Source organism: Acidimangrovimonas pyrenivorans (assembly GCF_042643245.1).
In the GTDB taxonomy this organism is placed as follows: Bacteria; Pseudomonadota; Alphaproteobacteria; order Rhodobacterales; family Rhodobacteraceae; genus Acidimangrovimonas; species Acidimangrovimonas pyrenivorans.
Genome location: NZ_JBHRSK010000010.1, coordinates 53,870 through 109,315 on the forward strand (window position 1 = coordinate 53,870; position 55,446 = coordinate 109,315).

Genomic DNA, 55,446 nt, shown 5'->3' on the forward strand with positions numbered 1-55,446 from the left:
AGATGGGCGAAGGCGGCGAGATGGTCGAGCGTCGCCGCGATCTCGGCTGCGCCGCGGAAGCCATGCGCGGTCATGCTGTCGACCCAGTCGGGATTGGCGGCGCGGGCGCGCACGGTGCGGGCGACCTCCTCGGCCAGCGTGCGGGCGCGGGGGCTGTCCGGGCGCGTCGCGTCGAGGTGGTAGAGCGCGGGGGGGCGATGGCCGAGCCGCGCCATGGCGGCGGCGAAACCGGCCTCGTGGGCGGCGTAATCGGCGGCCATCAGCAGGTCGGTCTCGGGCAGGTCCTGAAGGTGGACGAAGGCGTCGGCGGCGCCGAGCCGTTCCTCCAGCGCCGCGCGGGCCGGGGTGCTGTCGCCGCCGGCGCCGATCGCGTGGGACGAGGCGGCGAGCCAGGCCTCGCCCGCCGCCGCGCGCGCGTCCGCATCCATCTCGCCCGTTTCCATCGCGAGGCCGTAGCGGCCGGGTTTCGGCCCGAAGACACGCGGGCTGCGGTGGCGATAGGGATTGTCCGCCCCGGCCTCGTCGCGCCGGGCCAGCGCCTCGGCGCCGGTCTCGAACAGCCCGGCGAGCCCGGGAAAGACGTCGCGGAACAGGCCCGACACCCGCAGCGTCACGTCGATCCGGGGGCGGCCGAGCTGGGCGAGGGGGATCACCTCGACCCCGTTCACCCGCTCCGATCCCTCGTCCCAGCGCGGCGCGAGCCCGGCGAGGTGCAGGGCCATGGCGAATTCCTCGCCCGCCGTGCGCATCGTCGCCGAGCCCCAGAGGTCGACCACCAGCCCGCGCGGCCAGTCGCCGTGATCCTGCAGATGGCGGCGCAGCAGCTCTTCGGCCAGCTTGATCCCCTGGGCATGGGCGGCGCGCGTCGGAACCGCGCGGGGATCGGTGGTGAAAAGATTGCGGCCCGTCGGCAGCACGTCGGCCCGGCCCCGGAAGGGCGAGCCCGAGGGGCCGGCGGGCACGAAACGCCCGGCCAGCGCGGCGGCCAGCCCGGCGCGTTCGGCCGCGCCGCAGTCGCCCCTGCCGAAGACATGCAAGCCCTCGGCGAACTGGCTTTCCTTGAGATCGCAGACGAAGCGGTCGATGCGCGGGATCGCCTCGGCGGCGCCGGCCTCGGCGGGGATGTCGAGATCCGCCTCGATCCCGCGCCCCTGCGCCTCGGCCCTTATGGCGCCAATCAGCCGGTCGCGCCGCGCCGGGTCGAGCCCGTCGGCGGTGGAATATTCGTCGAGCAGGTGCTCGAGATGCGACAGCCCAGAGGGCAGCCGGGTCTCGGCCAGCGGCGGCGGCAGGTGGCCGAGCGTCAGCGCGCCGATCCGGCGCTTGGCCTGCGCGGCCTCGCCCGGGTCGTTGACGATGAAAGGGTAGATGACGGGCAGCGCGCCGGTCAGCGCCTCGGGCCAGCAGCTGTCCGACAGCGCGACCGCCTTGCCGGGCAGCCATTCCAGCGTGCCGTGGGCGCCGATGTGGATCAACGCGTCGGTCCGGTCGCGAAGCCACAGGTAGAAGGCGACATAGCCGTGACGCGGGGGGCGGGCGAGGTCGTGATAGGCGTCTTCGCGCCCGGCGGTTTCGCCCCGCTCGGGCTGCAGCGCGATCAGCGCCTTGCCGCTGCGCAGCGCGGCAAAGCGGAAGGCGCCGTCCCGCACCGCCGGGTCCTCTTCGGGCGCGCCCCAGGCGGCGGCCAGGGCGTCGCGCAGCGCCGCGGGCAGACCGGCCAGGGCGGCGCGATACGCGGCCAGCGGCCAGTCGACGGTTTCCGCCAGCAGGCGGTCGGCCAGCGCCCCGGCGGGCGGCGTGTCATGGCCCCCGGCGGCGAGCGTGTCGAGGATCGCCGCCGCCGAGGCCAGCGCGTCGAGGCCGACGGCATGGGCGATCTGGTCGTCGCGCCCGGGATAGGTCGACAGCACCAGCGCGATCCGCTTGTTCGCGGCGGGCAGGGTGGCAAGCCGGTTCCAGGCCGCGACGCGATCGGCGATGGCGCCGATGCGCCCGGGCTCCGCTGCGTGGATGCGGCGGGCGAATTCCAGATCGGGGTCGCGCGCCTCTGGCGACTTGAAGCTGGCGACCCCGGCGAAGAGCCGGCCGTCGACCTCGGGCAGCACGACATGCATGGCCAGGTCGGCGGGCGAGAGGCCGCGTTCGCTTTCCGCCCATTGCCCGCGCTCGGCGGTGGACAGCGCGACCTGGAATACCGGGCCGCCCGCGGCGTCGAGCGGCGAGGGCGTGCCGTCGCCGCCGCAGGCCGAAAAGGCGGTGGCGTTGACGACGGTCGCGGGGGCGAGGCGCGCGATCTCGGAACGCAGCCAGGCCGCCGCGCCGGGCGCCTTCAGCGAGGGGGCGAAAAGGCCGATGGCCTCGAAGCCGCGCGCCGCGAGCGCCGCGATCAGCGCATCGACGGGGGCGGTGTCGGCGGCGGTCAGATAGGCGCGGTAGAAGGTGACCAGGGCAAGGGGCCGGTCGCCCGGAACGGGCGCAAGAGGCCGGTCGCCCGGAACGGGCGCAAGAGGCCGGTCGCCCGGAACGGGCGCAAGAGGCCGGTCGCCCGGAACGGGCGCAAGAGGCCGGTCGCCCGGAACGGGCGCAAGAGGCCGGTCGCCCGGAACGGGCGCAAGAGGCCGGTCGCCCGGAACGGGCGCAAGAGGCCGGTCGCCCGGAACGGGCGCAAGAGGCCGGTCGCCCGGAACGGGCGCAAGAGGCCGGTCGCCCGGAACGGGCGCAAGAGGCCGGTCGCCCGGAACGGGCGCAAGAGGCCGGTCGCCCGGAACGGGCGCAAGAGGCCGGTCGCCCGGAACGGGCGCAAGAGGCCGGTCGCCCGGAACGGGCGCAAGAGGCCGGTCGCCCGGAACGGGCGCAAGAGGCCGGTCGCCCGGAACGGGCGCAAGAGGCCGGTCGCCCGGAACGGGCGCAAGAGGCCGGTCGCCCGGAACGGGCGCAAGAGGCCGGTCGCCCGGAACGGGCGCAAGAGGCCGGTCGCCCGGAACGGGCGCAAGGGGGCTGCCGCCCGGGACGGGCGCGAGGGGGCTGCCGCCCGGGACGGGCGCGAGGGGGCTGCCGCCCGGGACGGGCGCCTCGGGCGGCGGCACGACACCGGTGCCGGGGCGGTAATAGCCCGCCTCGGGCACCGTCTTGGCGCCCGCCACCGGCGGCGCGTACAGGCCGCCGGCCAGCGCGAGCTGGGCCAGCGCGGCCTGCGCCGCCACCGCGCCGCCCGCATCGCACAGGGCCTGCAGCCGGCGCAGCGTCGACACCGGCAGCGTCGACAGCGCGTCGAGCCGCGGATCGGGGCGCCCGTCGGCGGGCAGGACGGCCAGCGCCATCCCCTGCCGCCGCGCCATGTCCTGCAGCGTGGCCAGGCCATAGGGCCAGTAGCTCTCGCCGCCGATCAGCCGCACCAGCACCGCCCTGGCGCCCGCGAGCGTCTGTTCGGCATAGACATCGACCGAGAGCGGATGCTGCAGCGCCGCGAGGTTCGCAAGCCGGAGCGTCGGCAATGGCGCCCGCCCCTCCCGCGCCCGGTGCCAGCCCGCCGCGAAGGCCCCGAGATCGCTGTCGGAGAAGGACAGCGCCACCAGCTCGGCGGGGCTCTGCCCCAGGTCCTGGGGCAGCGCCGTCTCTTCGAGCCCGCGGCTTTCGCGATAGACGATGTGCATTGCGGCCTCAGCCCTCCAGCACCTTGCGGATCGCGGCCGCGTCGATGTCGTCGTGCGCGGCGATCACCACCAGTTCCGAGCGCCGCGGCGCGTCGCCCCAGGGCCGGTCGAACTGCGCCCGCACCCGCGCGCCCACGGCCTGCACCAGCAGGCGCATCGGCTTGCCCGCCACCGCGACATGCCCCTTGACACGCAGCACGTTCTGCTCGCGCGCGAGCCGGGCGATGGCGGCCTGCAGGGCCTCGGCATCGGCGACCTCGTCGAGCGCGATCACCACCGAGGCGAAATCGTCATGCTCATGGTCGTCGGCGCCGTCGTGATGCGAGGGCCGGGCGTCCAGGTCGTCCTCGGCCGCCGCCCCGATGCCGAGGATCACGCGCGGATCCGCGGCCCCCTCGATCACCGGCAGGATCGGGATCCGGCGCGGCGCCTCGGCCTGGATATAGGCGCGGGCGCGCGCCACGCCCTCGGGGCCGGCGAGATCGGCCTTGGTCAGCAGCACGATATCGGCGCAGGCGATCTGGTCCTCGAACACCTCGGACAGCGGGGTCTCGTGGTCGAGGCGCTCGTCGGCGTCGCGTTGCGCCTGCACCGCGGCCGGATCGGGGGCGAACAGGCCCGCGTCCACCGCCTCGGCATCGGCAAGCGCGATCACCCCGTCGACGGTGATGCGCGAGCGGATCGGCGGCCAGTCGAAGGCCTTCAGCAGCGGCTTGGGCAGCGCCAGCCCCGAGGTCTCGATCAGGATGTGGTCGGGCGTCTCGGGCAGCGCCATCAGCGTCTCGATGGTCGGGATGAACTCGTCGGCGACGGTGCAGCAGAGGCACCCGTTGGCCAGCTCGACGATGCTGTCCTCGGGGCAGTTCTCGTCGGCGCAGCTTCTCAGGATGCCGCCGTCGACGCCGGTGGTGCCGAATTCGTTGACCAGCACCGCCAGACGGCGGCCGCCGGGATTGGCCATCAGCTGGCGGATCAGCGTGGTCTTGCCCGCGCCGAGAAACCCGGTGATGACGGTGACGGGGATTTTGTTCAGGTCTTCCATGGCGGCCTCGAGGTCAGTTTTGCGGGGGGATGCGAGCAATGGATCGCTTGCGGAAGATCTGCGGCCGCTCGCGCCAGGGCACGATGCCGTCGGCGCTTGCGGCATAGCGGGCGGCGCCGTCGAGGATCGCCTCGGCGTCGCGTTCGGGGTCCATCGATCCGTAGACATAGCTCCACCGGCCCGGCCCGCTCAGCGCCATCGTGCAGCCACGGCTGCAGGCCGAGAGGCATTCGGCCGTCCGCAGCTCGACCCCCTCGGGCAGGCCGCGTTCGGCAATCGCCGCGCAGAGCCGGGCGCCGGGGCGCGGAGCGGCCTCTTCGGGGTCGCCGCCGGCCACGCGCCGGCAGGTGGTGCAGATCGTCAGGGTCACCCCGCCCATTCGCCATCCTTTCCGGCAAAAGGGGGGAAGGGGCCAGGGAGAGACGCGCAGGCATCTTCCGAAGCCGGCCGCGACACACCCCGTTCGCCCGTAACACATCGCGCTGGCAGGTCTCCCGGCTTGCGGAGCCCGGGGCCTCGGCCCCGGTGGTTCGCCCGCCTTCCCGGCCCTTCGGGCCAGTGGCATGTGGACGAACCGCTCCGGTCACGGTCGCGGGGGCGGCTGCGCTTGGACCCGGAACGGGCCTGTCGCATTCCCTCTTCGCCTGTCAGGGACAGGAACCAGCGTGCTCACCTGAGGCAAAGGCCGGCCGCTTGTCAAGCCGGGAATGGGCGCGAGATGCCGGCTAGCGCGTCTCCCAGACGGTGGCTGCGTTCTCCTGCCAGCCGGCCCGATGCAACAGGGGCGTGTCGTCGAACCGCTCGGGCCAGCCGAGGCAGAGATAGGCCGAGAATTCCCAATCGTCCGGCGCGGCGAATATCTCGCACATGCGCCGGGGCGCGACGATCGACACCATGCCGAGGCCGAGGTTCTCGGCCCGGGCGGCAAGCCACAGGCCATGGATCGCCATCGCGGTCGACTGGCGCAGGGTCCCGGGCAGGGTCTGGCGGCCGAGGCGATGGCCCGCCTCGGGATCGGTCGCCGTGAAGACGGCAAGCTGCACCGGGGCCGCGTCCAGCCCGGCGAGCTTGAGCCGGGCATAGTCGCGGGCGCGGGCCCCCGAATAGGTGGCGGCGGCCTCGGCATTGCAGCGGGCGAATTCCGCGCGCACCGCGGCCCGCAGCGCCGGAGCCTCGACCCGGATCACGCGCCAGGGCCGGGCATTGCCGACCGAAGGCGCGCGGTCCATCGCCGCGCGCAGGCGGTCGAGAAGCTCCTCGGGCACCGGATCGCGGCGGAAATGCCGCACGTCGCGGCGCCAGTGCATGACACGGCCCAGGGTCTCGGCCTCGTCTCGGGTAAACCGCATCTCGTCCCTCCCATCGCCGCGGCGCGCGCCGTGGCATGCTTTTCCTGCGGCGGGAAGGGACGGGTCGGGGGACGGCGCGCGGCGTCCTCCGAAGCCGGCCGCGACACACCCCGTTCGCCCGTCACATATCGCGCTGGCAGGTCTCCCGGCTTGCGGAGCCCGGGGCCTCGGCCCCGGCGGCCCGCCCGCCTTCCCGGCCTGTCAGGCCAGTGGCACGGGGCGAACCTCTCCGGTCACGGTCGCGGGGGCGGCTGCGCCCGGGCCCCGAGCCGGGGCCTTGCGCATTCCCTCTTCGCCTGTCATCGACAGGAACCAGCGGCGCCAGATGGGGCGAAGCGCCCCGGGTTGTCAAGCAAGGGACGGGACGATGAGCGACGGCGACGAGGTGGAAGCGGCCCGCCACGCGGCCAAGAAGGCGAAGATCAAGGCGGCGCGTGACAAGATGATGGCGACGAAGGTGGGCGAGAAGGGGCTGGTCATCGTCCATACCGGCCCCGGCAAGGGCAAGAGCTCGTCCGGCTTCGGCATGATCCTGCGCGCGATCGCGCACGGGATGCCCTGCGCGGTGGTGCAGTTCATCAAGGGCGCCTGGGACACCGGCGAGCGCCGGCTGCTCGAGGCGACCTTCCCCCGGTTGTGCCAGTTCCACGCCATGGGCGAGGGCTTCACCTGGGAGACGCAGGACCGGGCCCGCGATGTCGCCGCCGCCAGCCGCGGCTGGGAGAAGGCGAAGGCGCTGATCCGCGACCCGTCGATCCGCATGGTGCTGCTCGACGAGATCAACATCGCGCTGCGCTACGACTACCTCGATATCGACGCGGTCGTGGCCTTCCTGCGCGACGAGAAGCCCGAGATGACGCATGTCGTGCTGACCGGACGGAACGCCAAGCCGGAACTGATCGAGCTGGCCGACCTGGTGACCGAGATGACGCTGGTCAAGCACCCGTTCCGCGCCGGGATCAGGGCCCAGCCGGGGGTGGAGTTCTGAGCTGGCAGGGGGCGCGGCCCCCTCGCGCTTGCGCGCTCACCCCCGAGGTATTTGGGGCAAGATGAAAGCAAGGGTTTGTTAAACATGGTGGGGCAGCATCAAGGAGCGGTACAGGGAGAGGTCCCGATGACCGCGCAAGGTGAAAGCGCCGCGTCTCCCCCGCTTCGGCGGCCCGAGGCGCGGCGCCGCCTTTTCATCTTGCCGGCAAATACCTCCGCCGGAGGCTCCCGCGCTCTCGGCCCGCGCGGCGACGGGAGGCTGCGATGACGGCGCTGATGATCCAGGGCACGGGGTCGAACGTGGGCAAGTCGTTGCTGGTCGCCGGGCTGTGCCGGGCGGCGCGGCGGCGCGGCTTCAACGTGGCGCCGTTCAAGCCGCAGAACATGTCGAACAATGCCGCCGTCACCGCCGACGGGGGCGAGATCGGGCGGGCGCAAGCGTTGCAGGCGATGGCCTGCGGGCACGAGCCGGTGGTCGACATGAACCCGGTGCTGCTCAAGCCCGAGACGGATGTCGGCGCGCAGGTGATCGTGCATGGGCGGCGACTGACGACGACGCGGGCGCGGGACTACTGGGACCTCAAGCCCCGGCTCCTGTCTGCCGTGCTGGAAAGCTTCGGCCGGTTGAGCGCCGCCCACGATCTGGTGATCGTCGAGGGCGCGGGCAGCCCGGCCGAGGTCAATCTGCGCCGCGGCGACATCGCCAATATGGGTTTTGCGCGGGCGGCCAGCGTGCCGGTGGTGCTGGCGGGCGACATCGACCGGGGCGGGGTGATCGCGCAGATGGTCGGCACCCAGGCGGTGCTCGACCCCGAGGATGCGGCGCAGATCAAGGGCTTCCTGATCAACAAGTTCCGCGGCGACGTGACGCTTTTCGACGACGGCTATGCGCTGATCGCCGAGCGCACCGGCTGGCCCGGATTCGGGGTGCTGCCGTTCTTCCCGGAGGCGGTGAAGCTGCCGGCCGAGGACGCGCTCGACCTGCCGCGGCGGGCGCGGGGGGCGGGGTTGCGCGTCGTCTGCCTGGCGCTGTCGCGGATCGCCAATTTCGACGATCTCGATCCGCTCGCGCAGGAGCCGGGGGTGGACCTGACGCTGATCGGCCCCGGCCAGCCGATCCCGGGCGAGGCCGACCTGGTGATCGTGCCGGGCAGCAAGTCGACGCACGGCGATCTCGCCTTCCTGCGCGATCAGGGCTGGGATCTGGACCTTGCCGCCCATGTCCGGCGCGGCGGCCATGTGCTGGGGATATGCGGCGGTTACCAGATGCTCGGCCGGGCGATTCGCGACCCGCAGGGGATCGAGGGGCCGCCGGGCGAGACCGCGGGCCTCGGGTTGCTCGACGTGGTGACCGAGATGGTGCCGGACAAGCGCCTGACCCGGGTCGAGGCCGTCCACGCGGCCAGCGGCGCCCGGATGCGGGGCTACGAGATCCACATCGGCCGCAGCGAGGGGCCCGACCGGGCGCGGCCCTTCGCCAAGGTCGCGGGCGCGCCCGAGGGGGCGGTGTCGGCGGATGGCCGGATCGCGGGCAGCTACCTGCACGGCATGTTCGGCGAGGATGCGTTCCGCCGCGCCTGGCTCGCCGGGTTCGGGGTGGCGGCCGGCAGGTTCAGCTACGGCGCCGAGGTCGAGGCGGTGCTCGACCGGCTGGCCGCGCATATCGAGGCGCATCTCGACGTGGACGGGCTGCTGGGCCTGGCGCGCTAGGGCAAGTCCCGCGGCTAGGGCAAGTCGCGGGCGAGGGCGGTTTCAAGCCGCGCCCATTCCGCGGCCGTGCCGGGCAGGCCGAGACGGATCAGCGCGGGCGACCAGGGGAAGATGCGGCTCCAGATCCGGGCCCGGGCGAGGCGATCCTGCGCCGCCCCGGCATCGGGGGTCCGGTAGAGGCGGAACAGGTCGGTGCCGCCGGCCAGCTCCCATCCGGCGCCGCCGGCGAGGCGGTCGAGACGTCCGGTTTCGGCGCGCAGCCGCGCGATCGTGGCCTCTTGCCACGCGGTGTCGGCCAGCGCCCGGCGCCCGATCTCGATCGCGGCGCCCGAGACGGGCCACGGGCCGGCCATCCCGGACAGCCGGGCGATTAGGGAGGCCGGTCCGAGGACGAAGCCCAGGCGGAGCCCCGCAAGGCCGTAGAACTTGCCGAAGGAGCGCAGGACCAGGAGCCCCGGCCGCCCGGCTTGCGGCGCGAGCGAGAGATCGGGGCGCGGGTCGGCGAAGCTTTCATCGACCACCAGCGTGCCGACCTTCCCGGAATGGGCCAGCAGCGCGTCGACCGGGATTTCGCGCCCGTCGGGATTGTTCGGATTGACCACGACGGCGAGGTCGGCCCCCGCCAGCGCGGCGGGATCGGCGATCTCTTCGACCTGCCAGCCGGCGGCGCGCAGGCTGGCGGCATGTTCGTTGTAGGTCGGGCCGAGCACGCGTGCGCGGCCCGGAGGCCGCAGCCGCGGCAGAAGCTGGATCGCCGCCTGCGCCCCGGCCAGCGGCAGCAGCCCGGTCTCGGTCGGTGCGCGATAGGCGGCGCGGGCGGCGTCGATCAGCGCGCCGGTCGCAGCGCGGGTGGGCAGGTCGCGCCAGGCGCTGTCGGGCAGGGGCGGCAGCGGATAGGGGACGCGGTTGATGCCGGTCGAGAGGTCGACCCAGTCTCCGGCCCCGCCGCCGAAGCGGGCGATTGCGCCGTCTATGTTGCCGCCGTGATCGCGCATGTGTCCCCTCAGATCAGCGCCACTAATCCCAGGAGCACGGCCAGCGCAACCATCGCGCGGCGGTAGAGGCGCAGGCCGCGGCTCAGATCGCCGGCCGCCGGGTCGGGGGCGCCGGCATTGACCCAGGGCTCCGGTGCGATCTGGTCGCCGTAGACGCGCGGCCCGGACAGGCGCAGCTGCAGGGCGCCGGCCATCGCCGCCTCGGGCCAGCCGGCATTGGGCGAACGGTGGTGGCGCGCGTCGCCGATCATGCAGGCGAGGGCGGCGCGCGGGCGGGACGAGACGAGGGCGAAGAGCAGCCCGGTCAGCCGCGCCGGGACCAGGTTGGCCAGATCGTCGAGCCGCGCGGCGGCCTTGCCGAAGTGCTCGTAGCGGGCGTTGCGGTGGCCGATCATCGAATCGAGCGTGTTGATCGCCTTGTAGGCGGCGATCCCCGGCAGGCCCAGCAGCGCGCCCCAGAACAGCGGCGCGACGATCCCGTCCGAGCTGTTCTCGGCGAGGCTTTCGAGGGCTGCGCGGGCGATGCCGGCCTCGTCCAGCTGCTCGGGGTCTCGCCCGACGATCATCGCCACGGCGGCGCGGGCGGCGGGCAGGTCGCGGGCGGCGAGCGGGCGGGCGACGGCGGCGACATGGTCGTGCATCGAGCGCGCGGCGACCAGGGGCCAGGCGAAGAGGCCGGCAAGGGCCGCGCCGGGCCATCCCGCGGGACACAGCGCGGCGAGGGCCATGGCCGCGCCGGCGGCGAGGGCGATGGTGGCGAGGGCGGCGAGCGTGCCGGCGGCGAGGCGCAGGGCGGCGGCGCTGCCGGGCCGGTTGAGGCGCCGCTCCAGCGCGCCGATCACCCGCCCGAGCCAGGTGACGGGGTGGCCGATCCGCGCGAAGAGGCGATCGGGCCAGCCGAAACAGGCGTCGATCGTCAGCGCGATCAGCATGGCAAGCGCGGCGCTCATCCGTGTCCTCCCGCCCGGAAGTGGACGAGACCGTGGAACCCCGCCCGCCGCAGCGTCGCGCGGGCGCTTTCGGGCCGGGTCCCGGGGGCGAAGATCAGCCCGCGCGCGCTGCCGGTATGGGCGATGACGATACCGAGCGCGCCGAGGGACCTGGCAAGCGCCGCGGTCGGATCGCCGGCGGGGCCGCGCAGCGCCAGCGTCCGTTCGGCCGAGAGCGTGGCGAGACGGGCGAGGGCGGGCAGGTCGCTGCGGGCCGCGGCCTCGGACCAGGGCGCCAGCAGGTCGGAGATGTCGGGGAAGGCGCAGTCGGCCGGATCGGTTCGCCGCGCCGGGCCGAGAAAGCCGCCGAGGATATCGAATGCCGGCAGCGCCGGCAGCGGGCCGAGGACCCGCGCCGCGCGGGAGGCCCAGAGCAGGCCCTCGGAGCGCGCGAACATCAGCGGATCGGTCGCGCCCTCGACGGCATGGCAGGCCCGGGCGATGGTCGCGGGGGCAAGCCCCGGCGCGGCGCAGCGGGCGAGCGCGACCAGCGCGGCGGTCGAGGCTCCGGCGCCGCCGCCCGGGGGCATGTCGGCGCGCAGGGCGACCGCGCCGCGCGGCGCCAGACCGAGGTCGGTCAGCAGGCGCCGGGCGTCGGACAGGCGGATCAGTCGCTGCGGGCTGTGAAGGCGCAGCCGCCGGTCGGGCCGCAGCCAGGCGGTCACCCGCAGCGCCGGGCAGGGCAGCGAGACCAGCGCCACCGGCCCGGCGGGGCCGAGACGACCCTGCAGCAGCTCGCCGAAATGTCCGGCAACGCTCGCGCGCGCCCCGCTCAGGCGCATTGGTTGACCGCATGGATGACGTGTTGGCCGTCGGCGCGCAGGCTCAGGCGGGTGAGCGAGAGCGGCGCGATCTCGAAGGCCAGGGCGGCGGCGACCGAGCCGAGCGCCAGCGCCAAGGCGGCGCGCACGGTGCCGGCATGGGCGGTCACCGCGACCGGTCCCGGTTCCGGTGCCGGCTGCCGGTCGCGCAACGCAAGCAGGGCGGGCTGCACCCGGGCGCAGAGATCGACGAAGCTTTCGCCCCCCGGCGGCCGATGCGCGGCCAGCGCGGTGCGATCCATCGGGCCGAGATCGGGCAGGGCGGCATGGGGCAGGCCTTCCCACTCCCCGAAATCCTGCTCCCACAGGGAGGGATCGGCGCTTTTCCGGGCGCCGGGCCACAGCGCCTCGACCGTCTGGACGCAGCGCAGGGCCGGGCTGTGGACGATCCGCGCCGGTCTGGGAAGCTGCGCGACAAGGCGGGCGAAGGCGGCCGTGTCGGAACAGTCGGCGGGCAGGTCGCGCCGCCCGCACATGCGCCCGTCGCCGGCCACGGGGGCGTGGCGGATCAGGACAAGTTCGGTCGGGACATCTTCCGGCATCGTCGTTTTCGGCCTTTCATGCGCCGCCCATCTCTGCTTTGTCCTGACGCCATGAGCAAGACGATACTGGTCACCGGCGGCGCCCGGTCCGGCAAGAGCCGGTTGGCGGAGGGGCTGGCGCAGGCGCTGGGCCCGCGGCCGGTCTATATCGCCACCTCCGAGGTGCATGACGACGAAATGGCGGCGCGGGTGGCGGCGCATCGCCACCGGCGCGGGCCGGAATGGCGGCTGATCGAGGCGCCGCTGGATCTGGTCGGCGCGCTGGAGGCGAGCGACGGCCCCGAGAACGGCGGCGGGCCGCGCCTCGTCGATTGCCTGACGCTGTGGCTGTCGAACCTCATGCTCGGCGGTCACGACTGGCGGGCCGCGGCCGGCGCGCTGGCCGAGGCGCTGGCGGCGCAATCGGCCCCGGTGGTGCTGGTCACCAACGAGGTCGGCGCCGGTATCGTGCCCGAGAATGCGCTCGCCCGTGCCTACCGCGACGCGGCGGGCCTTCTCAACCAGCAGATCGCCGCGGTTTGCGATGAAGTCCACATGGCCGTTTGCGGCCTGTCCCTGAAGGTGAAACCCCATGACTGACCGCCTCTTTCCGCTCTCGGCCCTTGCCGATCTCGGCGCGCTCGCCGCGGTGTTGCCCGGCCTCGACGCCGAGGCCGCCGAGGCCGCCCGCGCGCGCCAGAACGCGCTGACCAAGCCGCCCGGATCGCTCGGCCGGCTCGAGGAACTGGCGATCTTCATGGCGGGCTGGCACGGCAGGGAACGGCCCGGGATCGCCCGCGCGCAGGCGCTGGTCTTCGCGGGCAACCACGGCGTCTGCGCCCAGGGCGTGAACCCGTTCCCGCAGGAGGTCACGGCCCAGATGGTCGCCAATTTCGAGGCCGGGGGCGCGGCGATCAACCAGCTCTGCCGCGCGAACGGGGCGGCGCTGGAGGTGATCGCGCTCGATCTCGATCGTCCGACCGGCGATTTCACCCAGGGCCCGGCGATGAGCGAGGCCGAGTGCCTCGAGGCGCTCAACCGCGGCGCGGCGGCGGTCGATCCGCGGGCCGATGTGCTGATCCTGGGCGAGATGGGGATCGGGAACTCGACCGTCGCGGCGGCGCTGGCGGCGGCGGTGTTCGGCGGCGCGGTGGCCGACTGGACCGGGCCGGGGACGGGGTCGGATGCCGATGGCATGGCGCGCAAGATCGGCGCGATCGAACGCGGGTTGGAGCGCCACGCGGCGCTGCTTGCCGACGCGCCCCGGACGCTCGCCGCCCTCGGCGGGCGCGAGCAGGCGGCGATTTGCGGCGCGGTTCTGGCGGCGCGGGCCGCGCGGGTGCCGGTGATCCTCGACGGCTTCATCTGCACCGCGGCCGTCGCGCCGCTCCATGGCATCGATCCGGCGCTGCTCGATCACTGCCTCGTCGGCCATGTCAGCGCCGAGCCGGGCCACCGGCGGCTGCTCGAGGCGATGGGCAAGGCGCCGGTGCTGGCCTTCGACATGCGGTTGGGCGAGGGCTCGGGCGCGGCGCTGGCTCTGGGCATCCTGCGCTCTGCGCTCGCCTGTCACGACGGCATGGCGACCTTCGCCGAGGCCGGGGTTTCGGGGGGCGAGGTCTCGGGGGGCGAAGCTACGGCAGGTGAAGTTTCGGGGGGCGGGGGCTCCGCCGGATGACCCTGCGCGCCCGGGCCGCCGAGCTCCAGGTCGCGCTGATGCTGCTGACGCGGTTCCCCGCCGGCCGGATCGCCGGCCCGGCGCCTGGCCTGGCCGCGTCGGCCTGGGCCTGGCCGCTTGCCGGGCTGGCCGTCGGCGGCCTCTCGGCGCTGGTCTGGAGCGCGGCCTCCGGCCTTGGGCTTTCGCCGCTCGTCGCGGCGCTGCTGGCCGTCGCGGCGGCCGTCGTGGCGACCGGCGGCATGCATGAGGACGGGTTGGCCGACCTTGCCGACGGTTGCGGCGGCCGCGACCCGGCACGGCGGCTGGAGATCATGCGCGACAGCCGGATCGGCAGCTACGGGGTGCTGGCGCTGATCCTGAGCATCGGCCTTCGGGCCGCGGCGATGGCCGGGACCGCGCCCGGCGGGCGGGTCGTGCCGGCGCTGATCGCCCTGGCCGTCGCCAGCCGGGCGGGGATGGCGCTCTGGGCCCGGCTGCTGCCACCGGCGCGGAGCGACGGGCTGGGCCATGGCGCGGCGCGGATCGCTCCCGGCGCGGTGGCCGTCGCGCTCGGGCTGGCCGGCGCCGCGCTGCTGGCGCTGATGGCCGGCGCGGCTTTCCCCCTCGCTGTTGCGCTTCTTGCCGGAGGCGGAGCCGTCGCCGCCTTCGCGCGCTCCCGCATCGGCGGGCAGACGGGAGACGTGCTCGGCGCGGCGCAGCAGCTCGCGGAAATCTGCGGCTGGCTCGTTCTTGCCGCGCTGACCTGAGGGCTGCGCGATCCGGCGTGCGGCCGGCCGGAGCCTCTCCTGCCTCCCGATGACAGCACGGTCTTGCGGCCGATCGCTTGGCGGCCGGCAATCGTGCAGCCGGCCGGGCCGGTATCGGCGCCATTTCCGCCGCCCGGCGATCCAGACCCGAAACGATCAAGGCCGGCCCCGGCCGAGTTGTCGAACGCAGTCTCGCACAGGTTGTCACGTTGCCGTGGCGCGGACGCGACCCCGGGCCGCGCGCCGAGGAACGGGGCAAGGCGGCAGCGAAGGCTCGGTGACCGGCGCTCGGGCCCGAATTCCCAGCTCTGCCGGGCTCCGGCGACGGGGATCGGTGTCGGCGCGCCCCGCCGCCGCGCCGCATGGGCTGCTCACGGGCGCGCCGGGGCGGCAATCGGGGGGTGATCCACGTCAATGCTGCCCGGGCATCCTGGGGTCTAGCGCCGGTAGTTGCACGAACGCATCTCCGCCCGGGGCCGGCGTGGTCCACGCGTTCAAGCGCCAATCGCAAGGAGAACGGCATGTCACATACATCCTCATCCGGAGCGCCCGCGAAGACGCACCGCTTCTCGGTCTGGGGCGTCGCCCTGATGACCGCCGCCGCCGTCATCAGCCTGCGCGGCCTGCCGATGATGGCCAAGGAAGGGCTGACGATGTGGTTCTACATCGGTTTCGCCACGCTCTTCTTCCTGATCCCCGGCGCCTTCGTCTCGGCCGAGCTGGGCGGCATGTTCACCCGCGACAAGGGCGGCATCTACACCTGGCTCAAGGAGGCCTTCGGCGGGCCCTGGGGGCTCGCGGCCGTCTGGCTGCAATGGATCCAGAACGTCGTCTGGTACCCGGTGGCGCTCGGCTTCACCGCTGCGGCGCTGGCCTACATGTTCGGCGATCCGGCGCTGGCGTCGAACCATTTCTACAATTTCGGCGTCGTCATCGTCGTCTATTGGCTCGCCACCTTCGTCGCGCTTTTCGGCGAGAAATCCTATGGCAACGTCAGCCAGTGGCTCTTCGTCCTCGGCACGGTGCTGCCCGGGCTGTTCCTGATGGGGCTCGCCGTGGTGTGGATCGCGCTCGGCAACCCGATCGAGCTGATCCGGGCGACGGTCTCGACCGCCGACGCCGCCTCGGCCGCCGGGCATCAGGTGAACCCCTGGCTGCCGCAGATCTCGGGCCTCGGCTCGATCGCCTTCCTCGCCGGCACGGTGCTGCTGTTCGCCGGGGTCGAGGTCCAGGGCGTGCGCGCCAGCCAGATGGACAAGCCGGCGCGTGAATTCCCCGAGGCGATGATCCTTGCCGCGCTCATCATCTTCGTGCTGTTCACCTTCGGCTCGCTCGCCATCGCCACGATGTTCCCGGTCAAGGAACTCAGCCTGACCGCCGGCATCATGCAGGCCTACAAGGCGGCGCTGGACAAGCTCCAGATCGGCTGGGCGGTGCCCGTCGCGGCCGCGTTCCTCGCCGTCGGCGCGCTGGGGCAGATCGTCACCTGGATCGGCGGGCCCAGCCGGGCGCTGCTGCAGACCGCCGAGGACGGCGAGATCCCGCCCTCCTTCGCCGCCACCAACAGCGCCGGGGCGCCGAAGACCATCCTCGTCATCCAGGCGCTGATCGTCAGCGTGCTGGGGGCCTTCTACCTGATCTTCCCCAACCCCAGCGACGCCTTCTACCTGCTCAGCGCGATGACGGTCTCGCTCTACCTGCTGATGTACCTGATGATGTATGCCGCCGCGATCCGCCTGCGCTACAGCGCCCCCGAGGCAGAGCGCCATTTCCGCGTGCCCGGCGGCAAGCCGGGGATGTGGCTGATCGCGGGCTTCGGCTTCCTCGCCGTGCTGTTCGCGCTGGTCGTCTCGTTCTTCCCGCCGAGCCAGCTGCCGCTGGGCTCGCCCGATCTCTACACCGGCCTGGTGATCGGCGGCCTGATCGTCTTCGGCGGCGCGCCCTTCGTCATCCACATCCTGCGGCGGCCGGGATGGGCGCATCACATCGCCCCGCAGCACTGACATCCGCGGCGCGGCCCGTGCCCGGGCCGCGCCTCCCCCTCCCCGACGGAGCCCCCAAATGCCCCTTCACCGCAGAAACGACATCCGCGACGCCATTCTCGACGACATCTACGCCTCGTCCGACCTCTCGGTCTCGCTGCCCAAATACCGCATGCCGATGGCCGAGCGCGACCCGCGCCATGCCCATACGCTGGTCCATGACGAGCTGATGATGGACGGCAATGCGCGCCAGAACCTTGCCACCTTCTGCACCACCTGGATGGAGCCCGAGGCGCGGGCGCTGATGGCCGAGAGCATCGACAAGAACATGATCGACAAGGACGAATACCCCCAGACTGCCGAGATCGAGGCGCGCTGCGTCCATATCCTCGCCGATCTGTGGAACTCGCCCGCGGCGGCCGACACCATGGGCTGTTCCACCACCGGCTCGTCCGAGGCCGCGATGCTGGCCGGGATGGCGCTGAAATGGCGCTGGCGCGACAAGCGCCGGGCCGAGGGCAAGCCGACCGACCGTCCCAACCTCGTCACCGGGCCGGTCCAGGTCTGCTGGCACAAGTTCGCCCGCTACTGGGATGTCGAGCTGCGCGAGATCCCGATGGAAAAGGGCCGCCTGCTGATGACCCCCGAGGAGGCGGTCGCGCGCTGCGACGAGAACACCATCGGCGTGGTGCCGACCCTGGGCGTTACCTTCACCGGCCAGTACGAGGACGTCAAAGCGGTCGCCGCCGCGCTCGACACGCTGCAGGCCGAGACCGGGCTCGACATCCCGATCCATGTCGACGCGGCCTCGGGCGGCTTCCTCGCCCCCTTCGTCACGCCCGGGCTGGAATGGGATTTCCGCCTGGAGCGGGTGAAATCGATCAACGCCTCGGGCCACAAGTTCGGCCTCGCGCCGCTGGGCGTCGGCTGGGTGGTCTGGCGCGACGCCGCCGATCTGCCCGAGGATCTGGTCTTCCGGGTCAACTACCTCGGCGGCGACATGCCGACCTTCGCGCTGAACTTCTCGCGCCCGGGCGGCGAGATCATCGCGCAATACTACAACTTCATCCGCCTCGGGCGCGAGGGCTACCGCAAGGTCCAGCAGGCCTGCTACGACATCGCCTTCCGCCTGGCCGAGGCGATCGACAGGATGGGGCCGTTCGACGTCATCCATGACGGCGGCACGATGGGCATTCCGGCGGTCTCCTGGGCCTTCAAGCCCGGCACCGATCCCGGCTTCAGCCTCTATGACCTCGCCGACCGGCTGCGCAGCCGCGGCTGGCTGGTGCCGGCCTATGCGATGCCGCCCGAGCGCGAGGAACTCGTCGTCCAGCGCATCCTCGTGCGTCATGGTTTCAGCGAGGACATGGGCAACCTGCTGATCGAGGACATGCGCGCCGCGCTGACGCATTTCGAGAAGCACCCGGTGGGCGTGCCGCTGACCGCCTTCGAGACCGGCAGCTTCGACCATAGCGGCCGCTGACGCGACGCCGGGCGGATCTCGGCCGTCGGCCTGCGCGGCGCGCGCGCCCTGGTCCGTCGACCCGGATGATGCGGGCCGGCGGAGACGGCCCCCGCGCCGCCCCGGCCGCGCCGGTCAATCGCGGATGCGGGCCCCGTCGGCATCGAACAGGAACTGCCGCGCCGGGTCCGGCGTCAGGTGGACCGGCTCGGCGACCTCGAAACGGTGCTCGCCGAACAGCCGCACCGTCAGCAGCCCGTGCGGCTCGGTATGGACATAGACATTGGTCTCGCCGCCGAGATGCTCGACATGGCTGATCGTGCCGGGGATGCGCCCGGCCTCGCGGCTGATCTCGAGATGTTCGGGCCGGATGCCGACCGTCTCGCCCCGCATCTCCAGCGCCGCCGCCTTGAGGAAATTCATCTGCGGCGAGCCGATGAAGCCGGCGACGAAGGTGTTGGCGGGATCGTTGTAGAGCTCCATCGGCGCGCCGACCTGGGCGATGCGGCCGGCGTTGAGCACCACGATCCGGTCGGCCAGCGTCATCGCCTCGACCTGATCGTGGGTGACATAGATCATCGTCGCCCTGAGCTCGCGGTGCAGCCGGGCGATCTCGATCCGCGTGTGGACCCGCAGCGCCGCGTCGAGGTTCGACAGCGGCTCGTCGAACAGGAACAGCTTGGGCCGCCGCACCACCGCCCGGCCGATCGCCACCCGCTGGCGCTGGCCGCCCGACAGTTCCGACGGCCGCCGCTCCATCAGCGGTTCGAGCGACAGCATGGTCGCGACCCGCTCGACCGCCTGGCCGATCTCAGCCTTCGACTGCCCCGCCTGTTTCAGCGCCAGCCCCATGTTGTCGCGCACCGTCAGGTGCGGGTAGAGCGCGTAGCTCTGGAACACCATCGCGATCTCGCGCTTGGAGGGCGGCGCCAGGTTGACCCGGGCGCCGTCGATCTCGACATCGCCGCCCGAGACGTCCTCGAGCCCGGCGATCATTCGCAGCAGGGTGGACTTGCCGCAGCCCGAGGGGCCGACGAAGACGCAGAATTCGCCGTCCCGGACCTCGAGGTCGACCCCCTTGATCACGTCGACGGCGCCGAACGACTTGCGCAGATTGTTGAGTTTCAGGGCGCCCATGGGGCCTCCTTCAGGCTGATCGGGCGGCCGGTCTTCACGCTCTCGTCCGCGGCGAGGCAGATGGCGAGCGATTGCACGGCTTCCCGCATGTGTCGGGAGAGGTCGAGATCCTCGGTGATGGCGCGGGCGACGAAGGCCGCCTCGCGCTCGCACAGTTCCTGATGACCGGGCTCGTCGGCCATCGAGATGTCCCGGTCCTCGGCGCCGACGCGGTGAAGGCGCAGCATCGAGGTCCGGGTATGGGTGTCGATATCGTCCGAGCGGGCGCTTTCCGGCATCCGGATCGAGACCGCGCCGTTGGGGCTGACCACGTCCTTCACGAAGAAGGCGCTGTCGGACATCATCGGCCCCCAGCCGGCCTCGTACCAGCCCAGCGAGCCATCCTCGAACAGCACCTGGAAATGGCCGTAGTTATACATCTCCGGCGCGATCTCGTCGCTCAGGCGCAGGCCCATGCCGCGGACCTCGACCGCCTCGGTTCCGGCGATCTGGAGCATCACGTCGACGTAATGCACGCCGCAATCGACGATCGGCGGGGTGGTCCGCATCAGCGCCTTGTGCACCTCCCATGTCGGCCCCTTGGACTGCTGGTTGAGGTTGAGACGGAAGACGTAAGGTCCCCCTAGCCCCCGCGCCTCGGCGATCAGCCGCTGCCACGAGGGATGGTGGCGCAGGATGTAGCCGACGACCACCTTGCGCCCGGTCCGCGCGGCGCAGTCCGCCACCCGGCGGGCATCCGCGACCGTGGTCGCCAGCGGCTTCTCGACGAAGACATGCGCCCCCGCCTCCATCGCCGCGACGGCGAAATCGGCATGGCTGTCGGAGTAGGTGGCGATCGAGACCAGCTCGGGCTTCAGCCGCGCCAGGGCAGCGTGGAAATCCGCCGTCACCTCGTAGCCGGCCAGCGCCGGGTCGAGCTCCGGCGTCGAGCGGTTCACCAGCCCGACGATCTGGAAGGCGGGATCGCGGTGATAGGCCAGGGCGTGGCTGCGCCCCATGTTTCCCAGCCCTGCGACAAGTGTCCGGATCATTTCACGGCCCCCGCGGTGATGCCCCGGATCAGCTGGCGCGAGAAGATCAGGTACAGCACCAGCACCGGGAGGATGGCAAGAGAGAGCGAGGCCAGCACCGCGTTCCAGTTGGTCACGAACTGGCCGAGGAAGATCTGCGCGCCCAGGGTCACCGTCTTGACATGCTCGGCCGGCGCCAGGATCAGCGGGAACCACAGGTCGTTCCAGATCGGGATCATCGAGAAGACCGCGACCGTGGCCATCGCCGGCCGCACCAGCGGCAGCACCAGCCGGAAGAAGATGCGGTATTCCGACAGCCCGTCGATGCGGCCGGCGTTCTTGAGATCGTCCGAGACCGACTTCATGAACTCGCTCAGGATGAAGACCGCCAGCGGGATGCCCTGCGCGGTATAGACCAGGATCAGCGCGAACAGCGTGTTGACCAGGTGGCTGGCCACCATCATCTGCAGGATGGCGACGGTGCCGAGCCGGATCGGGATCATGATCCCGAGCGCGAGGTAGAGCCCCATCAGCGTGTTGCCGCGGAAGCGGTATTCCGACAGCGCGAAGGCGGCCATCGCCCCGAACAGCAGCACGAGGAACAGCGACGCCACCGTGACGACGAGGCTGTTCCAGAAATAGAGCGGGAAGTTGCCCTGTTGCAGCACGGTCTGGAAGCCGATCAGGTCGAAGGTCTCGCGCCCCGGCAATTGCAGCGGATGGGCAAAGATCGCCCGGCGCGACTTCATCGAGTTGATGACGATCACGAAGACCGGGAACAGCGCGATCACCGTATAGGTCAGCAGGATCGCGTGGGCGGCGGCGGTGCGGGGCAGCGAGGATCTGGCGCGGTGGCTCATCGTGTCACCTCAGAACTGGTAGCGACGCAGCCGCCGCTGGATGCCGAACAGGTAGAGGCAGACCCCCGCCAGGATGATCGCGAACATCACCGTGGCGATGGTCGCCCCCATGTTGGGATCGCCGAGCTGGAGCTGGAAGCCGAAGAAGGTCCGGTAGAGGAAGGTGCCGAGGATATCGGTCGAGAAATTCGGCCCCGCCAGCGCCCCCTGGGCGACGTAGATCAGGTCGAAGGCGTTGAAATTGCCGACGAAGGTCAGGATCGAGATGATCCCGATCGAGGGCAGGATCAGCGGCAGCTTGATCTTCCAGAACTGGCTCATGCCGGTGATGCCGTCCATCTCGGCGGCCTCGATCACCTCGTCGGGGATCGACAGCAGCGCGGCGTAGATCAGCATCATCGGGATGCCGATGAACTGCCAGACCGAGATCAGCGCGATCGTGGTCAGCGCGTAATGGGGATCGCCGAGCCAGGGCGCGAACCAATGGCGCAGCCCGACCGCTTTCAACAGGTCCGGCGCGATCCCCCAGAGCGGCGACAGGATCAGCTTCCAGACGAAGCCGACGATGACGAAGCTCAGGATCGTCGGCACGAAGATCGCGGTGCGGTAGGCCGCGGCGAAACGCAGCCGCGGCGAGGACAGCAGCGCCGCCAGGCCGATCCCGATCGGGTTCTGCACCGCCATGTTGACGATGAAGAACCAGGTGTTGTTCCACAGCGCGTTCCAGAACTGTCCCGACCAGTTCGGATCGCCGAACAGCGTGGCGAAATTGCCGAAACCGACGAAATGCGTGACCTTGTCGACCGCCCGGTAGAGCGACAGGTCGAGCGTCGCGAATAGCGGGATGATCATGATCGCGGTGTAGACGGTCAGTGCCGGCGCCAGGAACACGGCGATATGCCAGCGCACGGGCTTTCGTTCAGCCATGCCCCTTCTCCTTCATCTTCACGCAAATATCCCCGGGGGAATGTGGGGGGAGGGTGGGGGGCAGACAGCCCCCCGCCGCAGGCGGACCGGGGGGCAGCCGCGCCCCGGTCCGCCCTCGGGCCCTTACTGCTGCGGCTTGTACCAGCTCGCCAGGTCCTTCTGCAGCTTCTCGGCCGCGGCCTCGGGCGTCTCGGTGCCGTTGATCACGTTGGCCGAGGCCGCCCAGAGCGCGTTCTCGAGGTTCGGCGTCCCGCGCGACAGGATCTGGTAGGTGTAGCGCATCGTCGACTTGCAGCCCTGGCGCCAGCTCAGGAACTCGTTGGCCAGCGGGTCCTTGATCGTCACCTTCTCGCTGGTCAGCGGGAAGAAGCCGGGCAGCGCGTTGCCGTAGATCTCGGCGAATTGCTGCGAGCCGACCCATTTCAGGAAGGTCATCGCCGCTTCCTTGTGCTTCGAGGCGGCGTTCAGCCCCATCGCGTGGTCCGGCTGGTCGGAGATGTAGCACTGGTCGCCCGCCTTCGGCACCGGCGGCGGGAAGGCGCCCATCTTGAAGTCGGCATTCGCCTCGAAGCCCGAGATCTCCCACGAGCCGGCGGGATAGATCGCGGCGCGGCCGAGGGTGAACAGGTTCTGGCTGTCGGGATAGGTCTGGGCCTTGAAGCCGTCGCCCATGTAGGGCGCCCATTTGGCGAGCTGCTTGAACGGCTCGACCCATTGCGGATCGGTCAGCTTCTGGCTGCCGTCGATGATCGCCTTGCGGCCGGCCTCGCCCTGCCAGTAGTTCGGGCCGATATTCTCGTAGCCCATGGTCGCGGCCTCCCACTGGTCGTGGGTGCCCATGGCGAGCGGGATGTAGCTGCCGTCCTTCTTGATCTTGTCGAGATCGGCATAGAAGGCGTCGACGGTCTTGGGCGGGGTCAGGCCCAGCTCCTTGAAGGCGTCGGCATTGTAGATGAAGCCGTGGATCACGCTGGCCATCGGCACGCAGAAGGTGTGCTTGCCGTCATCGGTCTGCCAGGCGGCCTTGGCGACATCCGAGAAGTTCTTCATCACCGCCATGTCGGACAGGTCCGCCAGCTTGCCCTTCTGGTAGAGGCCGAGCGAGGCGTCGAAGGGCCGGCAGGTGATCAGGTCGCCCGCGGTGCCGGCGTCGAGCTTGGAGTTCAGCGCGGCGTTGTATTCGGTCGGCGCCGAGGGGGCGAACACCACCTTGATGTCGGGATGGGCCTTCTCGAAGGCCGGGATGATCTGTTGCTGCCAGACGGTCAGATCGTCGTTGCGCCAGCTCTCGATGGTGATCGTGGTCTCGGCCCAGGCCGCGGTGCCGCTCAGCAGCATCCCGGCCAGCGCAAGGCTGATGGGTGTCTTCATGCGTTGTCTCCCTGTTGTCGCCCCTCGTTGGCTAGCCCGTGCCGGGCGGGGCCTATGGTTACGGTTTGGTCAATTCCTCCAGGGCGGGACCCAGATGCCCGCGATGGCTCTTCAGCAGGGCCTCGGCCCTTTCCGGTGCGGCCCCGGCGGCCAGCAGCACGGCCAGCTTCACCGCCCCGCCGCTCTCGGCCAGCGCGTCCCGCGCGCGGGCCTCGCCGGCCCCGGAGATCGCGGCGACGATCCGCGCCGCGCGGTCGCGAAGCTTGGCATTGTCGGCCCGGACATTGACCATGTAGCCGTCATGGACATGGCCCAGCCGCAGCCCGAGCAGGGTCGAGAACAGGTTCAGCGCGATCTTCTGCGCCGTGCCCGCCGCCATCCGGGTCGAACCGGCGACGACCTCGGGCCCGGTGTCGAGCAGCACCGGGACGTCGGCCGCCGCGAGCAGCGGACTGCCGGCGACATTGGCCAGCGCGACGACCTTCGCCCCAGCCGCCGCGAAGCCACGGGCCGCCGCGAGCGTATAGGGCGTGCGGCCCGAGGCCGAGACGCAGACCGCCACGTCGCCGGCATCGGGGCGCAGCGCCGCCAGATCGGCCACGGCCTGCGCCGGGTCATCCTCGGACGCGCCCNTGCGGCCCGAGGCCGAGACGCAGACCGCCACGTCGCCGGCATCGGGGCGCAGCGCCGCCAGATCGGCCACGGCCTGCGCCGGGTCATCCTCGGACGCGCCCTCGAGATGCAGCAGCGCCGCGCTGCCGCCGGCGAAGAGCATCGGCGTGCGGGCGGGCGGGATGCCGAAAGTGCCGGACAGCTCGAGCCGGTCGGCCAGCGCCATCAGCCCGGAACTGCCGGCGCCGACATAGGCCAGCCGCCCCGTCCCGCCAAGCGCCCCGGCCGCCAGTTCGGCGGCCCGGGCGAGCGCGGCAAAGGCCGGCTCGAGCGCCCGGGCCGAGGCGATCTGGGCGGCGTAGAGGCGCCGCAGCGCCTCTTCCGGCGCCGCCTGTTGCAGCCCGCTTGCGGCATGATGTCTGTGCTCGGTGGTGGCAGCCATCCGAATCTCCCTTCGCCAGAAAGAATGCCAAACTAATACCAATTTGCCAAACACTTTCGTAAATTCCTAGTTATTCAACATAAATCTCCTTCTTCTTGCGGAATGGTATTATTTTGGTATTCTTTCTGGCGAAGGGAGTCGTCATGCCGTTTCTGCTGGGAATCGACGGGGGAGGCACCGGGTGCCGCGCGGTCCTGGCCGACGCGGCCGGCCGCATCCTCGGCCAGGGCCGCTCCGGCCCGGCCAATATCGTCACCGATCTTGAAGGCGCCCGCGGCAGCATCCTCGCGGCGGCGGGGCAGGCCGGGGCGGAGGCCGGTGTGGAGGTCTCCGCCGTGCATGCGGTGCTCGGCCTCGCCGGGGCCAACCTGCCCGACTATGCCCGCCGTCTTGCCGCGTTGCTGCCCTTCGCGCGCAGCCGCATCGTCAGCGACGCGGTCATCGCCCTCAAGGGCGCGCTGGGCGAGGCCGATGGCGTCGTCGCCACGATCGGCACCGGCTCGGTCTTCGCCGGCCAGTCCTCCGGCCGGGTCAGCCAGATCGGCGGCTGGGGCTTCCAGCTCGGCGACGAGGCCTCGGGGGCCTGGCTCGGCCGGGCGCTGCTGGCCCGGGCGCTGCATGCCGCCGACGGGCTGGTCGAGACCTCGCCGCTGCTGGCCGCGCTGAGCGGGGAGATGGGCGGCCCGGAGGCGATCGTCGATTTCGCCCGCAGCGCCAGCCCCGCCGATTTCGGCCGCCACGCCCCGCGCCTGTTCGACACCGACGATGCCGCCGCGACGGCGATCCTGGCGCAGGCGGATGCCTGGATCGCCCGCTGCATCGACCGCCTCGCGGCGGGGCCCGCGGCCCAGGTGACCTTTCTCGGCGGGCTCGGGCCGCTGTTCGCCGCCCGCCTCGCGCCGCGCTACGGCGCGCGCCTCCGCCCCGCCCGGGGCAGCGCGCTGGACGGCGCCCTGCTGCTGGCCCGGCAGGAGGGGCAGCCATGAGCGACCTTTTCAGCCCCGAGGGGTTCGACGACGCGGGCAAGGGGCCGCTCTACCGCCAGCTGGCGCGCCGGATCGGCGACGGCATCGCCTCGGGCGCGCTCCAGCCGGGCGAGAGCCTGCCGCCGGAACGCGACATGGCCGCCATGACCGGGCTGTCGCGCGTCACCGTGCGCAAGGCGGTCCAGTCCCTCGTCGCCTCGGGCGACCTGGTCCAGCGCCGGGGCTCGGGCACCTATGTCGCGCCGCGCGTCGAGCGCCTCGAACAGGCGCTGTCGCTGCTGACCTCGTTCAGCGAGGACATGCGCCGCCGCGGCAAGGCGGCGCGCTCGGTCTGGCTCGACCGCTCGCTGCACACGCCGACACCGGACGAGGTCATGGTGCTGGGCCTCAAGGCGCATGACCGGGTCGCCCGGCTGGCCCGGGTCCGCCTTGCCGACGGCGTGCCGCTGGCGATCGAGCGGGCCAGCCTGCCGGCGGCGCTGCTGCCCGATCCGGAGGCGGTCGAGAGCTCGCTCTACGCCCATCTCGAGACAAATGGCCTGCGCCCGGTGCGCGCGGTCCAGCGCCTGTCGGCGGTCAATATCGGCCCGGCCGATGCCGAGCTGCTGGAGCTGCCGCCCGGCGCCGCCTGCCTGCGGATCGAGCGCATCGCCTATCTGGCCTCGGGGGCGACGGCCGAATACACGCTGTCGCTCTACCGGGGCGACGCCTACGACTTCGCCGCCGAGCTGCGTCTTGCCGGCGACTCTCAGGGAGACACGCCATGACAACCCATATGCAGGCCGAGGTGGCGGAAATTCCCGCCGCCGCCGCCCGCTTCCTGTCCGCCATGTCCGGCGCCGCCGCCGAGGCCGGCGCGGCGCTCCGCGCCCGCGACCCGAACGTGATCGTCACCGTCGCGCGCGGCTCCTCGGACCATGCGGCAAGCTACCTGAAATACGCCATCGAGCTGACCGCCGGGGTGCCCGTCGCCTCGGTCGGCCCCTCGATCGCCTCGGTCTATGGCCGCCGGCTCAAGCTCGGCCAAGCGGCCTGCCTCGGGATCTCGCAATCGGGCCAGAGCCCGGACATCGTCGAGATGATGAGGAGCGCCGGGCAGAGCGGGGCGCTGACGCTGGCGCTGACCAATGTCGAGGGCGCGCCGCTCGCCGCTGCCGCGGGCCATGCCCTGGCGCTGAATGCCGGCGAGGAGAAGAGCGTCGCCGCCACCAAGACCTTCGTCAACTCGGTCGTCGCCGGGCTGCTGCTGCTGGCCGAGTGGCAAGAGGACGACGCCCTGCGCGCCGCCATCCGCGACCTGCCCGAGGCCTTCGGCAAGGCGCTCGCCTGCGACTGGGCGGCGCTTGCCGACCGCCTGGTCCGGGCGCAGTCGCTCTATGTCCTCGGGCGCGGACCGGGCTTCGCCATCGCCAGCGAAATGGCGCTGAAATGCAAGGAGACCTCGGGCCTGCATGCCGAGGCCTATTCCGCCGCCGAGGTCCTGCATGGCCCCGCCGCGATCGTCCAGGACCGGTTCCCGGTGCTGGCGCTGGCGGTCGAGGACGCGGCCCGGCCCGGCGTCGTCGAGACCGCCGAGCGGCTGGCGCGGCAGGGGGCGGACAGCTTCCTCACCGGCGCGGGCGCCGCCGCCCCGGTGCACGCGCTGCCCACCGTCTCGGGCCTGCACCCGCTGGTGGCGCCGCTCGCCCTCGTCGTCAGCTTCTACGCCTTCATCGAGGCACTCGCCCGCCGGCGCGGCTTCGACCCCGACAAGCCGCCGCATCTGAACAAAGTGACGGAGACGGTATGAGCCGCAAGATCCTCACCGGTGCCCGCATCTTCGACGGCGACAGCCTGCGCGACGGGCATGCGCTGGTGCTCGACGGTGCCACGATCACGGCCCTCGTGCCGGAGGCCGAGGCCCCCGAGGGCCCGCGCGAGGCGCTGCCGGGCGGCATCATCGCGCCGGGCCTCGTCGACCTGCAGGTGAACGGCGGCGGCGGCACCATGCTGGGCACGGAACCGGGCGTCGAGGAAATCGCCACGATCTGCGCCGCCCACCGCGCCCTCGGCACGTTGCATCTGACCCCGACCCTGATCACCGACACGCCGGAAGCCACGGCGCAGGTCCTGGCCGCCGGCATCGCCGCCGCCCGCGCCGGCGTGCCGGGGTTCGCCGGGCTCCATATCGAGGGGCCGCATCTCGATCCGCGCCGCAAGGGTGCCCACGATCCCGCCCTGATTCGGCCGATGGAAGCCGAGGATCTCGACCTGCTGTGCCGGTCGGCGGCCGAACTGCCCTCGCTGATGGTGACCCTCGCCCCCGAGTCCGTGACCGTCGAGCAGATCGCCACCCTCGCCGGCGCGGGCGTCACCGTCAGCCTTGGCCATACCGATACCGGCCTTGCCGGCGCCCGCGCCGCCTATGCCGCCGGCGCCCGCTGTACGACCCACCTGTTCAACGCCATGAGCCAGCTCGGCAATCGCGAGCCGGGCCTGGTCGGCGCGGCGCTCGACAGCGAAAGCGCCTATGCCGGGATGATCGCCGATGGCATCCATGTCGCCCCCGAGGCGTTGCGCATCGCCATCGCCGCCAAGCGCGGTGCCGACCGGCTGTTCCTGGTCACCGACGCGATGGCTCCGGCGGGCACGGCGATGACCGAGTTCACCCTCGGCGGCCGCACCATCCTGCGCCGCGATGGTCGCCTGACCCTGGCCGACGGCACCCTGGCCGGGGCCGATGTCACCCTGCCGGCGGCACTGGGCGTGATCACCGGCAAGGTCGGCCTCGCCCCGGAGGCGGCGCTGCGGATGGCCACGGCCGTCCCCGCCGCCTGCATCGGCGCGGGCGCCGAGCTGGGCCGCATCGCGCCCGGCCGCAGCGCCGATCTGGTGCACCTGACCGAGGAGATGGCGCTGCGCCGCGTCTGGGTTTCCGGCGCGCCGCTCTGACCGGCGCGGCCGGGCCTTCCCGCCGCCGCGGCGCCCCGGTCGAGGCGACGGCTCGGCCTTCCGCTTCCCGGCCTGTGCGTTTCGACCGGCCGGGGGGCTTGCAGGGTCCGGCGAGGCCGCCGATGCGCAGGCCGATGAATCCGGCAAAACCCTTGGTTTCCTCCGCGCGCGACAGTATAGGGTCGCCCCTGTCGATCCGGCTTTCCTTCGCACGCGCCCATGGCCCGGCGTCGCCGCGCCGGCGAAGGGTCTCGTTGGCGGGCTTCCGCTCGTGCCTGATCCCGCGCTGCCAGGAGGGGTGAGGAAGGCTTCGTGATCGTCGCCGAAATCCTGTGCGCGCCTGGTGTGCAAGGAGCGGTCGAAATCGAGTGGAACGGGAGGCGCCCGGTCGTGGAATGAAGCGGCAGGGCCCTCCGAGAACGACCTGAGCCTGCAGGAAAGATGATGGAATATCATTCGCATAGACTCTCCGTCGCGCCGATGATGGATTGGACCGACCGGCATTGCCGCGTCTTCCACCGCCTGCTCAGCCACGCAACGCTGCTTTATACCGAGATGGTCACCGCCCCGGCCGTGATCCATGGCGACCGCGCGCGGCTGCTGGGCTATGACGCCTGCGAGCATCCGGTGGCGCTGCAGCTGGGCGGCTCGGTGCCGGAGGAACTGGCCGAGGCGACCCGGATCGCCGGCGATTGGGGCTATGACGAGATCAACCTCAATGTCGGCTGCCCTTCGGACCGGGTCCAGTCGGGCTCATTCGGCGCCGTGCTGATGGAGCGGCCGGAACTGGTGGCCGACTGTGTCGCGGCGATGATCGCGGCCAGCCCGGTCGAGGTGACGGTCAAATGCCGTATCGGCGTCGACGATCAGGTGCCCGAGGAGGTGCTGCCCGCCTTCCTGGAAACCGTCCATGCCGCCGGGGTGCGGCGTTTCACCATCCATGCCCGCAAGGCCTGGCTGCAGGGGCTGTCGCCGAAGGAGAACCGGGACATTCCGCCGCTCGACTACCCGCTGGTCGAGAAGATGAAGCGCGATTTCCCGCAGCTCGACATCTCGGTCAATGGCGGCATCGCCTCGCTCGACCAGGCCGAGGAGTTCCTGGCGCGCGGGCTCGACGGGGTGATGGTCGGCCGCGCCGCCTATCACGATCCGGCGGCGATCCTGCTTGAGGCCGACCGGCGCATCTTCGGCCTCGAGCGCGAGATCACCCGGCTCGAGGCGGTCGAGCGGATGCGGCCCTATATCGCCCGCCATCTCGAGGCCGGCGGCCGGCTGCACCAGATCACCCGCCACATGCTGGGGCTGTTCCACGGCCAGCCCGGGGCGCGGCAATGGCGCCGGGTGCTGTCGGAGCGGGCGCCGAAGCCGGGCGCCGGGCTCGAGGTGGTCGACGCCGCGCTGGCGGCGATGGCCGAGGCGGCTCCGGGCGCGGGCTCAGACGCTCTGACGGGCTGAGCGGCGCAGCACCAGCGCCGACAGCGTCACCGTCAGCACGCCGCAGAAGGCGATTGCCGCCACCATCGGCAGGGCGGTGCCGTCGAAGAACGGCCCCGTCGCCGCGATCATCGCGCCGCCGGCCAGCATCTGCAGCGTGCCGCCCAGCGACGAGGCCAGCCCGGCGATGTCGCCATGTTCGTCCAGCGCCATCACCATCGTCGTCGGGATCACCAGCCCGAGGCAGGCATTGCCCAGGAACAGCCCGCCGACCACCACCGGCAGGCTGCCGAAGCCGACCGCGACCAGCGCCAGGGTGATCAGGGTCATCGTCGCGAAGCCCGCCGTCGCCAGCGCCACCACGCGCGGCGCGCCGAAACGCTCGCCCAGTCCGGCGGCCAGTTGCGACGACGTGAAGAAGCCGATGGCGTTGAAGGCGAAGGCGAGCGAGAAGCCGGTCGGCGAGAGGCCGAAGGCGCCGGTATAGACGAAGGAGGCCGAAGCGAGGAAGACAAAGAAGCTGGCCATGCCGAAGCCGCCGATGAAGGTCAGGCCGATGAACATCCGGTCGCTCAGCAGCCGGACCGCGCCGCGGATCAGCACACCGAGGTCGAAGGCCGCGCGGTCCTCCCGCGGCAGGGTCTCGGGCAGGGCGAAGGCGGTCAGCGCCAGGCTGACCACGGCGGCACCGCAGAGCGCGGCGAAGATCTCGCGCCAGCCGGCGACGGCGATGATGCCCGAGCCCGCCAGCGGCGCCAGCATCGGCGAGACCGAGATCACCAGCATGATCGTGGCCATCAGCCGGGTCGCGGCGTTGCCGGTATGCAGGTCGCGGATGATCGCCCGCGGCACCACCATGACCACGGCGCCGCCCAGCCCCTGGACGAAGCGCCCGGCGATCAGCGCCCCGATCGTCGGCGCCAGGGCGCAGAGCAGCGCGCCGGCGATGAAGATCGTCAGCCCGAAATAGAGCGGCAGCTTGCGCCCGACCCGGTCGGACCACGGCCCGTAGACCAGCTGTGCCAGCCCGAAGGCGATGAAATAGGCGGTGATCGTCATCTGCGTCTCGGCCACGGAGGCGCCGAGCGCGGCACCGATATCCGGCATCGCGGGCAGGTAGAGGTCGATCGCGAAGGGGCCGACGCAGGACAGAAGGCCAAGGATCAGGGCCGAACGGGCCATGCCGGTCGCCATAGTCGCCTCCGTGAGTGATGAGTTGGCGGGGGGCGGAATTGCCCCGGTCGCTGCGGCACAGTATCGCGGTTCGGGCCGGGGGGCCATGGCAAAAGGGGCACCGTGCATGTCCCTTTTCGCCGGAAAGGCCGTGCCCTCTGGCCTCTGACGCGACGGCAGGCTATCAGCGGACCAAACGCACTTTGGTTCTCTCAGGAAAGGCCCGCCATGCCCGATCTGTCCCTTCTGCTGCCGATGCTGGTTCTGCTGCTGCTGATCGGAGGCTTTGCCGGGGTGGTCGCCGGCCTGCTCGGTGTCGGCGGCGGCATCATCCTGGTGCCGGCCTTCTTCTACGCCTTCGGCTATCTCGGCTATGCCAGCCCCGACCTGATGCAGATCTGCATCGCGACCTCGCTGGCGACGATCATCGTCACCTCGGTGCGCTCGGTGCTGTCGCATAACCGCAAGGGCGCGGTCGACTGGTCGATCCTGCGCGGCTGGGCGCCGGGGATCGCGGTCGGCGCCATCCTCGGCATGCTGGTGGTGGCGCAGCTGCGCACCGCGGTGCTGCAGGGCATCTTCGGCGGGCTGGCGCTGGTCGTGGCGCTCTATCTCGGGCTCGGCCGGTCGGAATGGCGGCTCGGCCAGCAGATGCCGAAGGGGCCGGCGCGGCTGGCGCTGTCGCCCGGTGTCGGCTTCCTGTCGGTGCTGATGGGGATCGGCGGCGGCTCGTTCGGGGTGCCGCTGATGACGCTGTTCAACACCCCCATCCACCGCGCCGTCGCCACCGCGGCCGGCTTCGGCGTCACCATCGCGGTGCCGGCGGTGATCGGCTTCCTGCTCCAGCCGGTGCCCGACGCGCCGCCGATGACCATCGGCGCCGTCAACATCCCGGCCTTCCTGGTGATCATCGCGATGACGCTGATCACCGCGCCCTGGGGGGTCAAGCTCGCCCATGCGATGGATCCCAAGCCGCTCAAGCGGGTCTTCGCCGTGTTCCTGTTCCTGGTCGCGCTGAACATGCTGCGCAAGGCGCTGGGCTGGTAAGCCTCTGGGGCCGGGCGCCGCCCGGACCTTGCTTCCGCCCGGCGAGGCGCTGCTGCTCCGCCGCCTCTGCCTGCCCGGCGTCGTGCCCGGGTCCCCCACGCCAAGCCGCGCAGGCCGGGCTGCATTGACGGCTCCGTGGCGACTGCCGGGAGGCTGCCGCCGCTTTTCAACCGGGCGCCTCCGGCAAGACGAATGCCGGCAATCAGCGGGCCTTGCAGCTCGATTTCTGTCCGAAACCGGCCGGAGAGCAGATCCAGCTGCCATGCCCCAGCGAGCGGCCGGAATGGCTTGTGGTCAGCGCGGCCCTGGCCAGTTTCGCCTCGGCGGCGGTCTTGCCGTTGCTGAACCAGCTGAAGCCCTGCATTGCAGCGACCCGCACGGCCCGGGGCTCTGCCGTCTTGTCCCGTGCGTGCACCGGAACGGCCTGCGCCGAAAGCAAAACGGCCGCCGCGAGGGCGCCCCCGAAAATCCTGGCTGATCTGTTCATGACGTGCCCCTCGTTTCTTGGACTGCCGTCGCGAAGCAAGTCGCGTCCGGCCTGCGAAAACTCATCCCGCCTTCATCTTCGCCCCCCGGGATGCGGCCCCTGCGGGTGAAGAGAAGACCGACCCCAATGACCAAGTTCGATCACATGAATGTGCTATTATCTTGGCCAGACCGTGAAACGACAACGGCGCCCCTTCGCGGGGCGCCGTTTCTTGCGGGATTTCGCCGGTCGGGCGGCCTATTTCAGGACGCGGTGATGCACCCGCCAGTCGGGACGCCCGAACCCTTCGGGCCAGCTGTAGACCTCGGGGTAGTTGAAATAGACTTCACCGACGAGCTGGGGATACTTCTCCTTGCTGACCTTGCGCACGGTGTTTTCCCAATTGTCGACATAGGCTTGCTTGCCCGAATAGCCGAGCTCGGCGACCACGACAGGCTTGCCGAAGGCGGCGGCGCGCTTGTAGCGCGGGGCCATGATGTCCTCGAAGGTCCGGTCATGGCCGTAATGCGCCTGGTCCCAGGGCTGGTAGCCGAAGACCGAGATGCCGACGACATCGACGTAATCGTCGCCCGGATAGAACTTCTCCATCCCCTTCAGACCGGTCGGCGACCACATGTAGCGCACCTTGGGCGCCGCCTTGCGGCAGACGTCGATCATCCGGCGATAGGCGGCGATATAGGTCTCGGGTTTCCAGCCGGCCCAGATAAACTGGCCGTTATCGTCGTCCATCTCTTGCGCCCAGCGCACGGTCACCGGGCTTTGCAGCGTGTTCAGGACATCGCAGATCGTGCGCATGTTCTTGTCGTAGCTGCCGCTGAAGATGCCGTTGATCAGGTGCTGGGGCGTGTTGCGCTCCGACCGCGACCAGGTCCAGGGTTCGATCGTCACCAGGAGCGCGCGATGGCGCTTGAGCGCGTAGGAGTCGGCCTCGTTGAGCGAGGGCAGGTAGACGTCTTCCCAAGGCAGGAACAGGTGCTCGATCTGCACGTTCTTGTCGTTGGCAAAGTCTCCGCCCGGGTCGTAGACGCCGAAGGGCATCGGTCCCGGGGGCGCTGCCTGCGCCGGCACCGAAAGGGCTGCCGCCAGCAGGGCCGCCAGCCCCAATGCGAGGGCGCGTCCACCAGCCCCCATCTTCACTAGCACATGTTTCATCATGACCTCCTCAAACGGGTTGCACACCCCCACTCAATTCCTTTGTCAGGCGCACCGGACGATGGCACCTTAGCACGTTCCCTCAATTCCATCCCGGGTCGAACAGAAAAACCAGATGGCCGCGCCCGGCGCTCCCCGCGCCGGACACCGCGTATTCGAGCCGGACGATGTGGAAGGGCTCGAGACCGATCGCCAGCGCATAGAGCCCTTCGCTCCCACGCAGCACGACGCCGCCGACGACCAGCGCCAGCAGTCCCGCCACTGTCGTCAGTTGCAGCACGGCGCTGCGGGCGTTGCGGGACCAGTCCAACCCGTTCTCGCGCCAGTGATGGACGACGATGACCGAGACCAGAACCGTGTAGCCGAGGCCGTTGAGAAGCGTCAGCAGGTAGAAGCCCCGCGCCTCGGTCACGTCCGACACCGCCACCACCGTCACCAGGCAGCCGAGCGCGAGCAGGGCATAGACGGCGAGAATCCGGCCCGGCAGCTCCTTGCCGGCGCTCGCTCCCTTCGGGGTGATGCGGAAGTCGATGAAATCTCCGCTGATCCGGTCGCGCACCGCCGCGGCGACGCCCCACAGGACCCAGGGCCATTGCAGCAGCAGGAACAGCCCCTTTTCCCAGGCGATCACCGGGGCGTTCCGTGGCCGCATGAAGCCGTCGGCGCGGATGCGATAGGCAAACAGCGTCATCACCACCACCGTCGGCACCGCATGGCCAAGGAAGACCGGGTAGGTCACGTCCGCGAAGCGCCGGTTCAGCAGGACCGCGACCATGGGCAGGAAATACATCAGCGCCGTCGTCAGCGCGAACAGCGCGTACCAGAGCTGGCAGAAGACGAAGAGGAATTTCAGCCGCGGCTTCAGGCTTCCGAGATAGTGCTGGGTGTGGTTGAGCAGCAGGCTCACCAGGCTGCGCGACCACTGGAATTCCTGGGTGGCGAGGTCCGAGACGCTGGCAGGCCCGTCGCCGATCGCGATCGCGTCGATGGCGTGGACGCCGCGCCAGCCGCCGGCATTCATCAGCATGGTCGTGGAATGGTCCTCGGCCAGCTCCGGGCCGAGCCCCCCCACCGCCTTCAGCGCCCTGGTCCGCACCGCGTAATGCGAGCCGATGCACATCGGCGCCAGCACCCCGGTATAGCCGGTCTGGAAGGCGCCGTGAAACGCCGCCTCGACATAGAGCCGGGTCCGCGCCGCCCAGCTCTCCCCGGCATTGGCGGCGCAGATCGAGGGGGCCGAGACATAGCCGACGGCGGGATCGGCGAAAGGGCGGACCATCTCGCGCAGGTATCCCGGCTGCGGTACGTGGTCGGCGTCGAGCTGCGAGACGATGTCGTAGTCGGCATAGCCCCAATGGTCGTAGAAGAAGGCGAGGTTGCCCTCCTTGCAGCGGGTGCGGCGGGGCCATTCGGTGCGGTGATAGTCGTCGCGCCCCCTGCGGGTCGAGACCCGCACGCCATGGGCCGCGCACCATGCCAGGACCTCGGGCGTCGGGTCCTCGTCGGCCAGCCAGGTGTCGTGCGGATAGTCCTGCGCCAGCATCGCCTCGAGCGTCGGGCGGACGACCTCGAACGGTTCGGCCGGCGTCTTGGTGGTGATCATGGCGACGCGGAACCGGCCGGGCTGCGGAGCGGGCGCGGCCGTGACCCGCGCGCCCAGCAGGACCCAGAGGAAGTAGAGCTGCAGGAGGTAGGCCCAGACCAGCGGCGCCGTCGCCATGATGAACAGCCAGGGTGCGATCACATGTCCGGGCGCGAACCACCAGGTCCAGAAATAGAGCGCGGCGAGTAGCCATCCGAAGGCGAAGCCCCGGTAGATCCAGGCCTGCTTCCGCGACAGCAGCGGCTTGAGGAGCGGGCGGGCAGGATCAGAAGGCATTTCAACGCGACCTCAGAGCCCGAACCATGGCGCCGCGTCGCGGACGATTTCGGCAATCCCCGACCGCTCGGAGCGGAAACCCCAGAGCCGCGCCGCCAGCCCCGGATCGGCCGTCAGCTCCGGCGGGTCGCCGGGGCGCCGCGGCGCCGCCTCGACCGGCACCGCGCGGCCGGTCACCGCCTCGACCGTGGCGGCGATCTCGTGCACCGAGAGACCCTTGCCCGATCCGAGGTTCAGCGCCAGGCTCCCGCCCCCCCCCATCATCAGGTGCTCGATCGCGCGGACATGGGCGCGGGCAAGGTCGCTGACATGGATGTAGTCGCGTATGCAGGTGCCGTCGGGGGTGGGGTAGTCGGTGCCGAAGACCTTCAGCGCCGGCGCTTGCCCCGCCGCCGCCAGCAGCGCGCGCGGAATCAGGTGGGTCTCGGGGTCGTGCCGTTCGCCGATCTCGCCCTCCGGATCGGCGCCGGCGGCGTTGAAATAGCGCAGGCTGACATGGCGCAGCCCATGGGCGTCGTCATGGTCGCGCAGCATCTGCTCGCAGATCAGCTTGGTGCGGCCATAGGGGGTGATCGGGCGCTGCGGCGTCGCCTCGGTGATCGGCAGCCGCTCCGGCACGCCGTAGGTGGCGCAGCTCGACGAGAAGACGATGCGGTCGACGCCCGCCGCCGTGCAGCCCGCCAGCAGGCCGATCATGCCGCCGACATTGTTGTCGTAGTATTTGGCCGGATCCCGCACCGACTCGTCGACATAGGCTTTGCCGGCGAAATGCAGCACGCAGGTGGCCTCGTGTTCCGTCAGCGCGGCTCGGACCGCCGCGCGGTCGCGCACGTCGGCGCGCACCAGAGGCCCCCAGCGCACCGCATCCGCGTGTCCGGTGGACAGGTCGTCAAGGACGACGGGCCGGGCCCCGGCCGCGGCCAGCGCCTTGCAGGCGTGCGAGCCGATGAAGCCAGCGCCCCCGGTCACCAGCACGCGGAGATCGCGCAGCATCAGGCATCCATCCACATTGGCAGGCTGCCGGTATCCAGCTCTTCGCGGAAATAGTCGATGGTCCGGTCCAGCCCCTCGAGCAGGGGCACGGTCGGCTGCCATCCCAGCAGGTTCCTGGCCCGGCTGATGTCGGGACGGCGCTGATGCGGATCGTCCTGGGGCAGTTCCCGGTAGCTCAATTCCGACGACGAGCCGGTCTTTTCCAGCACCAGCTGGGCAAGTTCCTTGATCGTGAACTCGCCCGGATTGCCGAGGTTGACCGGCGCCTTGGTGCCTTCGGGCGCGCGCATCAGCCGGATCAGCCCGTCGACGAGATCGTCGACATAGCAGAACGACCGCGTCTGGTCGCCCGCGCCGAAGATCGTCAGCGGCTGCCCGGTCAGCGCCTGGACGATGAAGGTCGACACGACCCGGCCATCGTCGGGCGCCATGCGCGGGCCGTAGGTGTTGAAGATCCGTGCGATCCGCGTCTCGATCCCGCGATGGATGCCGTATTCGTAGAACAGCATCTCGGCCGCGCGCTTGCCCTCGTCATAGCAGGCCCGGGGGCCGAAGGTGTTGACGAGCCCCCGGTAATCCTCGACCTGCGGCGAGGTTTCCGGATCGCCATAGACTTCCGAGGTCGAGGCCTGGAGGATCCGCGCGTCCTTCAGCCGCGCCAGTTCCAGCATGTTCTCGGCCCCCAGAACCGAGGTCTCGAAGGTGTGGATCGGGTCGAGCTCGTATTTCAGCGGCGAGGCCGGGCAGGCGAGGTTGTAGATCTCGTCGAGCGGCCCCTCGACCCGGATCGTCGCGATCACGTCATGCTTGACGAAAGTGAAGACCGGATTCGCAAGATGCTTGGCGACGTTGGCAATCCGCCCGGTCAGTAGGTTGTCGTGGCAAACCACCTCATGCCCTTCAGCCAGCAACCGACCGATAAGGTGGGAGCCGAGAAACCCGGCGCCGCCCGTCACAAGTATCCGCATCTGCGCTACCCGGTATCTGATCCCCGCACAGACTGTCCAGGGTCGTTTCTTTGAACCTTCTGCCCCAAGCGACAGCTTAAGCCGACTTTGGTCGTCATGCCTACAGCTAGTCGCATTTTCCCGATCACAAGACCCGTGATGATGTCCCATTCGTCACACAGGCCTTGGCTCGATCCCGCGGATGAGCGGCGGCACGTCTTGCTCAGACTGCCGGCGCCGTGGCCGGAACGGTGGCAAGAATGCGCGCATGGGGCCTGAACTGCCTTGCCATCGGCCGCCGCGTGCCGAAACATGTCCGGAGTCCACGGATCGGCCCGAAAGCCCGGCAATCGTCAGGTGGGCGGCCCTTCTGCGCCTGCCGATGAACGAAGCCCGCCATGTTTTGGGCTCTTTCCCCGAATACCCTCGCGGGGAAGTGATGAGGCCGCCATGATCAAGAAGTTTTTCCTACTCGTGGGACTGATGCTGATGCCCGCACCAGCGATGGCCGCCAAGGCCGGCATAGGTGCCTGGGAGAACCCGAGCTACACGATGTTGGACTGGATCGAGGACGCCCCGGCGCTCGACTGGTACTACAACTGGCGCACCGACCAGATCTGGGCGCCAGGCAGGCCCGCGCGCTCGGTCGAGTTCGTGCCGATGATCCGCAGCGCCAGGGATGTCGGCAAGAGGATCGTCTCGGACCTGCGCGTCACCACGCTGCTGGGCTTCAACGAACCGGACAATCCCGCCAGCAACGGCAGCAACCTGTCGGTGGCAAGGGCAATCGCGCTCTGGCCCCGCCTCGAAGCGCGCGGCCTGCGCCTTGGCAGCCCGGCGACGACGCAGGGGGGCACGCTGGGCCGGAATTCCTGGCAGCGGCGGTTCATGAACCAGGTCGAGGCCAGGGGCCTGCGCGTCGATTTCATGGCGGTGCACTACTACTCGACCGACGGCGATGTCGCCGCCTTCGAGGCGTGGCTCAAGGCCGTCCATGCCGAGTATCGCCGACCGATCTGGGTTACCGAATTCGCCTATATCGACTGGAACCGGCCGGGGGCCGCCAGCTACGCCGGCAATGCGGCTTTTGCCCAGGCCGCGATCCTGATGATGGAGAAGCTGCCCTTCGTCGAGCGTCACGCCTGGTTCGCGGCGAACCCTTACGAAACCTTCGGCCGCGCCCCCAGGATCAACCTTGTCGACGATGCCCTCGATCCAACGCCGGTCGGCCTGGCCTTCGACCGCGTCTTGAGTGCGATCGGCGAGAGACAGACTGCCGATCGGGGGCAGTAGTGTCTGGTCGGGCAGGCTGCTGACAGGCCGATGCGCGCCGGTCTCCTGCGGCGCAAAATCGGTAGCGCCACGGCCTGTGCGCCGGTCCCCGCCCGGGTCGCGCCCGGCCCCGGGGCGAGGGCTTGGCAAAGGCGCGGGCTTGCGTGTAAGACGGGGCCAGCATCGGCGGGAGGGCCAGGGTGAGCGACACCGACAGTTTCATCGAGGAAGTGACCGAAGAGGTCCGCCGCGATCAGCTTTTCGCCATGTTCCGCAAATATGGCTGGATCGCGGTCCTGGCCGTGGTCCTGCTGGTCGGCGGGGCGGCCTGGAAGGAATGGCAGGCGGCGCGCGTGCGCGCGGCGGCCGAGGCCTTCGGCGACTCGGTGCTGGCGGCGCAGGACGCCAACGATGCCGCCGCCCGCGAGAAGGCGCTGAGCGCGGTCGCGGCCAAGGGCGGCCAGGCCGCGGTGGTCGATCTGCTGACAGCGACGGCGGCCCAGGATGCCGGCGACAGCAAGACCGCGCTGGCCAAGCTCGACGCGGTCGCCGCCGACGATACCCTGCCGATCGCCTATCGCGACCTCGCGGTGCTGAAGAAGGTGCTGATCGCCGGCGACGAAATGCAGCCCGACGCCCGCAAGGCGGCGCTGGAACCGTTGAGCCAGCCGGGCCGGCCCTACCGGCCGCTGGCGCTGGAGCAGATCGCGCTGCTCGCGGTCGCGGCGGGTGACAGCAAGTCGGCGATCGACCAGTTCAACGAGATTCTGCAGGACTCGGACGTGACTCCGGGCTTGCGTCGCCGGGCGACGCAGATGATTGTCGCCCTCGGGGGAACACCCGAGGCGAGCTGAGCCGGGACCGGCCGGACCGGTCAAGAGCGCCAGGTCAGAGCGCAGGAAAGGGGCAGGGGCTGTGAAGCTGAATCGAAGCGTTGTCGTTCTCGCGCTGCTCGGCGCCGTCGCCGCCTGCGCGCCCAAGGAACTGATCCTGCAGGGCCAGCGCGAGGATATCCGCACCCCGCTGGACGCGCCGGCCGACGCCACCGCCAAGCCGGACGATACCGCGCCGCACAAGGTGGCGGTGCGCCTGCCGAGCCCGCGGGCCAATTCCAGCTGGCCGGCGCGCAACGGCGGCCCGTCGCACCACATCACCCAGCCCGCGCTGGGCACCGCGCTGACCCCGCTGTGGAGCGTCCAGATCGGCGCCGGCGAGGACAAGCGCCACGTGATCACCGCCGACCCGGTGGTCGCCGACGGCCGCGTCTACACGCTCGACAGCCGGGCGACCGTCGCCGCCACCTCGACCGCCGGCGCGGCCCTGTGGCACGTGGACCTGACGCCGCCGACCGACCATGCCGACGACGCCTCGGGTGGCGGGCTGGCCTATGGCGACGGGCTGCTCTTCGCCACCTCCGCCTTCGGCGAGCTGGTGGCGCTCGACCCGGCCAGCGGCAAAGTGGCCTGGCGGCAGAAATTCGACGCGCCGGTGACCAGTGCCCCGACCGTCTCGGGCAACACCGTCTATGTCACCGCCCGCGACGGCTCGGGCTGGGCGATCAACGCCAGGACCGGCAAGGTGCGCTGGCAGTTGCAGGGCGTGGCCTCGCCCGACGGCCTCGTCGGCGGCGCCTCGGTGGCGGTTGCGGGCGGTGTCGCGCTGTTCCCCTTCACCAGCGACGACATGGTCGCGACCACCGCCTCGGGCGGGCTGCGGCTGTGGAACACCACGGTGGCGGGCCGGCGGCTGGGCCTGGTCTATGCCCAGATCTCGGATATCGTCGGCGACCCGGTGATCGTCGGCCAGACCGTCTATGTCGGCAACGCGACCGGCCGGGTCGCCGCCTATGACCTGCGCTCGGGCGAGCGGAAATGGAGCGCGACCGAAGGCACGATGGGCCCGGTCTGGCCGGTCGGCAGCGCGCTCTACCTGGTCTCGGACGACGCCAAGCTGGTGCGGCTGGACGCGGCGACCGGCGCGGTGGTGTGGAAGGCCGACCTTCCCTATTACCTGCCCTACAAGAACGACAAGCGCCGGCGCGACATCTACGTCCATTACGGCCCGCTGCTGGCCGGCAACCGGCTGATCCTCGCCTCCTCCGACGGGCTGCTGCGCTTCTTCGACCCGGCCTCGGGCGAGCTGACCGGCACCAGGCAGATCGGCGGCGAAGCGGTGACCGATCCGGTGGTCGCGGGCCGAACCCTCTATGTCGTCACCGCCGACGGCAAACTTCGGGCTTTCCGTTAGGGCCGATCCGGTGTAACGGGGCGGTTTCGTCATCGCGGAGCACGTCATGTCCTTCACCCTCGCCATCGTCGGGCGCCCGAATGTGGGCAAGTCGACGCTGTTCAACCGCCTGGTCGGCCGGCGGCTGGCGCTGGTCGACGACCAGCCCGGGGTGACGCGCGATCTGCGCGAGGGCGATGCGAGGCTGGCCGACCTGCGCTTCACCGTCATCGATACCGCCGGGCTGGAAGAGGCGACCGACGACAGCCTGCAAGGCCGGATGCGGCGCCTGACCGAGCGCGCCGTCGAGATGGCCGATGTCAGCCTGTTCCTGATCGACGGCCGCGCCGGGGTGACGGCGGCCGACCAGATGTTCGCCGACATCCTGCGCCGCGGCGGCAAGCCCGTCGTGCTGGGCGTCAACAAGGCCGAGGGCAAGGCCGGCGAGGAGGGTGTGCTCGAGGCCTACGGCCTCGGCCTGGGCGAGCCGCTGCGGCTCTCGGCCGAGCATGGCGAGGGCATGGACGACCTTTACCGCGTGCTGCAGCCGCTGGCCGACGCCTTCGCCGAACGGACGGCGCAGGATGCGCCCGAGACCGACGTCGCGCTGAGTGAGGAAGAGGCCGAGGTCGGCGATGAGGCCGCCGCGCCGAAGCCGACCCGGGCGAAGCCGCTGCAGATCGCCGTCATCGGCCGGCCCAACGCCGGCAAGTCGACGCTGATCAACCGCATCCTCGGCGAGGACCGGCTGCTGACCGGCCCCGAGGCCGGCATCACCCGCGACGCGATCTCGGTGACGACCGACTGGGCCGGCACGCCGATCCGGATCTTCGACACCGCCGGCATGCGCAAGAAGGCCAAGGTGACCGACAAGGTCGAGAAGCTGTCGGTCTCGGACGGGCTGCGGGCGGTGCGCTTCGCCGAGGTCGTGGTGGTGCTGCTGGACGTGGAAATTCCCTTCGAGCAGCAGGACCTGCGGATCGCCGACTTCGCCGAGACCGAGGGCCGGGCGGTGGTGATCGCGGTCAACAAGTGGGACCTCGAAGAGGACAAGCAAGACAAGCTGCGCGAGCTCAAGGAGCGGTTCGAATACGCCCTACCGCAGCTGCGCGGCGCGCCGCTGGTGACCGTCTCGGCCAAGACCGGGCGCGGGCTCGACCGGCTGCACGGCGCGATCCTCAAGGCCTATGACGTCTGGAACCGCCGGGTGACGACGGCCAAGCTGAACCAGTGGCTGGGCGCGATGACCGAGGCCCACCCGCCGCCCGCGCCGGGCGGCCGCCGGATCAAGCTGCGCTACATGACCCAGGTCAAGACCCGGCCGCCGGGCTTCGTGGTGATGTGCTCGCATCCCGACCTGATGCCGGAAAGCTATCGCCGCTACCTGGTCAACGGGCTGCGCGACAGCTTCGACATGCCGGGGACGCCGATCCGCCTGACCCTGCGCAGCCAGGCCGACAAGAACCCCTACAAGGGCAAGAAATACTCGACCCCGTCGCGGTTGCGGAAACATACCGGCAAGGGGCCGGCGGGCGGGGCGTAGAGCTTAGGCGGGGATGCCCCGATCCGGCCGGGGAGGGGGCGCTGCCCCCGCCGCCGCTGGCGGCTCCCCCGGAGTATTTTCGCAAAGAAGAAGTCGCAAGAAGGTGCCCTGGGCTTCTTCTTTGCTGAAATGCTCACACGCCGAAGGCGGCCCGCCGCGGCGGGCTTCCCGGCGCGGTCAGGCGGTTTCGAGCGCGGCGATGATGGCGCCGAAATCGGCGGCCTTGAGCGAGGCGCCGCCGACCAGGGCGCCGTCGACATTCGAGACCGCGAAGATCTCGGCCGCGTTGGACGGTTTGACCGAGCCGCCATAGAGCAGGCGGGTGCCGTCGCCCTCGGCGCCGAAGCGCCCGGACAGGGTGGCGCGGATGAAGTCGTGGACCTCGGCGATCTCGTCCAGGGTCGGGGTGCGGCCGGTGCCGATGGCCCAGACCGGCTCGTAGGCGACGACCAGGGCGGCGGCGGTGATGCCGTCGGGCAACGAGCCGCGCAGCTGGGCGCCGATGACGTCGAGCGTGGTGCCGGCGTCGCGCTGGGCCTCGGTCTCGCCGACGCAGACCACCGCCACCAGACCGGCGCCGATCGCCGCCCCGGTCTTGCTGCGGACGATCTCGTCGGTTTCGCCATGGTCGGCGCGGCGCTCGGAATGGCCGAGGATGACGTAATCGGCGCCGGCATCGACCAGCATCGCGGCCGAGACGTCGCCGGTATGGGCGCCCGAGCCGGCCCAGTGGCAGTCCTGGCCGCCGACCGCGATGGGGCTGTCGGCGGTGGCGTCGGCCATCCGGGCCAGCAGGGTCGCCGGCGGGCAGATCAGAACGTCGCAGCCGGGCGCGCGATGCGCCGCGGCCAGCGCGTCGATCTCGGCCAGGCTGGCGCCCGTCCCGTTCATCTTCCAGTTCCCGGCAGCAAGCTTGCGGCGCTCGGTCATCCGTTCCTCCGTCCCTCGTGTCTCTATCGGGATAGCGGCAACCGGGGGCTGTCGGAAGGCCTCATCTCGCCGCATCGGCGTCTTTTGCGCTAACGGCGCTTGCGGGCGGCCTTGCGCGCCTTGTCCTTGCGCTTTTCCTCGGCGGCGGCACGGGCCGGGGGCAGGGCACGGCGGGCCCAGATCAGCGCCTCGTCGGGATCGTCGAAGGCGGCGTCGGGCAGGGTCATGAAGCTGGGCAGGCTGCGGGTCTTGCCGTCGCGGGTGATCGCGAAGGGGACGCAGCCCTCGGCCTCGAACAGCGGCCGGGTGCTGTCGTCGGTCTTGAGGTAGACGGTGTCGCGGGCAATGAGGGCGAACATCGCGTCTTCGTCGACATAGAGGCCGGCGCCGGAGAACATGCGCCGGACCGAGAACGGGCCGAGGCCCGCGAACAGGTCTTTGAGATGTTCGATCAGGGCGGGATCGACCGCCATCACATGTCGGCGAACTTGATCGACTCGCCGCAGCCGCAGGCCTCGACCACGTTGGGGTTGTTGAAGTGGAAGCCGGATTCGAGCAGCGAGGTCCGGTAGTCGATCTCGGTCCCGAACAGGAACATCTGCGCCATCGGCGCGATCATCACCCGGGCGCCGTCCTGCTCGATCACCTCGTCGTTGGGGTCGATCTCGGACACGTAATCCATGGTGTATTCCATGCCCGCGCAGCCGCCTTTCTTGACGCCGATGCGCAGGCCCTTGGCGTCCTGCTTCGCCATCAGCTTGGCGACCTGCTTGGCCGCGGCCGGGGTGAGCGTGACGGCCTGTTTGCCGGGAATGCCGAACATTTGGGTGCTCCGGGGTCAAAACCTGTGCTTTGGAGTCAACTTAGTCCCGGGGCGGCCGCTTCTCAAGGGGAGAGCGGCGGCAGCGCACCTTGCAGGGCAAGCGTGGCATAGGCGACGATCAGGGCCCAGCCGAAGCTCGCCAGCGTGCCGATGATGACATATTCCGAGGCGGCGCGGCTTTCCGAGACGGTTCCGAAGCGCAGGATCGACTTGGCGGCGATCAGGAAGCCGATGCCGGCGGGCTGGCCGACCAGGACCAGGAGGAAGATCAGCCCGCGTTCGAGCAGGCCGATGGTGAGGCCGCCGCCGGCGAGGCCCTCGGGCAGGTCCGGCGCCTGGCCGTGGCGCTTCATCAGCATGCCCACGGCGAAGCCGCCGGCGCGGGTGGCGGCGATCAGGCCGGCGATCAGCAATGCGCCATGCAGGGCGGCCAGCGGCAGCGGTGCCGGCAGGCCGGCCCAGAGTCCCGAGGCCCAGAGCCCGGGCGCCAGCGCGGCGACGGCGGCGATCGAGGCCAGGTGGGCGGCCTGGTCGAAGAGGAAGGCGGCCAGGCCGCTCTTGGTGGCGAAGATCTTGACCAGGTCGATGACCAGATGGGCGCCGGCGAGGGCGAGCACGGCGGGGGCCGCGACCTGGCCGATGGCGGCCTGCGACAGCACCAGGACGATGGCGATATGCAGCAGCAGCACCTGCGGCGCGCGCTTGTTGGCGATCATGCCGTCGGTCTGGAGCACGAAATCGGCCAGCACATGGGCAACGAGCAGGGCGGTGACGGTCTCGATCATGGCTGGTCTGTCTCCGCGAAATCGACCTCATCTTCCCAGTCGCGCAGGACCTGGCGCAAGCGCGGAGCGCCGGCGCCGGTCAGGCGGTAGCTGACCGCCTGCGGGGAGATGTCGAGCTCTGCGCCGATCTCGCTCAGGGTGGGGTTGTCTGGGTGGAGGTAAAGCGCCGCCGCCTCGGCCTGTTCCGGGGTCCAGCGGCTCATGCGCTCGTCGATCAGGGCGAGGAGGCCGCGATGCAGGCGGGTCGGAGCGAGGCCGTCGATCGCCATCCGATCGGCGCGCTTCATCGCGTCCAGTGCCCGGCCCGAGCGTTCGAAGGCGGGGCCGGCGGCGTCGGACAGATCGTCGCTGCCGGCACGGTCGAGCCGGCCGATGCCGATGGCGAGGCGGCTGTCGAGCCCGGTTTCGGAGGCCCGCAGCCGCGCCATCAGGGTGACGGCGGCGCGCAGGGCGAGGGCGGGATCGGTCAGCATCATCTGCCAGCCGTCGCCGCGGAAGCGGGTGAAGCGGGTGTCCGCGCCGTCGGCTTGCCAGGCGGAGATCTCGGCGGCGGTCGAGGCCAGCACCGCCATCGCCTGCTCGACCGCCGCCGGATCGGCCTTGGTCGAGCCGATCAGGTCTCCGGTCAGGATGGCGACGGTTCGCGGCAATTCAGGCCTCTGGACTTGATGCTGCATGTATCAAGTTTTAAGGCTTGAATTTATAAAAATCAAGCTTGAAGGCTTGATGCTACATGAAGCCGAGTTCGAGCCGGGCCTCGTCGGACATCATGTCCATGCCCCAGGGCGGATCGAAGGTCATGTGGACGTCGACCTGCTTGACCCCGGCCAGCGGCTCGACCGCCTCGGCGACCCAGCCCGGCATCTCGCCCGCCACAGGGCAGCCCGGCGCGGTCAGCGTCATCAGGATGGTGACTTCGTTCTGGTCGTTGATCTCGATCGTGTAGACGAGGCCGAGGTCGTAGATATTCACCGGGATTTCCGGGTCGTAGACCGTGCGGCAGGCCTGCACCACGCTGTCGTAGAGCGGGTGGTCGGTCGTGGACGGGCGGATCAGGGGGGCGCCCTCGATCTGTTCTGGGGACTCGGCGGTCATGACACCTCGCGCAGTTGTTGAGGGTTTATATAGGGAATAGGCCGGGCAGGTCCAGAGCCGCGGCGCAGGCGGAGAGCGGGGCAGGGGGCTGTCTGCCCCCTCTTGGCCCCGGGGGCCAATTCACCCCCGAGGATATTTTCGCTGAGAGGAAGCTGCAGAAGGGCATGAAAGGCCGGCGGGGCTTGGCTTTTGCGGAAGTTCGGGCGAGAAGCGGCGCGCGAGAAAAAGGGGACGCGGAATGAGCGGGTTCGGATTCACAATCTCGGCAACGGACGGCAAGGCGCGGACCGGGGTGATCGACACGCCGCGCGGCGCGATCCGGACGCCGGCCTTCATGCCGGTCGGCACCGCCGGCACCGTCAAGGCGATGCTGCCCGAGAGCGTGCGCGCGACCGGGGCCGATATCCTGCTGGGCAACACCTATCACCTGATGCTGCGGCCGACCGCCGAGCGCATCGACCGGCTGGGCGGGCTGCACCGGTTCATGAACTGGGAGCGGCCGATCCTGACCGATTCCGGCGGTTTCCAGGTGATGAGCCTGTCGGAACTGCGCAAGATGACCGAGGAGGGGGTGACCTTCCGCAGCCATGTCGACGGCTCGAAGCACTTCCTCAGCCCCGAGCGCAGCATGGAGATCCAGCGGCTGCTGGGCTCGGACATCGTGATGTGCTTCGACGAATGCCCGGCGCTGCCGGCGACCGAGGACCGGGTGGCCGAGAGCATGCGGCTGTCGATGCGCTGGGCGCGGCGCTCGAAGGAGGCGTTCGGCGATCGGCCGGGCCATGCGCTGTTCGGCATCCAGCAGGGCGGGGTGACGCGGGAGCTGCGCGAGGAGAGCGCCGAGGCGCTGACCGGGATCGGCTTCGACGGCTACGCGGTCGGCGGGCTGGCGGTCGGCGAGGGCCAGGAGGCGATGTTCGGCGTCCTCGACTACGCGCCGGGGATGTTGCCCGCCGACAAGCCGCGCTACCTGATGGGGGTCGGCAAGCCCGACGACATCGTCGGCGCCGTCCAGCGCGGCATCGACATGATGGATTGCGTGCTGCCGTCGCGCTCGGGGAGGACCGGGCAGCTGTTCACCCGGCGCGGGGTCGTCAACATCAAGAATGCCCGCCATGCCGACGATCCGCGCCCGCTGGACGAGCACTGCAGCTGCCCGGCTTGCCGCAGCTACAGCCGGGCCTATCTGCACCATGTCTTCCGCGCCGGCGAGATCATCAGCTCGATGCTGCTGACCTGGCACAACCTGCATTATTTCCAGGAGCTTATGGCGGGACTGCGCGGGGCGATCGCGGCGGGGCGGCTGGACGCCTTCGTCGCCGAGTTCCACGCCCGGCGGGCGGAAGGCGATATCGAGCCGTTGTGAGGCCGGGGCCGGGGCCGCGAAAAGTGGTAGAGGGAAAGTTCGGAACCTCTCCCTATGCTCCCTTGCCCCTCCGTCACGCAACCGTCATTGTGAAGGCGAGCGCCGTGTCGAGCGGTTGAACCACGGGCCCGGGCGCCCCAAATGACAGTTTCAAGACAGGGGAGCGCCATGGGCTGCCGATGACCGGGGCCAGGCACTCCTGCCAGAGAGGAACGCGAATGACCGAAACCCTGCTTCCCAGCTATCCCGTGTTGCCGCTGCGCGACATCGTGGTCTTCCCGCACATGATCGTGCCGCTCTTCGTGGGCCGCGAGAAATCGGTGCGGGCGCTGGAAGAGGTGATGGCGGACGACAAGCAGATCCTGCTGTCGAGCCAGATCGACCCTTCCGAGGACGACCCGACGACCGAGGGCATCTTCCAGGCCGGCGTGCTGGCCAATGTGCTGCAACTGCTCAAGCTGCCCGACGGCACCGTCAAGGTGCTGGTCGAGGGCCGCGCCCGGGTGCGGATCACCGAGTACCTCGAAAACGAGGACTATTTCGAGGCCCGCGCCGAGGCGCTGGAGGAGCTGCCGGGTGACCCGGATGCCGTCGCCGCGCTGACCCGTTCGGTCGGCGAGGAGTTCGAACGCTACGCCAAGATCAAGAAGAACATCCCCGAGGAGGCGCTGGCCGCCGTCTCGGAGACCCAGGAGCCGGAGCGGCTGGCCGACCTCGTCGCCGGTCACCTCGGCATCGAGGTGGCGCAGAAGCAGGAGCTGCTGGAGACCCTCGACGTCGCCGAGCGGCTGGAGAAGGTCTACGGCCTGATGCAGGGCGAGATGTCGGTGCTGCAGGTCGAGAAGAAGATCAAGACCCGCGTCAAGAGCCAGATGGAGCGGACCCAGCGCGAATACTACCTGAATGAGCAGATGAAGGCCATTCAGAAGGAGCTGGGCGACGGCGAGGACGGCCAGAACGAGGTCGCCGAGCTGGAGGAGAAGATCGCCGCGACCAAGCTGTCGAAGGAAGCCAAGGACAAGGCCGAGGCCGAGTTGAAGAAGCTCAAGTCGATGAGCCCGATGAGCGCCGAGGCGACCGTCGTGCGCAACTACCTCGACTGGATCCTGGGCGTGCCCTGGGGCGTCAAGAGCCGGGTCAAGAAGGACCTCGGCAAGGCCGAGGAGATCCTCGACAAGGACCATTACGGTCTCGAGAAGGTCAAGGAGCGGATCGTCGAATACCTCGCCGTGCAGGCGCGGTCGAAGAAGCTCAAGGGTCCGATCCTCTGCCTCGTCGGCCCGCCCGGCGTCGGCAAGACCTCGCTCGGCCGCTCGGTGGCCCGCGCCACGGGGCGCGAGTTCATCCGCATCAGCCTCGGCGGCGTGCGGGATGAGAGCGAGATCCGCGGCCACCGCCGGACCTATATCGGTTCGATGCCGGGCAAGATCATCCAGGCGCTGAAGAAGGCCAAGACGACGAACCCGCTGATCCTGCTCGACGAGATCGACAAGATGGGCCAGGACTTCCGCGGCGATCCGGCCTCGGCGCTGCTGGAGGTGCTCGACCCGGAGCAGAACAACACCTTCGTCGACCACTATCTCGAAGTGGAATACGACCTCTCGAACGTGATGTTCATCACCACGGCGAACTCCTACAACATGCCGGGGCCGCTGATGGACCGGATGGAGATCATCCCGCTGGCGGGCTATACCGAGGACGAGAAGCGCGAGATCGCCAAGCAGCACCTGCTGCCCAAGCAGGTCAAGAACCACGGGTTGAAGAAGGACGAGTTCTCGGTCACCGACGAAGCCCTGACCGAGGTCATCCGCACCTATACCCGCGAGGCCGGGGTGCGGAACCTCGAGCGCGAGATCGCCAAGCTGGCCCGCAAGGCGGTGACCCAGATCGTCAAGGGCAAGGAGAAGACCGTCGAGGTCACGCCCGACCGGCTCGAGGAGTTCCTCGGCGTCAAGCGGTTCCGCTACGGCCTGGCCGAGAAGGAGGACCAGATCGGCGTCGTCACCGGGCTGGCCTGGACCAGTGTCGGCGGTGAACTGCTGTCGATCGAGGCGCTGAAGCTGCCGGGCAAGGGCCGGATGAAGACCACCGGCAAGCTGGGCGACGTGATGAAGGAATCGATCGACGCCGCCGCGTCCTTCGTCCGTTCGATCGCGCCCGAGATCGGCGTCAAGCCGCCGAAGTTCGAGAAGGTCGACATCCATGTCCACGTGCCCGAGGGCGCGACGCCCAAGGACGGCCCCTCGGCCGGCGTGGCGATGGTGACCTCGATCGTCTCGGTGCTGACCCAGATCCCGGTGCGCAAGGACATCGCGATGACCGGCGAGGTGACGCTGCGCGGCAACGTGCTGCCGATCGGCGGTCTGAAGGAGAAGCTGATGGCGGCGCTGCGGGGCGGCATCACCACGGTGCTGATCCCGGAAGAGAACGCCAAGGACCTGCCGGAGATCCCGGACAACGTGAAGGAAGGGCTGACGATCATCCCCGTCGCCCATGTCCGCGACGTGCTCAAGAACGCGCTGGTGCGGATGCCCGAGCCGGTGGAATGGGACGAGGAGGCCGAAGAGGCCGCCGCGGCCGCCGCCGTCGCCGCGGGTTCGGAAGGCGGCGCGGCCCGGACCGCGCACTGATCCGGCCGGACAAGGAAACCAAAGGCGCGCCTCCGGGCGCGCCTTTTTCGTGCCCGCCCGTCGCGGCGGGGCGCTGGCCGCCATGGCGCGACCATGGAAAACGCGCCGGCCCTGCGCTAGGCTGGCGGGAGTTGTTGCAGCCATTCGGGGAGAGGCGCATGGCGACGCCGCCGAAGAAGACCTCCCGCGGCAAGCGGTCCTCGGCTGTTCCCGCGCCGCGCCCGTCCAGCGCCGCCGGTGCCGCCGGTGCCGCCGCGCGCGCGGCGGCCGAGCCGGCGCCGCTCGCTCCCGGCCGCGCCGGCGTCTCGCTCGAAACCCCCTCCACGGCCGCCGCGAAACCGTCCGGGCAGGAGGCGAAGCCGTTGCACCGCAAGGAGCTGTTCGGGCGGGTGATGGCGATGTCGGGGGCGAAGAAGAAGGACGTCAAGCCGATCGCCGAGGCGGTGCTGACGGTGCTGGGCGCGGCGCTGGAGGCGGGCGAGGAGCTCAACCTGCCGCCGCTGGGCAAGGTCCGGATCGCGCGCCGCAACGCCAATGGCGCGGCCGAGGTGCTGACCCTGAAACTGCGCCGGCCGACCGGGACGAAAGAAAGCGGCAAAGCCCCTCTTGCAGTGCGCGACGGGGGGCGCTAATACCGCCGCCAACGGGTGATTAGCTCAGTGGTAGAGCGCTTCGTTCACATCGAAGATGTCAGGGGTTCGAATCCCTTATCACCCACCATTTCCCCTTTCAGGCTGATCTGCAGGCTGGCGCCGGTCCGGGCGCTGCCGGGGATTCCATCGCGCTGACAGACGCGGCACGGCCACGGGCGATTCGCCGCGCGTGGTCCGTTCGCGGTGTCGTTAGGCGGCCCGGCGGGGCCGCTCAAGTCGGGCCGAGAGCCTTGACCAGGGCGGCGACCAGCCGTTGCGGCCGGTAGTTCAGGTCCGACGGCGTCAGCCCCATCCGCACCACCACCATGCCGGCCGAGGGGATGACCGTGACGGTCTGGCCGTCATGGCCCTCGAGCCAGTAGGTGTCGGCGGGCAGGCCATAGGCCTTGTCGTCGCCGGCCTTCATCTTCGGCGCCGGGCCCGCCAGCCACAGCATGCCCTTGGCGTAGACCGGGTCGGCGGCGGAGGGGCTGTGCATCATCCGCACGAAGCTGGGCGGCAGGATCTGGCGGCCGTTCCATTCGCCGTCCTGCAGCAGGAACTGGCCGAAGCGGGCCCAGTCGCGCGCGGTCGCGTAAAGGTAGGAACTGCCGACGAAGGTGCCGGCCTCGTCGGTTTCGAGCACGGCGCTGCCCATGCCGAGCGGTCCGAACAGCGCCTTGCGCGGCCAGGCGAGGGCGGCGGTCTTGTCGCCGATGGCGTTCTGCCAGATGCGCGACAGGATCACCGCGGTGCCCGAGGAATAGTGGAAGGTGCTGCCCGGCTTCGCGGCCAGCGGCTCGCCGGCGGCGAAACCGGCCATGTCGGGTTCGAGATAGAGCATCCGGGTGATGTCCGAGACATCGCCGTAATCCTCGTTGAAGCGCAGCCCGCTCGACATCGACATCAGCTGCGCGACCGTGATCTGTGCCCGCCCGTCGCCGGCCCATTGCGGCAGCAGGTGGTCCTGGTCGAGGCGCAATTTTCCGGCCTCGATCACCGTGCCGGCCAGCGCGGCGGTGACCGACTTGGTCATCGACCAGCCCAGGAGCGGTGTCCGGGCGTCGAAGCCGGCGCCGTAGCGTTCGCCGACGATGCGGCCGTCCTTGACCACCACGATTGCCCGCATGCCGGGGCCGGCGAGGCCGGCGTCGTCCAGGATCGGGGCCAGGTTGTCATGACCGGCCAGGTCCACGCCCGCGCCCTCGGGCCAGAGCACCTTGCTGGTCGACGGGCCCGGCGCCGGCGGTGCCGACTGGTCCTTCGCCCGGGCGATCCGGCCGTCGGGCACCGCGGCGCAGCCGAGGCCCGGCCGGGCGACGCTGTCCATCGGGGCGATGAAGCGCAGGAATTCCGAGCGGACGTCGCCGCTGGCGCGGTCGGTCTGGACGGTGTAGCCCTTGAGCACCGGGTTGCCGGGGGCCTGGACGTCGATGTCCAGCACCTTGGCCGGGTCGCGCCCCGAGACGAGGGCGGAGGAGCAGACGATCTTGGAGCTGTAGCCCGCGCCGACCCGCAGCAGGGTGGGGGGCGCCGCCACGGCATAGAGATAGGCCCCCGCGACGACCAGCACCACCAACCCGGCCAGGATGCCGAGCAGCTTCTTCATCAAGCGCATTGTCTCCCCCTCGCGATGACATGGCGGGCCCGTGACCTCCGCCCGGTGGAAGTCTTGGCGCAGCCCGGGGGGTGGGTAAAGAGGCTTGGCCGCAGCCCGGCGCATGACCTTGGGGAAGCCGGATGCCGCCGCCCGGCCGCGGCGGCGACCGGCGGGCGGGGTCACGAAAGGGTTATGTATCAGCGGAAATAACGGTTGCCGGGCGGGCTGACGATCTGATATGTCCGGCGAAACATAACGCTTATGAGGTCCCGATGTCCCTTGCCCGCTTCCTGCGCGGCGCCGTGCTGGCGCCGGCCCTGTTCTCTGCCGTCCTGGCCGCGCCGCTGCCGGCCGCGGCCGCCGATGTCGTGGTCTTCGCCGCCGCCTCGATGAAGAACGCGCTCGACGATTTCGCCGCCAGGTGGCAGGCCGAGACCGGCGACAAGGTGACGGTCTCCTATGCCGGGTCGGGCAAGCTGGCCCAGCAGATCCTCCAGGGCGCGCCGGCGGATGTCTATGTCTCGGCCAATGTCGGCTGGATGGACGAGGTCGAGAAGGCCGGGCTGATCGCCAGGGACGGGCGCAAGGACATCCTGGGCAACTCGCTGGTGCTGATCGCCCATGGCGCCACCACCGAGCCGGTCGATATCCACAGCGGCTTCGACCTGGCCGACCGGCTGGGCGACCACAAGCTGGCGATGGCGCTGGTCAATTCGGTGCCGGCCGGCAAATACGGCAAGGCGGCGCTGACCTCGCTGGGGATCTGGGGCGCGGTCGAACCCAAGGTGGCGCAGGCCGACAACGTGCGCGCCGCGCTGGCCCTGGTCTCGACGGGCGAGGCGCCCTATGGCATCGTCTATTCCACCGATGCAGAGGCGGACAAGGGCGTGAGCGTGGCAGGCACCTTCCCGGCGGACAGCCATCCGCCGATCATCTATCCCGCGGCGCTGCTGAAAGACGCCGCCGATCCGGCCGACCGCGCCTTCTACGACGCGTTGAGCAGCGACATGGCGGCCAAGGTCTTCAAGACCTACGGCTTCACCGTGCTGCCCCGGGGCGAATGACCGGCTGGCTGTCGCCCTCGGACTGGGAGGCGGTGCGGCTGTCGCTGCGCGTCGCCTTCTGGGCGACCGCCGTCAGCCTGCCGCTGGGCATCTTCACCGCCTATGCGCTGGCGCGCTGGGAGTTCTGGGGCAAGCAGCTGGTCAACGGCATCGTCCATCTGCCGCTGATCCTGCCGCCGGTCGTCACCGGCTACCTGCTGCTGCTGACCTTCGGCCGGCGCGGCCCGGTGGGGCATCTGCTCGAACAGTGGTTCGGCCTCGTCTTCGCCTTCCGCTGGACCGGGGCGGCGCTGGCGACCGGGATCATGGCCTTCCCGCTGATGGTGCGGGCGATCCGGCTGGCGGTCGAGGCGGTCGACCCCAGGCTGGAGCAGGCGGCGGGCACGCTGGGGGCCGGGCGGCTGTGGATCTTCGTCACCGTCACCCTGCCGCTGATCCTGCCCGGCATCCTGGTCGGCGCGGTGCTGGCCTTCGCCCGCGCGATGGGCGAGTTCGGCGCCACCATCACCTTCGTCTCGAACATCCCGGGCCAGACCCAGACCCTGCCCTCGGCGATCTACACCGTGTTGCAGGTGCCGGGCGGCGAGGGCGAGGCGATGCGGCTGGTGATCATCTCGGTTGTCGTGGCGATGACGGCGCTGGTGCTGTCGGAATGGCTCGGCCGGGCGCTGGCGCGGCGGATCGCGGGCGCATGACGCTGCAGGTCGCCTTCCGCCATCGCTTCGCCGGCTTCGATCTCGACGTAGCGTTCGAGGCGCCGCCGGGGCTGACCGCGCTGTTCGGCCGCTCGGGGTCGGGCAAGACGACGATCGTCAACGCCGTCGCCGGGCTGCTGCGCCCCGATAGCGGACGGATCGCGGCGGATGGAGCGGAACTGTTCGATTCCGACAGTGGGACATTCCTGCGACCGAACCTGAGGCGCATCGGCTATGTCTTTCAGGATGCGCGACTTTTCCCGCATTTCACGGTGCGCCAGAACCTGCTTTACGGCCGCTGGTTCGCGCCGAAAAATGAAACCGGGGCCGAGCTGGAGCAGGTCGTCGACCTGCTCGGCCTCGGGACGCTGCTGAACCGCCGCCCCGGTGCGCTGTCGGGCGGCGAGAAGCAGCGGGTGGCGCTGGGGCGGGCGATCCTGTCCAAGCCGCGGCTGCTCTTGATGGACGAGCCGCTGGCGGCGCTGGACGAGAGCCGCAAGGCCGAAATCCTGCCCTATCTCGAACGGTTGCGCGACGAGATCGGCCTGCCGATCCTCTATGTCAGCCACTCGGCGAGCGAGATCGCCCGGCTGGCGACCACCGTCGTGCTGGTCGATCACGGCCGGGTGCTGCGCGCCGGGCCGGCCGAGGAGGTGCTGTCGGACCCGGAGGCGGCGCCGGGCTTCGGACTGCGCGAGGCCGGGGCGATCCTGACCGTCAGCGTCGACGGGCACGAGGCGGACGGGCTGACCCGGCTGGCCAGCGAGGGCGGGCCGCTGTGGCTGCCGCGGATCGCGGCGGCGCCGGGCACGGTGCTGCGGGTGCGGGTGCTCGCGCAGGACGTGATGCTGGCGCTGGAGCGGCCTCAGGGCGTCTCGGCCCTCAACATCCTGCCGACCGAGGTCAGCGAGGTCCATCACGGCCACGGCCCCGGCGCGCTGGTGCAGCTGACCATGGGCAAGTCGCACCTGCTGGCCCGCGTCACGCGGCGCTCGGCCGAGGCGCTGGCGCTGGCGCCGGGCCGCCGGGTCTATGCCGTGCTCAAGGCCGTTTCGGTGGCCTCGGTCAGCATCGGCGCCGAAAGCCCGGGCGGAACCTAGCGCCGCTCCGGCCGGCCATGGCGTTTCGGCCACAGGTTGCCGGGGCCGGCCCAGTTTCTGCGCCGCGGTGGTTTCACGCCTGCGTGAGCCTTCCCATATGGCCCCTACCGGCCCGTTTTCGCGCGGGTTCGGCCCACCGGTGCGCGCCGAGGGCCGCCTTGCCATCGTCCGGCCTCGCGGATAGGGTGCGCGCCAGATTTCAGGGGCTCGGGTCGCCATGGCCGGAGCCCCAGCCATGCCACGGTGCGGGGGCCCCTGCACCGGACAACAAGAGGAACACGCATGTTCGCAACCCCCGCCTTCGCTCAGGCCGCTTCGGGCGGTGCTGGCGGCGCCGCCGCCTTCACCAGCTTCGTCCCCCT

51 protein-coding genes, 1 tRNA gene and 2 riboswitches (2 of these 54 only partly in view) are annotated in these 55,446 nt (G+C 70.6%); of the genes, 25 read left to right on the top strand and 27 right to left on the bottom strand.

Annotation, left to right across the window (positions count from 1 at the left end):
• From cobN to bluB, 4 genes are all read right to left on the bottom strand, one after another.
• Positions 1-3,653 carry the 5' portion of a cobaltochelatase subunit CobN gene (gene cobN, locus ACFOES_RS13405; protein ID WP_377833803.1) on the bottom strand. It extends 199 nt beyond the left edge of the window, so only the first 3,653 of its 3,852 coding nucleotides appear in the window; the start codon lies at positions 3,651-3,653; its stop codon lies beyond the left edge, outside the window.
• A 7-nt stretch (positions 3,654-3,660) separates the two neighbouring features.
• Positions 3,661-4,695: a cobalamin biosynthesis protein CobW gene (cobW, locus tag ACFOES_RS13410; protein ID WP_377833804.1), complete on the bottom strand. Its 1,035-nt coding sequence runs from the start codon at positions 4,693-4,695 to the stop codon at positions 3,661-3,663.
• A gap of 13 nt (positions 4,696-4,708) precedes the next feature.
• A complete protein-coding gene (locus ACFOES_RS13415) occupies positions 4,709-5,074 on the bottom strand; it encodes a DUF1636 family protein (protein ID WP_377833805.1) in 366 nt (121 codons plus the stop codon).
• Between the two features lie 88 nt (positions 5,075-5,162).
• Positions 5,163-5,375: riboswitch (cobalamin riboswitch) on the bottom strand.
• A gap of 45 nt (positions 5,376-5,420) precedes the next feature.
• Entirely contained in the window at positions 5,421-6,044 is a 624-nt protein-coding gene (gene bluB / locus ACFOES_RS13420) for a 5,6-dimethylbenzimidazole synthase (RefSeq protein ID WP_377833806.1), read from the bottom strand.
• A 118-nt stretch (positions 6,045-6,162) separates the two neighbouring features.
• Positions 6,163-6,376, bottom strand: a riboswitch (cobalamin riboswitch).
• 35 nt (positions 6,377-6,411) lie between these two features.
• On the opposite strand from bluB, the gene cobO reads away from it, so the two are divergent.
• Together cobO and ACFOES_RS13430 are read left to right on the top strand one after the other, a co-directional pair.
• Positions 6,412-7,032: a cob(I)yrinic acid a,c-diamide adenosyltransferase gene (gene cobO, locus ACFOES_RS13425; protein WP_377833807.1), complete on the top strand. Its 621-nt coding sequence runs from the start codon at positions 6,412-6,414 to the stop codon at positions 7,030-7,032.
• Between the two features lie 263 nt (positions 7,033-7,295).
• Positions 7,296-8,741 carry a cobyric acid synthase gene (locus ACFOES_RS13430; protein WP_377833808.1) on the top strand — a complete coding sequence of 482 codons (1,446 nt, stop codon included), beginning with the start codon at positions 7,296-7,298 and terminating at the stop codon, positions 8,739-8,741.
• Between the two features lie 14 nt (positions 8,742-8,755).
• On the opposite strand, the gene cobD is transcribed toward ACFOES_RS13430, so the two are convergent.
• The 4 genes from cobD to ACFOES_RS13450 are packed head-to-tail and all read right to left on the bottom strand — an operon-like array spanning position 8,756 to position 12,088.
• Complete coding sequence (gene cobD / locus ACFOES_RS13435) at positions 8,756-9,736, bottom strand: threonine-phosphate decarboxylase CobD (protein ID WP_377833809.1); 981 nt, start codon at positions 9,734-9,736, stop codon at positions 8,756-8,758.
• An 8-nt stretch (positions 9,737-9,744) separates the two neighbouring features.
• Positions 9,745-10,686, bottom strand: a complete 942-nt coding sequence (gene cbiB / locus ACFOES_RS13440) for an adenosylcobinamide-phosphate synthase CbiB (protein ID WP_377833810.1) — start codon at positions 10,684-10,686, stop codon at positions 9,745-9,747.
• Positions 10,683-11,507 (bottom strand): propanediol utilization protein, encoded by an 825-nt coding sequence (locus ACFOES_RS13445; protein WP_377833811.1) that lies wholly within the window; start codon positions 11,505-11,507, stop codon positions 10,683-10,685. Before ACFOES_RS13445 ends, cbiB begins: the two co-directional genes overlap by 4 nt.
• The gene (locus tag ACFOES_RS13450; RefSeq protein WP_377833812.1) at positions 11,498-12,088 is read right to left on the bottom strand and encodes a histidine phosphatase family protein; all 591 of its coding nucleotides are present in this window, start codon (positions 12,086-12,088) and stop codon (positions 11,498-11,500) included. Before ACFOES_RS13450 ends, ACFOES_RS13445 begins: the two co-directional genes overlap by 10 nt.
• Before the next feature lie 51 nt (positions 12,089-12,139).
• Between ACFOES_RS13450 and cobU the strand changes: the two genes are divergently transcribed.
• From cobU to ACFOES_RS13475, 5 genes are all read left to right on the top strand, one after another.
• Positions 12,140-12,667: a bifunctional adenosylcobinamide kinase/adenosylcobinamide-phosphate guanylyltransferase gene (gene cobU / locus ACFOES_RS13455; RefSeq protein WP_377833813.1), complete on the top strand. Its 528-nt coding sequence runs from the start codon at positions 12,140-12,142 to the stop codon at positions 12,665-12,667.
• Positions 12,660-13,745: a nicotinate-nucleotide--dimethylbenzimidazole phosphoribosyltransferase gene (cobT, locus tag ACFOES_RS13460; protein ID WP_377833814.1), complete on the top strand. Its 1,086-nt coding sequence runs from the start codon at positions 12,660-12,662 to the stop codon at positions 13,743-13,745. The genes cobU and cobT overlap by 8 nt, the downstream gene beginning before the upstream one ends.
• Positions 13,742-14,491: an adenosylcobinamide-GDP ribazoletransferase gene (locus ACFOES_RS13465; RefSeq protein ID WP_377833815.1), complete on the top strand. Its 750-nt coding sequence runs from the start codon at positions 13,742-13,744 to the stop codon at positions 14,489-14,491. The genes cobT and ACFOES_RS13465 overlap by 4 nt, the downstream gene beginning before the upstream one ends.
• Before the next feature lie 521 nt (positions 14,492-15,012).
• Positions 15,013-16,494: an amino acid permease gene (locus tag ACFOES_RS13470; protein ID WP_377833816.1), complete on the top strand. Its 1,482-nt coding sequence runs from the start codon at positions 15,013-15,015 to the stop codon at positions 16,492-16,494.
• A gap of 58 nt (positions 16,495-16,552) precedes the next feature.
• Entirely contained in the window at positions 16,553-17,956 is a 1,404-nt protein-coding gene (locus tag ACFOES_RS13475; RefSeq protein ID WP_377833817.1) for a glutamate decarboxylase, read from the top strand.
• 114 nt (positions 17,957-18,070) lie between these two features.
• Here ACFOES_RS13475 and ACFOES_RS13480 read toward each other — a convergent pair whose 3' ends face one another.
• The 6 genes from ACFOES_RS13480 to ACFOES_RS13505 all read right to left on the bottom strand — a co-directional run bounded on the left by ACFOES_RS13480 (position 18,071) and on the right by ACFOES_RS13505 (position 24,294).
• Positions 18,071-19,072, bottom strand: coding sequence for an ABC transporter ATP-binding protein (locus tag ACFOES_RS13480; RefSeq protein WP_377833818.1), 1,002 nt, complete (start codon positions 19,070-19,072; stop codon positions 18,071-18,073).
• Complete coding sequence (locus tag ACFOES_RS13485; protein ID WP_377833819.1) at positions 19,060-20,103, bottom strand: Gfo/Idh/MocA family protein; 1,044 nt, start codon at positions 20,101-20,103, stop codon at positions 19,060-19,062. Before ACFOES_RS13485 ends, ACFOES_RS13480 begins: the two co-directional genes overlap by 13 nt.
• Positions 20,100-20,942 carry a carbohydrate ABC transporter permease gene (locus ACFOES_RS13490; protein WP_377833820.1) on the bottom strand — a complete coding sequence of 281 codons (843 nt, stop codon included), beginning with the start codon at positions 20,940-20,942 and terminating at the stop codon, positions 20,100-20,102. Before ACFOES_RS13490 ends, ACFOES_RS13485 begins: the two co-directional genes overlap by 4 nt.
• 9 nt (positions 20,943-20,951) lie before the next feature.
• A complete protein-coding gene (locus ACFOES_RS13495) occupies positions 20,952-21,869 on the bottom strand; it encodes a carbohydrate ABC transporter permease (protein WP_377833821.1) in 918 nt (305 codons plus the stop codon).
• A 123-nt stretch (positions 21,870-21,992) separates the two neighbouring features.
• A complete protein-coding gene (locus tag ACFOES_RS13500; RefSeq protein WP_377833822.1) occupies positions 21,993-23,240 on the bottom strand; it encodes an ABC transporter substrate-binding protein in 1,248 nt (415 codons plus the stop codon).
• Positions 23,241-23,298: 58 nt separating this feature from the next.
• The gene (locus ACFOES_RS13505) at positions 23,299-24,294 is read right to left on the bottom strand and encodes an N-acetylmuramic acid 6-phosphate etherase (protein WP_377833823.1); all 996 of its coding nucleotides are present in this window, start codon (positions 24,292-24,294) and stop codon (positions 23,299-23,301) included.
• A 143-nt stretch (positions 24,295-24,437) separates the two neighbouring features.
• Here ACFOES_RS13505 and ACFOES_RS13510 point away from each other — a divergent pair, with 143 nt between their 5' ends.
• The 5 genes from ACFOES_RS13510 (at position 24,438) to dusA (ending at position 29,666) form a co-directional block, all read left to right on the top strand.
• Complete coding sequence (locus ACFOES_RS13510; protein ID WP_377833824.1) at positions 24,438-25,280, top strand: BadF/BadG/BcrA/BcrD ATPase family protein; 843 nt, start codon at positions 24,438-24,440, stop codon at positions 25,278-25,280.
• A complete protein-coding gene (locus tag ACFOES_RS13515) occupies positions 25,277-26,047 on the top strand; it encodes a GntR family transcriptional regulator (protein ID WP_377833825.1) in 771 nt (256 codons plus the stop codon). Before ACFOES_RS13510 ends, ACFOES_RS13515 begins: the two co-directional genes overlap by 4 nt.
• The gene (locus tag ACFOES_RS13520) at positions 26,044-27,069 is read left to right on the top strand and encodes an SIS domain-containing protein (RefSeq protein ID WP_377833826.1); all 1,026 of its coding nucleotides are present in this window, start codon (positions 26,044-26,046) and stop codon (positions 27,067-27,069) included. Before ACFOES_RS13515 ends, ACFOES_RS13520 begins: the two co-directional genes overlap by 4 nt.
• Entirely contained in the window at positions 27,066-28,211 is a 1,146-nt protein-coding gene (nagA, locus tag ACFOES_RS13525) for an N-acetylglucosamine-6-phosphate deacetylase (protein ID WP_377833827.1), read from the top strand. Before ACFOES_RS13520 ends, nagA begins: the two co-directional genes overlap by 4 nt.
• A 480-nt stretch (positions 28,212-28,691) precedes the next feature.
• Complete coding sequence (gene dusA / locus ACFOES_RS13530) at positions 28,692-29,666, top strand: tRNA dihydrouridine(20/20a) synthase DusA (protein ID WP_377833828.1); 975 nt, start codon at positions 28,692-28,694, stop codon at positions 29,664-29,666.
• Here dusA and ACFOES_RS13535 read toward each other — a convergent pair.
• Complete coding sequence (locus ACFOES_RS13535) at positions 29,646-30,839, bottom strand: multidrug effflux MFS transporter (protein ID WP_377833829.1); 1,194 nt, start codon at positions 30,837-30,839, stop codon at positions 29,646-29,648. The two genes, dusA and ACFOES_RS13535, sit on opposite strands and share 21 nt — an antisense overlap.
• Before the next feature lie 207 nt (positions 30,840-31,046).
• Between ACFOES_RS13535 and ACFOES_RS13540 the strand changes: the two genes are divergently transcribed.
• Positions 31,047-31,865, top strand: a complete 819-nt coding sequence (locus tag ACFOES_RS13540; RefSeq protein WP_377833830.1) for a sulfite exporter TauE/SafE family protein — start codon at positions 31,047-31,049, stop codon at positions 31,863-31,865.
• A gap of 202 nt (positions 31,866-32,067) precedes the next feature.
• Here the strand turns inward: ACFOES_RS13540 and ACFOES_RS13545 are convergent, their stop codons facing one another.
• The 5 genes from ACFOES_RS13545 to ACFOES_RS13565 form a co-directional block, all read right to left on the bottom strand.
• The gene (locus ACFOES_RS13545) at positions 32,068-32,229 is read right to left on the bottom strand and encodes a hypothetical protein (protein WP_377833831.1); all 162 of its coding nucleotides are present in this window, start codon (positions 32,227-32,229) and stop codon (positions 32,068-32,070) included.
• A 360-nt stretch (positions 32,230-32,589) separates the two neighbouring features.
• A complete protein-coding gene (locus tag ACFOES_RS13550; RefSeq protein ID WP_377833832.1) occupies positions 32,590-33,504 on the bottom strand; it encodes a glycoside hydrolase family 26 protein in 915 nt (304 codons plus the stop codon).
• An 82-nt stretch (positions 33,505-33,586) separates the two neighbouring features.
• Entirely contained in the window at positions 33,587-35,383 is a 1,797-nt protein-coding gene (locus tag ACFOES_RS13555) for a glycosyltransferase (protein WP_377833833.1), read from the bottom strand.
• Between the two features lie 12 nt (positions 35,384-35,395).
• Positions 35,396-36,376: a UDP-glucose 4-epimerase GalE gene (gene galE / locus ACFOES_RS13560; protein ID WP_377833834.1), complete on the bottom strand. Its 981-nt coding sequence runs from the start codon at positions 36,374-36,376 to the stop codon at positions 35,396-35,398.
• Positions 36,376-37,344 carry a UDP-glucuronic acid decarboxylase family protein gene (locus tag ACFOES_RS13565; RefSeq protein WP_377833835.1) on the bottom strand — a complete coding sequence of 323 codons (969 nt, stop codon included), beginning with the start codon at positions 37,342-37,344 and terminating at the stop codon, positions 36,376-36,378. Before ACFOES_RS13565 ends, galE begins: the two co-directional genes overlap by 1 nt.
• Before the next feature lie 429 nt (positions 37,345-37,773).
• Here ACFOES_RS13565 and ACFOES_RS13570 point away from each other — a divergent pair, with 429 nt between their 5' ends.
• The 4 genes from ACFOES_RS13570 (at position 37,774) to der (ending at position 42,364) form a co-directional block, all read left to right on the top strand.
• Positions 37,774-38,616, top strand: coding sequence for a glycosyl hydrolase (locus tag ACFOES_RS13570; RefSeq protein ID WP_377833836.1), 843 nt, complete (start codon positions 37,774-37,776; stop codon positions 38,614-38,616).
• Between the two features lie 179 nt (positions 38,617-38,795).
• On the top strand, positions 38,796-39,449 hold the full coding sequence (locus ACFOES_RS13575) for a tetratricopeptide repeat protein (RefSeq protein ID WP_377833837.1): 654 nt from the start codon (positions 38,796-38,798) through the stop codon (positions 39,447-39,449).
• Positions 39,450-39,510: 61 nt separating this feature from the next.
• Positions 39,511-40,842 carry an outer membrane protein assembly factor BamB family protein gene (locus ACFOES_RS13580; protein ID WP_377833838.1) on the top strand — a complete coding sequence of 444 codons (1,332 nt, stop codon included), beginning with the start codon at positions 39,511-39,513 and terminating at the stop codon, positions 40,840-40,842.
• Between the two features lie 46 nt (positions 40,843-40,888).
• Positions 40,889-42,364, top strand: coding sequence for a ribosome biogenesis GTPase Der (gene der / locus ACFOES_RS13585; RefSeq protein ID WP_377833839.1), 1,476 nt, complete (start codon positions 40,889-40,891; stop codon positions 42,362-42,364).
• A 177-nt stretch (positions 42,365-42,541) separates the two neighbouring features.
• On the opposite strand, the gene tpiA is transcribed toward der, so the two are convergent.
• The 6 genes from tpiA to ACFOES_RS13615 form a co-directional block, all read right to left on the bottom strand.
• Positions 42,542-43,294: a triose-phosphate isomerase gene (gene tpiA / locus ACFOES_RS13590; protein WP_377833840.1), complete on the bottom strand. Its 753-nt coding sequence runs from the start codon at positions 43,292-43,294 to the stop codon at positions 42,542-42,544.
• A gap of 89 nt (positions 43,295-43,383) precedes the next feature.
• On the bottom strand, positions 43,384-43,767 hold the full coding sequence (locus ACFOES_RS13595; RefSeq protein ID WP_377833841.1) for a TfoX/Sxy family protein: 384 nt from the start codon (positions 43,765-43,767) through the stop codon (positions 43,384-43,386).
• Positions 43,767-44,117 carry a HesB/IscA family protein gene (locus ACFOES_RS13600; RefSeq protein ID WP_377833842.1) on the bottom strand — a complete coding sequence of 117 codons (351 nt, stop codon included), beginning with the start codon at positions 44,115-44,117 and terminating at the stop codon, positions 43,767-43,769. Before ACFOES_RS13600 ends, ACFOES_RS13595 begins: the two co-directional genes overlap by 1 nt.
• A gap of 62 nt (positions 44,118-44,179) precedes the next feature.
• Complete coding sequence (locus ACFOES_RS13605) at positions 44,180-44,902, bottom strand: DUF3307 domain-containing protein (protein ID WP_377833843.1); 723 nt, start codon at positions 44,900-44,902, stop codon at positions 44,180-44,182.
• On the bottom strand, positions 44,899-45,579 hold the full coding sequence (locus ACFOES_RS13610; RefSeq protein ID WP_377833844.1) for a hypothetical protein: 681 nt from the start codon (positions 45,577-45,579) through the stop codon (positions 44,899-44,901). The genes ACFOES_RS13605 and ACFOES_RS13610 overlap by 4 nt, the downstream gene beginning before the upstream one ends.
• 52 nt (positions 45,580-45,631) lie before the next feature.
• Positions 45,632-45,997 (bottom strand): SUF system Fe-S cluster assembly protein, encoded by a 366-nt coding sequence (locus ACFOES_RS13615; RefSeq protein ID WP_377833845.1) that lies wholly within the window; start codon positions 45,995-45,997, stop codon positions 45,632-45,634.
• Positions 45,998-46,235: 238 nt separating this feature from the next.
• Here ACFOES_RS13615 and tgt point away from each other — a divergent pair, with 238 nt between their 5' ends.
• The 4 genes from tgt to ACFOES_RS13635 all read left to right on the top strand — a co-directional run bounded on the left by tgt (position 46,236) and on the right by ACFOES_RS13635 (position 50,713).
• Positions 46,236-47,363, top strand: a complete 1,128-nt coding sequence (tgt, locus tag ACFOES_RS13620; protein WP_377833846.1) for a tRNA guanosine(34) transglycosylase Tgt — start codon at positions 46,236-46,238, stop codon at positions 47,361-47,363.
• A 218-nt stretch (positions 47,364-47,581) separates the two neighbouring features.
• Complete coding sequence (lon, locus tag ACFOES_RS13625) at positions 47,582-49,993, top strand: endopeptidase La (protein ID WP_377833847.1); 2,412 nt, start codon at positions 47,582-47,584, stop codon at positions 49,991-49,993.
• Between the two features lie 158 nt (positions 49,994-50,151).
• Positions 50,152-50,625: an HU family DNA-binding protein gene (locus tag ACFOES_RS13630; protein ID WP_377833848.1), complete on the top strand. Its 474-nt coding sequence runs from the start codon at positions 50,152-50,154 to the stop codon at positions 50,623-50,625.
• Positions 50,626-50,638: 13 nt separating this feature from the next.
• Positions 50,639-50,713: transfer RNA gene (locus tag ACFOES_RS13635), tRNA-Val, on the top strand.
• Positions 50,714-50,857: 144 nt separating this feature from the next.
• Here ACFOES_RS13635 and ACFOES_RS13640 read toward each other — a convergent pair.
• Entirely contained in the window at positions 50,858-52,243 is a 1,386-nt protein-coding gene (locus ACFOES_RS13640; RefSeq protein ID WP_377833849.1) for a serine hydrolase domain-containing protein, read from the bottom strand.
• Positions 52,244-52,497: 254 nt separating this feature from the next.
• Here ACFOES_RS13640 and modA point away from each other — a divergent pair, with 254 nt between their 5' ends.
• The 4 genes from modA to yajC form a co-directional block, all read left to right on the top strand.
• Positions 52,498-53,289: a molybdate ABC transporter substrate-binding protein gene (gene modA / locus ACFOES_RS13645; protein ID WP_377833850.1), complete on the top strand. Its 792-nt coding sequence runs from the start codon at positions 52,498-52,500 to the stop codon at positions 53,287-53,289.
• The gene (gene modB, locus ACFOES_RS13650) at positions 53,286-53,984 is read left to right on the top strand and encodes a molybdate ABC transporter permease subunit (protein WP_377833851.1); all 699 of its coding nucleotides are present in this window, start codon (positions 53,286-53,288) and stop codon (positions 53,982-53,984) included. Before modA ends, modB begins: the two co-directional genes overlap by 4 nt.
• A complete protein-coding gene (gene modC / locus ACFOES_RS13655) occupies positions 53,981-55,084 on the top strand; it encodes a molybdenum ABC transporter ATP-binding protein (protein ID WP_377833852.1) in 1,104 nt (367 codons plus the stop codon). The genes modB and modC overlap by 4 nt, the downstream gene beginning before the upstream one ends.
• A gap of 282 nt (positions 55,085-55,366) precedes the next feature.
• Positions 55,367-55,446, top strand: partial view of a preprotein translocase subunit YajC gene (gene yajC / locus ACFOES_RS13660; RefSeq protein WP_377833853.1) — the start only. It continues 253 nt past the right edge of the window; 80 of the gene's 333 nt are visible here — the first part of the coding sequence; its start codon is at positions 55,367-55,369; its stop codon lies beyond the right edge, outside the window.

Coding starts and splice junctions, on each gene's coding strand:
- ACFOES_RS13640 (WP_377833849.1), bottom strand. CDS start 52,243: ATGCGCTTGATGAAGAAGCTGCTCGGCATCCTGGCCGGGTTGGTGGTG.
- cobT (WP_377833814.1), top strand. CDS start 12,660: ATGACTGACCGCCTCTTTCCGCTCTCGGCCCTTGCCGATCTCGGCGCG.
- ACFOES_RS13550 (WP_377833832.1), bottom strand. CDS start 33,504: ATGAAACATGTGCTAGTGAAGATGGGGGCTGGTGGACGCGCCCTCGCA.
- cobD (WP_377833809.1), bottom strand. CDS start 9,736: ATGCGCGATCACGGCGGCAACATAGACGGCGCAATCGCCCGCTTCGGC.
- ACFOES_RS13445 (WP_377833811.1), bottom strand. CDS start 11,507: ATGCGCCTGAGCGGGGCGCGCGCGAGCGTTGCCGGACATTTCGGCGAG.
- nagA (WP_377833827.1), top strand. CDS start 27,066: ATGAGCCGCAAGATCCTCACCGGTGCCCGCATCTTCGACGGCGACAGC.
- ACFOES_RS13500 (WP_377833822.1), bottom strand. CDS start 23,240: ATGAAGACACCCATCAGCCTTGCGCTGGCCGGGATGCTGCTGAGCGGC.
- modC (WP_377833852.1), top strand. CDS start 53,981: ATGACGCTGCAGGTCGCCTTCCGCCATCGCTTCGCCGGCTTCGATCTC.
- ACFOES_RS13465 (WP_377833815.1), top strand. CDS start 13,742: ATGACCCTGCGCGCCCGGGCCGCCGAGCTCCAGGTCGCGCTGATGCTG.
- ACFOES_RS13515 (WP_377833825.1), top strand. CDS start 25,277: ATGAGCGACCTTTTCAGCCCCGAGGGGTTCGACGACGCGGGCAAGGGG.
- cobU (WP_377833813.1), top strand. CDS start 12,140: ATGAGCAAGACGATACTGGTCACCGGCGGCGCCCGGTCCGGCAAGAGC.
- ACFOES_RS13475 (WP_377833817.1), top strand. CDS start 16,553: ATGCCCCTTCACCGCAGAAACGACATCCGCGACGCCATTCTCGACGAC.
- ACFOES_RS13430 (WP_377833808.1), top strand. CDS start 7,296: ATGACGGCGCTGATGATCCAGGGCACGGGGTCGAACGTGGGCAAGTCG.
- ACFOES_RS13495 (WP_377833821.1), bottom strand. CDS start 21,869: ATGGCTGAACGAAAGCCCGTGCGCTGGCATATCGCCGTGTTCCTGGCG.
- ACFOES_RS13470 (WP_377833816.1), top strand. CDS start 15,013: ATGTCACATACATCCTCATCCGGAGCGCCCGCGAAGACGCACCGCTTC.
- ACFOES_RS13605 (WP_377833843.1), bottom strand. CDS start 44,902: ATGATCGAGACCGTCACCGCCCTGCTCGTTGCCCATGTGCTGGCCGAT.
- ACFOES_RS13595 (WP_377833841.1), bottom strand. CDS start 43,767: ATGGCGGTCGATCCCGCCCTGATCGAACATCTCAAAGACCTGTTCGCG.
- modB (WP_377833851.1), top strand. CDS start 53,286: ATGACCGGCTGGCTGTCGCCCTCGGACTGGGAGGCGGTGCGGCTGTCG.
- modA (WP_377833850.1), top strand. CDS start 52,498: ATGTCCCTTGCCCGCTTCCTGCGCGGCGCCGTGCTGGCGCCGGCCCTG.
- ACFOES_RS13555 (WP_377833833.1), bottom strand. CDS start 35,383: ATGCCTTCTGATCCTGCCCGCCCGCTCCTCAAGCCGCTGCTGTCGCGG.
- dusA (WP_377833828.1), top strand. CDS start 28,692: ATGATGGATTGGACCGACCGGCATTGCCGCGTCTTCCACCGCCTGCTC.
- ACFOES_RS13570 (WP_377833836.1), top strand. CDS start 37,774: ATGATCAAGAAGTTTTTCCTACTCGTGGGACTGATGCTGATGCCCGCA.
- ACFOES_RS13520 (WP_377833826.1), top strand. CDS start 26,044: ATGACAACCCATATGCAGGCCGAGGTGGCGGAAATTCCCGCCGCCGCC.
- ACFOES_RS13615 (WP_377833845.1), bottom strand. CDS start 45,997: ATGACCGCCGAGTCCCCAGAACAGATCGAGGGCGCCCCCCTGATCCGC.
- lon (WP_377833847.1), top strand. CDS start 47,582: ATGACCGAAACCCTGCTTCCCAGCTATCCCGTGTTGCCGCTGCGCGAC.
- tgt (WP_377833846.1), top strand. CDS start 46,236: ATGAGCGGGTTCGGATTCACAATCTCGGCAACGGACGGCAAGGCGCGG.
- ACFOES_RS13545 (WP_377833831.1), bottom strand. CDS start 32,229: ATGCAGGGCTTCAGCTGGTTCAGCAACGGCAAGACCGCCGCCGAGGCG.
- cbiB (WP_377833810.1), bottom strand. CDS start 10,686: ATGAGCGCCGCGCTTGCCATGCTGATCGCGCTGACGATCGACGCCTGT.
- bluB (WP_377833806.1), bottom strand. CDS start 6,044: ATGCGGTTTACCCGAGACGAGGCCGAGACCCTGGGCCGTGTCATGCAC.
- ACFOES_RS13535 (WP_377833829.1), bottom strand. CDS start 30,839: ATGGCGACCGGCATGGCCCGTTCGGCCCTGATCCTTGGCCTTCTGTCC.
- ACFOES_RS13630 (WP_377833848.1), top strand. CDS start 50,152: ATGGCGACGCCGCCGAAGAAGACCTCCCGCGGCAAGCGGTCCTCGGCT.
- tpiA (WP_377833840.1), bottom strand. CDS start 43,294: ATGACCGAGCGCCGCAAGCTTGCTGCCGGGAACTGGAAGATGAACGGG.
- ACFOES_RS13480 (WP_377833818.1), bottom strand. CDS start 19,072: ATGGGCGCCCTGAAACTCAACAATCTGCGCAAGTCGTTCGGCGCCGTC.
- ACFOES_RS13490 (WP_377833820.1), bottom strand. CDS start 20,942: ATGAGCCACCGCGCCAGATCCTCGCTGCCCCGCACCGCCGCCGCCCAC.
- ACFOES_RS13610 (WP_377833844.1), bottom strand. CDS start 45,579: ATGCAGCATCAAGTCCAGAGGCCTGAATTGCCGCGAACCGTCGCCATC.
- ACFOES_RS13540 (WP_377833830.1), top strand. CDS start 31,047: ATGCCCGATCTGTCCCTTCTGCTGCCGATGCTGGTTCTGCTGCTGCTG.
- ACFOES_RS13415 (WP_377833805.1), bottom strand. CDS start 5,074: ATGGGCGGGGTGACCCTGACGATCTGCACCACCTGCCGGCGCGTGGCC.
- der (WP_377833839.1), top strand. CDS start 40,889: ATGTCCTTCACCCTCGCCATCGTCGGGCGCCCGAATGTGGGCAAGTCG.
- ACFOES_RS13450 (WP_377833812.1), bottom strand. CDS start 12,088: ATGCCGGAAGATGTCCCGACCGAACTTGTCCTGATCCGCCACGCCCCC.
- cobO (WP_377833807.1), top strand. CDS start 6,412: ATGAGCGACGGCGACGAGGTGGAAGCGGCCCGCCACGCGGCCAAGAAG.
- cobW (WP_377833804.1), bottom strand. CDS start 4,695: ATGGAAGACCTGAACAAAATCCCCGTCACCGTCATCACCGGGTTTCTC.
- ACFOES_RS13565 (WP_377833835.1), bottom strand. CDS start 37,344: ATGCGGATACTTGTGACGGGCGGCGCCGGGTTTCTCGGCTCCCACCTT.
- ACFOES_RS13510 (WP_377833824.1), top strand. CDS start 24,438: ATGCCGTTTCTGCTGGGAATCGACGGGGGAGGCACCGGGTGCCGCGCG.
- ACFOES_RS13600 (WP_377833842.1), bottom strand. CDS start 44,117: ATGTTCGGCATTCCCGGCAAACAGGCCGTCACGCTCACCCCGGCCGCG.
- ACFOES_RS13485 (WP_377833819.1), bottom strand. CDS start 20,103: ATGATCCGGACACTTGTCGCAGGGCTGGGAAACATGGGGCGCAGCCAC.
- galE (WP_377833834.1), bottom strand. CDS start 36,376: ATGCTGCGCGATCTCCGCGTGCTGGTGACCGGGGGCGCTGGCTTCATC.